Annotated in this window: 60 protein-coding genes and 5 pseudogenes (2 of these 65 only partly in view); 36 read left to right on the forward strand and 29 right to left on the reverse strand. The window is 53.7% G+C overall.

Annotation, left to right across the window (positions count from 1 at the left end; translation table 11 throughout):
- The 3 genes in view from FH039_RS05135 to FH039_RS05145 are tightly spaced (at most 9 nt apart) and all read right to left on the reverse strand, a layout consistent with a single transcriptional unit that may run on beyond the window.
- On the reverse strand, positions 1-760 hold the 5' portion of the coding sequence (locus FH039_RS05135; protein WP_139680460.1) for a thiamine-phosphate kinase. 209 nt of this gene lie to the left of the window's left edge; only the first 760 of its 969 coding nucleotides appear in the window; it begins with the start codon at positions 758-760; the stop codon falls past the left edge of the window.
- Entirely contained in the window at positions 757-2,019 is a 1,263-nt protein-coding gene (locus FH039_RS05140) for a TIGR00375 family protein (protein WP_139680461.1), read from the reverse strand. Before FH039_RS05140 ends, FH039_RS05135 begins: the two co-directional genes overlap by 4 nt.
- 9 nt (positions 2,020-2,028) lie before the next feature.
- The gene (locus FH039_RS05145) at positions 2,029-3,750 is read right to left on the reverse strand and encodes a chloride channel protein (RefSeq protein ID WP_139680462.1); all 1,722 of its coding nucleotides are present in this window, start codon (positions 3,748-3,750) and stop codon (positions 2,029-2,031) included.
- 75 nt (positions 3,751-3,825) lie between these two features.
- Here FH039_RS05145 and FH039_RS05150 point away from each other — a divergent pair, with 75 nt between their 5' ends.
- Positions 3,826-4,296, forward strand: a complete 471-nt coding sequence (locus tag FH039_RS05150; protein ID WP_139681661.1) for a hypothetical protein — start codon at positions 3,826-3,828, stop codon at positions 4,294-4,296.
- Between the two features lie 12 nt (positions 4,297-4,308).
- On the opposite strand, the pseudogene FH039_RS05155 reads toward FH039_RS05150, so the two are convergent.
- Together FH039_RS05155 and FH039_RS05160 are read right to left on the reverse strand one after the other, a co-directional pair.
- Positions 4,309-4,983, reverse strand: a pseudogene (locus tag FH039_RS05155) (cation:proton antiporter); the annotation flags it as partial.
- Complete coding sequence (locus FH039_RS05160) at positions 4,980-6,338, reverse strand: RNA-guided endonuclease InsQ/TnpB family protein (protein ID WP_240703284.1); 1,359 nt, start codon at positions 6,336-6,338, stop codon at positions 4,980-4,982. The pseudogene FH039_RS05155 and the gene FH039_RS05160, both read right to left, overlap by 4 nt.
- A gap of 149 nt (positions 6,339-6,487) precedes the next feature.
- On the opposite strand from FH039_RS05160, the gene FH039_RS05165 reads away from it, so the two are divergent.
- The 3 genes from FH039_RS05165 (at position 6,488) to FH039_RS05170 (ending at position 8,685) form a co-directional block, all read left to right on the forward strand.
- Positions 6,488-7,627 carry a cation:proton antiporter gene (locus FH039_RS05165; protein WP_276607310.1) on the forward strand — a complete coding sequence of 380 codons (1,140 nt, stop codon included), beginning with the start codon at positions 6,488-6,490 and terminating at the stop codon, positions 7,625-7,627.
- Positions 7,548-7,865, forward strand: coding sequence for a cation:proton antiporter domain-containing protein (locus FH039_RS12475; RefSeq protein WP_276607311.1), 318 nt, complete (start codon positions 7,548-7,550; stop codon positions 7,863-7,865). Before FH039_RS05165 ends, FH039_RS12475 begins: the two co-directional genes overlap by 80 nt.
- 130 nt (positions 7,866-7,995) lie before the next feature.
- A complete protein-coding gene (locus FH039_RS05170; protein ID WP_240703285.1) occupies positions 7,996-8,685 on the forward strand; it encodes a hypothetical protein in 690 nt (229 codons plus the stop codon).
- Here the strand turns inward: FH039_RS05170 and speB are convergent, their stop codons facing one another.
- The 5 genes from speB to FH039_RS05195 form a co-directional block, all read right to left on the reverse strand.
- A complete protein-coding gene (gene speB / locus FH039_RS05175; RefSeq protein WP_139680463.1) occupies positions 8,686-9,546 on the reverse strand; it encodes an agmatinase in 861 nt (286 codons plus the stop codon).
- Positions 9,547-9,615: 69 nt separating this feature from the next.
- Positions 9,616-10,026: a translation initiation factor IF-5A gene (locus FH039_RS05180; protein ID WP_139680464.1), complete on the reverse strand. Its 411-nt coding sequence runs from the start codon at positions 10,024-10,026 to the stop codon at positions 9,616-9,618.
- Between the two features lie 74 nt (positions 10,027-10,100).
- Positions 10,101-11,480 (reverse strand): sodium-dependent transporter, encoded by a 1,380-nt coding sequence (locus FH039_RS05185; protein ID WP_139680465.1) that lies wholly within the window; start codon positions 11,478-11,480, stop codon positions 10,101-10,103.
- Positions 11,481-11,581: 101 nt separating this feature from the next.
- Positions 11,582-12,241: a 16S rRNA methyltransferase gene (locus FH039_RS05190; RefSeq protein WP_139680466.1), complete on the reverse strand. Its 660-nt coding sequence runs from the start codon at positions 12,239-12,241 to the stop codon at positions 11,582-11,584.
- Positions 12,219-13,307 (reverse strand): saccharopine dehydrogenase family protein, encoded by a 1,089-nt coding sequence (locus FH039_RS05195; RefSeq protein ID WP_139680467.1) that lies wholly within the window; start codon positions 13,305-13,307, stop codon positions 12,219-12,221. Before FH039_RS05195 ends, FH039_RS05190 begins: the two co-directional genes overlap by 23 nt.
- Positions 13,308-13,365: 58 nt before the next feature.
- Between FH039_RS05195 and FH039_RS05200 the strand changes: the two genes are divergently transcribed.
- On the forward strand, positions 13,366-13,944 hold the full coding sequence (locus FH039_RS05200; protein WP_139680468.1) for a metallophosphoesterase: 579 nt from the start codon (positions 13,366-13,368) through the stop codon (positions 13,942-13,944).
- Positions 13,944-14,918: a hypothetical protein gene (locus FH039_RS05205; RefSeq protein ID WP_139680469.1), complete on the forward strand. Its 975-nt coding sequence runs from the start codon at positions 13,944-13,946 to the stop codon at positions 14,916-14,918. Before FH039_RS05200 ends, FH039_RS05205 begins: the two co-directional genes overlap by 1 nt.
- On the opposite strand, the gene FH039_RS05210 is transcribed toward FH039_RS05205, so the two are convergent.
- From FH039_RS05210 to argF, 3 genes are all read right to left on the reverse strand, one after another.
- Positions 14,915-15,844, reverse strand: a complete 930-nt coding sequence (locus FH039_RS05210) for an NOL1/NOP2/sun family putative RNA methylase (protein WP_139680470.1) — start codon at positions 15,842-15,844, stop codon at positions 14,915-14,917. The genes FH039_RS05205 and FH039_RS05210 overlap by 4 nt on opposite strands.
- Positions 15,845-15,872: 28 nt before the next feature.
- On the reverse strand, positions 15,873-17,192 hold the full coding sequence (locus FH039_RS05215) for an ATP-binding protein (RefSeq protein WP_139680471.1): 1,320 nt from the start codon (positions 17,190-17,192) through the stop codon (positions 15,873-15,875).
- Between the two features lie 319 nt (positions 17,193-17,511).
- Complete coding sequence (gene argF / locus FH039_RS05220) at positions 17,512-18,459, reverse strand: ornithine carbamoyltransferase (RefSeq protein WP_139681662.1); 948 nt, start codon at positions 18,457-18,459, stop codon at positions 17,512-17,514.
- Positions 18,460-18,693: 234 nt separating this feature from the next.
- On the opposite strand from argF, the gene FH039_RS05225 reads away from it, so the two are divergent.
- The 6 genes and pseudogenes from FH039_RS05225 (at position 18,694) to FH039_RS05250 (ending at position 23,607) form a co-directional block, all read left to right on the forward strand.
- Positions 18,694-19,212, forward strand: coding sequence for a DUF996 domain-containing protein (locus FH039_RS05225; RefSeq protein ID WP_168188373.1), 519 nt, complete (start codon positions 18,694-18,696; stop codon positions 19,210-19,212).
- A gap of 111 nt (positions 19,213-19,323) precedes the next feature.
- Positions 19,324-19,677: pseudogene (locus FH039_RS05230) on the forward strand (FAD-dependent thymidylate synthase); the annotation flags it as partial.
- A gap of 243 nt (positions 19,678-19,920) precedes the next feature.
- Positions 19,921-20,322: pseudogene (locus FH039_RS12350) on the forward strand (LAGLIDADG family homing endonuclease); the annotation flags it as partial.
- 213 nt (positions 20,323-20,535) lie between these two features.
- Positions 20,536-20,961: pseudogene (locus tag FH039_RS05240) on the forward strand (FAD-dependent thymidylate synthase); the annotation flags it as partial.
- 231 nt (positions 20,962-21,192) lie between these two features.
- Positions 21,193-22,821, forward strand: a complete 1,629-nt coding sequence (locus tag FH039_RS05245; RefSeq protein WP_139681664.1) for a Na+/H+ antiporter NhaC family protein — start codon at positions 21,193-21,195, stop codon at positions 22,819-22,821.
- 93 nt (positions 22,822-22,914) lie between these two features.
- A complete protein-coding gene (locus tag FH039_RS05250) occupies positions 22,915-23,607 on the forward strand; it encodes a hypothetical protein (protein ID WP_139681665.1) in 693 nt (230 codons plus the stop codon).
- Here FH039_RS05250 and FH039_RS05255 read toward each other — a convergent pair.
- Positions 23,594-24,103 (reverse strand): HIT family protein, encoded by a 510-nt coding sequence (locus FH039_RS05255; RefSeq protein WP_139680472.1) that lies wholly within the window; start codon positions 24,101-24,103, stop codon positions 23,594-23,596. The genes FH039_RS05250 and FH039_RS05255 overlap by 14 nt on opposite strands.
- Before the next feature lie 123 nt (positions 24,104-24,226).
- Between FH039_RS05255 and FH039_RS05260 the strand changes: the two genes are divergently transcribed.
- Positions 24,227-25,462, forward strand: a complete 1,236-nt coding sequence (locus FH039_RS05260; RefSeq protein ID WP_139680473.1) for a 2,3-bisphosphoglycerate-independent phosphoglycerate mutase — start codon at positions 24,227-24,229, stop codon at positions 25,460-25,462.
- On the opposite strand, the gene FH039_RS05265 is transcribed toward FH039_RS05260, so the two are convergent.
- Positions 25,459-25,752, reverse strand: a complete 294-nt coding sequence (locus tag FH039_RS05265; RefSeq protein WP_139681666.1) for a hypothetical protein — start codon at positions 25,750-25,752, stop codon at positions 25,459-25,461. The two genes, FH039_RS05260 and FH039_RS05265, sit on opposite strands and share 4 nt — an antisense overlap.
- A 113-nt stretch (positions 25,753-25,865) precedes the next feature.
- On the opposite strand from FH039_RS05265, the gene FH039_RS05270 reads away from it, so the two are divergent.
- The 3 genes from FH039_RS05270 (at position 25,866) to FH039_RS05280 (ending at position 27,092) form a co-directional block, all read left to right on the forward strand.
- On the forward strand, positions 25,866-26,525 hold the full coding sequence (locus FH039_RS05270) for a DUF2202 domain-containing protein (protein WP_139680474.1): 660 nt from the start codon (positions 25,866-25,868) through the stop codon (positions 26,523-26,525).
- 61 nt (positions 26,526-26,586) lie between these two features.
- Entirely contained in the window at positions 26,587-26,880 is a 294-nt protein-coding gene (locus tag FH039_RS05275) for an ArsR/SmtB family transcription factor (RefSeq protein ID WP_139680475.1), read from the forward strand.
- 23 nt (positions 26,881-26,903) lie between these two features.
- Positions 26,904-27,092, forward strand: coding sequence for a hypothetical protein (locus FH039_RS05280; RefSeq protein ID WP_139680476.1), 189 nt, complete (start codon positions 26,904-26,906; stop codon positions 27,090-27,092).
- Here the strand turns inward: FH039_RS05280 and FH039_RS05285 are convergent.
- Positions 27,089-27,382, reverse strand: a complete 294-nt coding sequence (locus FH039_RS05285; protein WP_139680477.1) for a hypothetical protein — start codon at positions 27,380-27,382, stop codon at positions 27,089-27,091. The genes FH039_RS05280 and FH039_RS05285 overlap by 4 nt on opposite strands.
- A 125-nt stretch (positions 27,383-27,507) precedes the next feature.
- Between FH039_RS05285 and FH039_RS05290 the strand changes: the two genes are divergently transcribed.
- The 7 genes from FH039_RS05290 to FH039_RS05320 all read left to right on the forward strand — a co-directional run bounded on the left by FH039_RS05290 (position 27,508) and on the right by FH039_RS05320 (position 35,459).
- A complete protein-coding gene (locus FH039_RS05290; protein WP_139680478.1) occupies positions 27,508-28,332 on the forward strand; it encodes an aldo/keto reductase in 825 nt (274 codons plus the stop codon).
- Between the two features lie 97 nt (positions 28,333-28,429).
- Complete coding sequence (locus FH039_RS05295) at positions 28,430-29,266, forward strand: Ntn hydrolase family protein (RefSeq protein ID WP_139680479.1); 837 nt, start codon at positions 28,430-28,432, stop codon at positions 29,264-29,266.
- On the forward strand, positions 29,229-30,134 hold the full coding sequence (locus FH039_RS05300) for a hypothetical protein (RefSeq protein WP_139680480.1): 906 nt from the start codon (positions 29,229-29,231) through the stop codon (positions 30,132-30,134). The genes FH039_RS05295 and FH039_RS05300 overlap by 38 nt, the downstream gene beginning before the upstream one ends.
- The gene (locus FH039_RS05305) at positions 30,127-31,272 is read left to right on the forward strand and encodes a hypothetical protein (RefSeq protein WP_139680481.1); all 1,146 of its coding nucleotides are present in this window, start codon (positions 30,127-30,129) and stop codon (positions 31,270-31,272) included. The genes FH039_RS05300 and FH039_RS05305 overlap by 8 nt, the downstream gene beginning before the upstream one ends.
- The gene (locus FH039_RS05310) at positions 31,260-32,894 is read left to right on the forward strand and encodes a hypothetical protein (protein WP_139680482.1); all 1,635 of its coding nucleotides are present in this window, start codon (positions 31,260-31,262) and stop codon (positions 32,892-32,894) included. The genes FH039_RS05305 and FH039_RS05310 overlap by 13 nt, the downstream gene beginning before the upstream one ends.
- 90 nt (positions 32,895-32,984) lie before the next feature.
- A complete protein-coding gene (locus tag FH039_RS05315) occupies positions 32,985-34,850 on the forward strand; it encodes an aldehyde ferredoxin oxidoreductase family protein (protein ID WP_139680483.1) in 1,866 nt (621 codons plus the stop codon).
- Positions 34,851-35,105: 255 nt separating this feature from the next.
- A complete protein-coding gene (locus tag FH039_RS05320; protein WP_139680484.1) occupies positions 35,106-35,459 on the forward strand; it encodes a hypothetical protein in 354 nt (117 codons plus the stop codon).
- 124 nt (positions 35,460-35,583) lie between these two features.
- Here the strand turns inward: FH039_RS05320 and FH039_RS05325 are convergent, their stop codons facing one another.
- The 9 genes from FH039_RS05325 to FH039_RS12355 form a co-directional block, all read right to left on the reverse strand.
- Positions 35,584-36,654 carry a hypothetical protein gene (locus FH039_RS05325; RefSeq protein ID WP_139680485.1) on the reverse strand — a complete coding sequence of 357 codons (1,071 nt, stop codon included), beginning with the start codon at positions 36,652-36,654 and terminating at the stop codon, positions 35,584-35,586.
- A 197-nt stretch (positions 36,655-36,851) separates the two neighbouring features.
- A complete protein-coding gene (locus FH039_RS05330; protein ID WP_139681667.1) occupies positions 36,852-37,577 on the reverse strand; it encodes a tRNA-binding protein in 726 nt (241 codons plus the stop codon).
- A gap of 1,092 nt (positions 37,578-38,669) precedes the next feature.
- Positions 38,670-38,996 carry a hypothetical protein gene (locus FH039_RS05340; protein ID WP_139680486.1) on the reverse strand — a complete coding sequence of 109 codons (327 nt, stop codon included), beginning with the start codon at positions 38,994-38,996 and terminating at the stop codon, positions 38,670-38,672.
- Between the two features lies 1 nt (position 38,997).
- The gene (locus tag FH039_RS05345; protein WP_139680487.1) at positions 38,998-39,981 is read right to left on the reverse strand and encodes a DHH family phosphoesterase; all 984 of its coding nucleotides are present in this window, start codon (positions 39,979-39,981) and stop codon (positions 38,998-39,000) included.
- Positions 39,978-40,364, reverse strand: coding sequence for a HEPN domain-containing protein (locus FH039_RS05350; RefSeq protein WP_139680488.1), 387 nt, complete (start codon positions 40,362-40,364; stop codon positions 39,978-39,980). Before FH039_RS05350 ends, FH039_RS05345 begins: the two co-directional genes overlap by 4 nt.
- Complete coding sequence (locus FH039_RS05355; protein WP_139680489.1) at positions 40,357-40,677, reverse strand: nucleotidyltransferase domain-containing protein; 321 nt, start codon at positions 40,675-40,677, stop codon at positions 40,357-40,359. Before FH039_RS05355 ends, FH039_RS05350 begins: the two co-directional genes overlap by 8 nt.
- Positions 40,678-40,710: 33 nt before the next feature.
- Positions 40,711-41,031: a DUF3194 domain-containing protein gene (locus FH039_RS05360; protein WP_139680490.1), complete on the reverse strand. Its 321-nt coding sequence runs from the start codon at positions 41,029-41,031 to the stop codon at positions 40,711-40,713.
- A gap of 29 nt (positions 41,032-41,060) precedes the next feature.
- Positions 41,061-41,411 carry a prefoldin subunit beta gene (locus FH039_RS05365; RefSeq protein ID WP_139680491.1) on the reverse strand — a complete coding sequence of 117 codons (351 nt, stop codon included), beginning with the start codon at positions 41,409-41,411 and terminating at the stop codon, positions 41,061-41,063.
- Positions 41,412-41,540: 129 nt separating this feature from the next.
- Entirely contained in the window at positions 41,541-41,783 is a 243-nt protein-coding gene (locus tag FH039_RS12355) for a hypothetical protein (RefSeq protein WP_240703322.1), read from the reverse strand.
- Between FH039_RS12355 and pstS the strand changes: the two genes are divergently transcribed.
- From pstS to FH039_RS05400, 7 genes and pseudogenes are all read left to right on the forward strand, one after another.
- Positions 41,671-42,789 carry a phosphate ABC transporter substrate-binding protein PstS gene (gene pstS, locus FH039_RS05370; protein ID WP_240703302.1) on the forward strand — a complete coding sequence of 373 codons (1,119 nt, stop codon included), beginning with the start codon at positions 41,671-41,673 and terminating at the stop codon, positions 42,787-42,789. The genes FH039_RS12355 and pstS overlap by 113 nt on opposite strands.
- A gap of 28 nt (positions 42,790-42,817) precedes the next feature.
- A complete protein-coding gene (locus FH039_RS05375) occupies positions 42,818-43,597 on the forward strand; it encodes a sugar phosphate isomerase/epimerase family protein (protein ID WP_139680492.1) in 780 nt (259 codons plus the stop codon).
- 4 nt (positions 43,598-43,601) lie between these two features.
- Positions 43,602-44,525 (forward strand): phosphate ABC transporter permease subunit PstC, encoded by a 924-nt coding sequence (gene pstC, locus FH039_RS05380; RefSeq protein ID WP_139680493.1) that lies wholly within the window; start codon positions 43,602-43,604, stop codon positions 44,523-44,525.
- Positions 44,512-45,347 (forward strand): annotated as a pseudogene (pstA, locus tag FH039_RS05385) (phosphate ABC transporter permease PstA). Before pstC ends, pstA begins: the two are co-directional and overlap by 14 nt.
- The gene (locus FH039_RS05390; protein ID WP_139680494.1) at positions 45,344-46,114 is read left to right on the forward strand and encodes a phosphate ABC transporter ATP-binding protein; all 771 of its coding nucleotides are present in this window, start codon (positions 45,344-45,346) and stop codon (positions 46,112-46,114) included. Before pstA ends, FH039_RS05390 begins: the two are co-directional and overlap by 4 nt.
- Positions 46,111-46,716 carry a PhoU domain-containing protein gene (locus FH039_RS05395; protein ID WP_139680495.1) on the forward strand — a complete coding sequence of 202 codons (606 nt, stop codon included), beginning with the start codon at positions 46,111-46,113 and terminating at the stop codon, positions 46,714-46,716. The genes FH039_RS05390 and FH039_RS05395 overlap by 4 nt, the downstream gene beginning before the upstream one ends.
- Positions 46,717-46,725: 9 nt before the next feature.
- A complete protein-coding gene (locus FH039_RS05400) occupies positions 46,726-47,325 on the forward strand; it encodes a phosphate signaling complex PhoU family protein (protein ID WP_139680496.1) in 600 nt (199 codons plus the stop codon).
- Between the two features lie 14 nt (positions 47,326-47,339).
- Here FH039_RS05400 and pcc1 read toward each other — a convergent pair whose 3' ends face one another.
- Genes pcc1 through FH039_RS05420 form a run of 4 tightly spaced genes read right to left on the reverse strand, consistent with a single transcriptional unit; the run spans position 47,340 to position 48,689 of the window.
- Positions 47,340-47,609 carry a KEOPS complex subunit Pcc1 gene (gene pcc1 / locus FH039_RS05405; protein ID WP_139680497.1) on the reverse strand — a complete coding sequence of 90 codons (270 nt, stop codon included), beginning with the start codon at positions 47,607-47,609 and terminating at the stop codon, positions 47,340-47,342.
- Positions 47,561-48,193 (reverse strand): ribosomal biogenesis protein, encoded by a 633-nt coding sequence (locus FH039_RS05410; protein WP_139681669.1) that lies wholly within the window; start codon positions 48,191-48,193, stop codon positions 47,561-47,563. The genes pcc1 and FH039_RS05410 overlap by 49 nt, the downstream gene beginning before the upstream one ends.
- A gap of 52 nt (positions 48,194-48,245) precedes the next feature.
- Entirely contained in the window at positions 48,246-48,395 is a 150-nt protein-coding gene (locus FH039_RS05415) for a DNA-directed RNA polymerase subunit P (protein WP_012571411.1), read from the reverse strand.
- 33 nt (positions 48,396-48,428) lie between these two features.
- Positions 48,429-48,689 (reverse strand): 50S ribosomal protein L37ae, encoded by a 261-nt coding sequence (locus FH039_RS05420; protein WP_014012168.1) that lies wholly within the window; start codon positions 48,687-48,689, stop codon positions 48,429-48,431.
- A 774-nt stretch (positions 48,690-49,463) separates the two neighbouring features.
- Between FH039_RS05420 and FH039_RS05425 the strand changes: the two genes are divergently transcribed.
- The 6 genes from FH039_RS05425 to FH039_RS05450 form a co-directional block, all read left to right on the forward strand.
- Positions 49,464-49,964, forward strand: coding sequence for a hypothetical protein (locus FH039_RS05425; protein WP_139681670.1), 501 nt, complete (start codon positions 49,464-49,466; stop codon positions 49,962-49,964).
- Positions 49,965-50,016: 52 nt separating this feature from the next.
- On the forward strand, positions 50,017-50,277 hold the full coding sequence (locus tag FH039_RS05430) for a hypothetical protein (protein ID WP_139680498.1): 261 nt from the start codon (positions 50,017-50,019) through the stop codon (positions 50,275-50,277).
- Positions 50,278-50,286: 9 nt separating this feature from the next.
- A complete protein-coding gene (locus FH039_RS05435; protein WP_139680499.1) occupies positions 50,287-51,048 on the forward strand; it encodes a 7-carboxy-7-deazaguanine synthase QueE in 762 nt (253 codons plus the stop codon).
- Positions 51,049-51,174: 126 nt separating this feature from the next.
- Positions 51,175-52,206 carry a zinc ribbon domain-containing protein gene (locus FH039_RS05440; protein WP_240703286.1) on the forward strand — a complete coding sequence of 344 codons (1,032 nt, stop codon included), beginning with the start codon at positions 51,175-51,177 and terminating at the stop codon, positions 52,204-52,206.
- Positions 52,203-53,150, forward strand: a complete 948-nt coding sequence (locus FH039_RS05445; protein WP_139680500.1) for a zinc ribbon domain-containing protein — start codon at positions 52,203-52,205, stop codon at positions 53,148-53,150. Before FH039_RS05440 ends, FH039_RS05445 begins: the two co-directional genes overlap by 4 nt.
- 62 nt (positions 53,151-53,212) lie before the next feature.
- Positions 53,213-54,452: the 5' portion of a RuvB-like helicase gene (locus FH039_RS05450; RefSeq protein ID WP_139680501.1), read on the forward strand. 86 nt of this gene lie beyond the right edge of the window; the window shows 1,240 of its 1,326 coding nt (coding positions 1-1,240); its start codon is at positions 53,213-53,215; its stop codon lies beyond the right edge, outside the window.

Here is a 54,452-nt window from a genome sequence, read left to right on the forward strand (position 1 = left end):
GGGCCATCTCAATCGGGTCCAGTCCCAGGGCCTTCGCTACTTCCCTAGCCTCCTCCCGAACTGGCAGTTTTTGAGCCTCGACCTCTATTCTCACGCCGCTCATCCTGGCCAGGAGGTGCAGCTCCTTGCTCGGGCCGTCACTCACATCGATGGCCGCGTTCGCAAGCTTGCTCAGTTTGGTTCCCTCCTCTACTCTGGCCCTCGGTTCGAGGAGCTTCTCATAGAGGGGTTCCCTTATCTTTTCAGGCACGTCGAGACCATGCTTCCATACGAGGAGTCCAGCCAAAGCTCTTCCAAGGTCCCCCGTAACGCAGACCAAATCCCCTGGCCTCGCCCCGCTCCTCGTGAGGAGTCTCTTGGTCCTCCCAAGGGCGATTCCGTCTATTATCAAATCGTCCGCCTCGTTCGTGTCGGCGCTGAGAACGGGGACCCCGTAGAACTCGATGGCCTCACCGATGCCCTTGGCTATTCCTTCGAGGTACTCCCCGCTCAAATTCTCAGGAACGCCGAGGGAGAAGAGGAAGCCTACAGGCTTTGCTCCCATAGCCGCGACGTCGCTCACGTTCATTGTGACGGCCTTGAAGCCGACCTGTTCGGGCGTCATTACCTCCGGCACGTCGGTCTTTCTGACCAGCATGTCGTTCGTTGCCACAAGCCATTCGTCGCCGAGCTTGATTGCCCCTGCATCGTCGCCCAGGGGCAGGCCCCCCTGCCTCTTGAGGTGCCTGAGGAAGAGGGAGATTATCTCGGATTCCCTCAACGTTTCACCTCCAGAAACTCGGTTATGCTCCTCTGCCTCGGCCTTTCCTCCTCCGGGACGGAAACCTCAACGCTCTCAAGCTCCTCAACGCTCGCCTTCCTTATTTCCTCGGGGAGCTTTATCTCGCCGTACTTTCCTCCGCCGCCGGGAATAACTATCAGCTTGCCCTCCCTGTAGGCCCACACCGCTTTGGCAACTTCCTCGTGGACTTCAGCCAGGTTTTCCAGCGGCACATCGACGAGAACCCTTATCTCGCTCCCGAACTCCCTCAAAAAGCGCTCCCAGATTAGCCTTACCGCCTTTGTCTCCACTCCCCTGCCGATTACCATCGCTATTATCTCCGCGAGTGGGGCTAAACGGAGGTAAGGCGGCCTGTCCTTCGGCCTCTCCTCAGTGTCAGCCAGCTCGAGGATCCTGTCGTGAACGCCCTTCTTTATCCGGCCGCCGCACTTCGGGCACTTCCATTTGAAGGCCCTCGCCTCGCCGGGGGAGTAGTGGGTGTAACAGCGGGAACAGGCGGTTAAATGGTACTTGCCCAGCCTCGGGTCGAGGCCGGCGTTGAGAACGATTTTCCTGCCCCCTTTCCTTAGAATCGCCTTCCGGATCTCCTCGAAGGTGGCATCTTTGACCTCGAAGCGGTTGAACTCCCTTCCGAGCCGGTGGGGCATCGGGGAATGGGCATCGCTGTTGCTGAGGTAGGTTAGGGAGTGGTGGGCCTTTATCCTGTCGGCCATCTCCGAATCCGCCGAGAGGCCCAGCTCGAGGAACTGAATTTTTGCCCCTTGGTAGGCCTCCTTTAAGCTGTCGTACTCCTTGTAGAGACTCGTCCAGGGGGTGAAGGCGTGCGCTGGGCCTATTAGAACGCCGAGTTCGTTGGCGAGGTCTGCTATCTCCGCTGCCGGAAGGTTAACCCTCGGCCTTCCTTCGGCCTCGATGTCCCCCGAGTACTTCCTCAGCTCCTCCCTCATCTCCCGGACGGTGGAGATGCTCGGAAAGATTAGGACGTGGTGAACGCGCCGGTTGTCTTCCACCTCGGCCGTGAGGAGGAAGCGAATCCCGTTCCTCTCGTAGGTCCCCTCGTCCACCTTTTCGGTGTACCTCAGCAGCTCCTCCTCCCACTTCGGGTTGAGTATATCGCCGGTTCCGACTACCCCGAGACCCTTGAACCTTGCGTTCTCGGCGAGATTGGGAATAGTCATGGCCTTCGAGACGGCCTTTGAGTAGCGCGAGTGTATGTGAAGGTCGGCATCAACATGCATGAAACCACCTCATTCTATATACATTCCCTCCAGACCGCGGTAGTAGGCGCGGTATATGTCCCTTTTGGTGACCACCCCGACGAGCCTCCTGCTCTCGGGGCTTTCCAGGACGGGCAGGAGGTTCTGGTCGTGGGCCATGAGCTTCTCGAAGGCATCCTCCGCAGTTTCCGTTGGATAAGTTACTCCGTAGGGCCGGCGGATGAATCGCTTCACCGGAAGCCGCTTTACACCCGACGGCTTTTTTAGAATGTCCTTTATTCCGATTATACCAACCACTTCCATTTTCTCGTTGACCACGGGGAAGCAGTCGTGTCCGGTTTCACCTATCAGGTGCTCCACGTCAAAGAGAGTCCTGTTCTCGGTCACATAGACCGGCTCGCGGGTCATTATCTCGCCTACGGATATCGTTTCCAGGATTACGGGCTTTCCGGTCTTGACGCGGTAGCCCTTTCTGATGAGCTTGAGGGTGTAGATGGACTCCCCGTTGAGGAAGAATCTCGCGGTAAGGAAGCCTATGGTCGCGGAGGTCATCACCGCAGGGAGAACCGCGTAGCTTCTCGTTAGTTCGGTCACCATTAGTATCTGGGTCAGCGGTGCTTGAGTCATTCCGCTGAAGAAGGCCGCCATTCCCGCTAGAGCATAAACGGCAGGATTGGCACCGAGACCCGGGAAGAGGAGTCTCACGACCTCCCCAAAGGCAGCTCCGAACATCGTTCCTATGTAGAGGCTCGGGGCGAAGACGCCGCCGCTCTGGCCGGATCCTATCGTCAGGGCCGTTGCCAGCATCTTAACCAGTCCGAGAATTATGAGCAGCTCTACCGCCAGCTCCCCGTAGAAGGCCATCTTCATCCCCTCGTAGCCTATTCCGAATATACCGTAGGCCGGGAACAGCATCCCCAGAACTCCGACCCCAAAACCGCCCATCACGGGTTTTATGATTTCGGGCACGTTGGCCTTCGAAAATCCGTCAACCACGCGGTAGAGGAAGCGGGCGTAGAACGCCGCCAGAAGGCCGAGGCCCAGGCCAAGGAGAAAGAACAGGGGGAGCTCTGGCAGTGTATGGCCGATCTCTCCGGGAACCTCTATCTCCACCGCCCCCTTGAGAACGGCGAGCGTCAGGGCGTTGCCGGTGACGGCGGCGATGAATATGGGCACGAGGTTTATCGAGAAAGCCCCCATGTAGACAACCTCCAGGGCGAACATTGCCCCCGCGAGCGGGGTGTTGAAGGTTCCGGCTATGCCCGCCGCCAGGCCACATGTTACGAGGAGCTTTTTCATCTCCCTCGATAGGTTGAACCAGCGCGCCAGAATGGAGGTCAGGGAAGCTCCGATGAACCCTATCGGCCCCTCACGCCCCACGCTGCCACCGGAGCCTATGGTTATCGCGGTGGCTATCGTCTTCAGAACCGCGAACTTTCCGGGGATGTTGCCCCCCTTGAATATGACCGCCTCTATGACCTCGGGGATGCCGTTTCCCTTGATTTCGGGGCATTTGATTACGAAGAACGCAACGATGAACGCGCCGAGCGTGGGGAGGAGGATGTATCCGATATTAAAGCTCCCGACGTTATAAGAAACGTTCGGGAGAAGCCATTCAAAGAAGAACCTGTGAACGAATCCTATGAACACCCTGAAAACGACGGCCCCTACACCTCCCACTAGGCCGGCCAGTATGGAGAACACCATTACGATGCCCCACTTCCTGAGGTACGCCCCGTCTCCGGAGGTCATCAAATGGGGGTTGGTGTCCCAAATAAAAAGCTTAAGCTTTTATACCACCTTCCCGAACTCCCACCGGTGGAAACTATGAAAGTTGAAGGATTTGTTGCTTCCCTTAGAAACGCCGAGAGTATAGGCGAGCTTTTCAAGATACTGGCCGAGAAAGGTGCCCCCCTGGCCGAGCTGGACGGGAAGAGGTTTCTCATCGTCGTTGAGGGTGACTTTGAGGGCAGAAAGTTCTGGACCGAGATAAACGGAGAGAAGGCCAACCAGGCCCTCGGCGATGCGATGCTCAACTCCTCAAGCTTCCCCTTCAAGTGCAGGCGCCCCTACACGGGCGGAAACGTTATCTTTGTGGACTTCGGCGATATTGAGGTCGAGGAGTTCCTCGTTGCGTACCGCGACCCCGAGTACGGTATCTTTTACCGCGTCAGGAACGGAGAGGCCGAGGAGATAACAAAGGAGGAATACGAGAAACTGCTCCCCGAGATGCCCGAGTTCAAAATAAAGTCAATGAGCGAGGAGGAAATGAGCGCCATGGGGGCTTTCTTCGGCTGAGAAAAGGAGGGCTCACCCGGAGCCCTTCAGCTCTTTTATCCTCTTCTTCGTGCTCTCTATCCTCTCAACCTTTGCGCTGGCCTTCTGCGCCCTCGTTGTCTCTATCTCCTCCTTGAACGCCCATTTGAGCAGCGGCGGGGTTATCAGCACCGAGACAGTTATGAATATCAGCGTCGCCGCTATGAACTCGGGGGCATGCTCGGGGCTTATCGCTCCCCCGTGTATTGCCACCATAAGGTCAACGAGAGCAACTTCAGTTCTTGGCACGGAACCAATACCCATCTGGAGCGACATACGGAGGTTCTCCTTTGTGAAGAGGAAATCCCTTCCGCGGCCCCAGGCGGTTATCCACGCTCCCAGTCCCCTTCCCGCCACTTTTCCGAAGACGGCAACGGTGGTAAGAACCGCCGCGAGGATAAGGGCGTTGGCGTTTTGGAAGACGGTCAGGTTGAGCATCGCTCCCGCGTGGACGAAGAAGAAGGGTATCAGCAGGCCGTAGCCGATGGCCCTCACGTCCTCCATGAGGCGCTTTCCTTCGGGGAGTTTCGAGAGGACGAGGCCCATCATGAACGCACCCTCTATCGCAGCCGCGAACCAACCTTCAGCCAAAGCCGCGAAGAGGAACATCATTCCGAGAACCACTCCGAGGATTCCCTTCTCCACGTGAAGCCTCTCGGCGAATTTTATCTGACCTCCTCTCCGCCCTGAAGGGCGAGGGTTCCAGCGAGGAACCCCCTACCCAACTGGCGGGGAGGTTTGGGGGTTCTCATCAGGGCAACCCTTGAAAAGGGTTCTTCGAACCCCTCCGGCCCGGTCTCAGGCCAGTTACCCCTCCTCTGAGCGTAAAGACCGCTCAAGTTCGGGGTTATGGTTTTGAGAGCCTTCTTCAAAATATTAAAAGCTCCAACCAAGTCAGCATTGAAGATAAGCCCCGTTGCGGGACACTTAAATAATCCACGAATGAAGCGAGCCCCCTCGTGGGGCTTCCCGCAAACGGGGCAAAGCTTAGACGTGAAGGCCTCATTCACAACCACAACACAAATACCATACTCTTCCGCAACCTCAGTCAAGCGTTTAATCACGTAATTGAACCGCCAGACGTGAGAGAGGAGGAAATTCTGTTTACTGCCCTTATCAGAGTTTCTGGTTATGCCTTTCGGATAGCCAACGACAATTCTGCTAACTCCCAAATCGTAGAGTTTCTTAACAGTCTGTCTAATGGCGGTATTGATGTAGTGTTTTGCCTGAAGTTTCGCTTTATTGTGCATTTTCCTGAGTTTTCTACTCGTGTTAGCCCCACTCTTGTTGAGTTTGGACTGATACTCTGCAATCTTCTTCCGCCAGTAAAAGTCAATGCTCTTTACCGGCCTCCCGTTCACGAGGAGGCTTTTTCCGTTTTCAACGTAAACGGCCATGAGATTGTTTACTCCAAGGTCAATTCCCGCTGAGAGATTTCCCCGTGGTGTTCTTGGGAGTTTAATCCATTCCTCACCTTCGAGTTTTTCCTCAACTGCGAGGCTTAAGTGAGCATACCACTTCCTCTTTATGGAGTCGTAAGTTATTTCTAACCGCCCTTGCTTGCCCTTTAAGTGTATTCTGCCCTTGAATTGAATTTCAAGGCGTCCGAACTTCCCAAGACCTTTTAGAATAAGCTTATTCCCGTCAATCTTGTACTGGTCGTTTCTCAGGACGATTACGAGTTTTCTCTTCCTGTCTTCCTTCAAGTAGTTCGGTGGTTTTGGCTTGAGCCAGTCAGGAAGTTCTCCATTTCGCTTTTTTCGAAGGAGGGAGAAGAAGGAACGCCAGGCTTCCGCGTTTTTTCTGGCTATTTGCTGGACTGTGGCTGAACCGATTTCTCTCTTAAACTCCTTATAAACGGTCTTCTCTGTTGAGTTGAAGTCCACGATTTGCCCTTGGAAGAATTGTTGTCTCCTCAGGTAGTTTATTCTGTTCCAGACTTTGGCTCCAAGGTCGGCTAACTCAAAGAGTACTTTCTCTTGTTCTTTGCTTGGTTGGAGTTTTACCGTTACGCTCCTTTTCATTCCAAAGTATAGTGTGAGTTTTAGGCTTTAAAAAAGTATCGATCTTCCATTCGAAGACTCGTTAGTTTACTTGCCGTGCTCCCATCGTGAACGGCGAAGCTTGAGGAAGAAAAACATAAAAAATAAGTTCCCCGGCATGCTTATTAACTATGAAGGCAAAATCTTGGGGAGGAATAGCGATGTCTGTGACCGGTGCATCGAACGTCCTGGTTCCAAGCGTTGACCTGCTGGTCTACGTATTCTTCGTCGTCCTTGCGGTGGGACTGGTTTCACTCCTCGTGAGCAGGAGGTTCAATGTATCCTACATTCCCCTCTTCATGTTCCTCGGCATACTGGTCGGCCCCGTTCTTGGGCTCCTGAACCGGAACCTTGCCAACGAGCTCTTCAACTACGTCCGCGTCTTCGGCCTGGTGATGATACTCTTCACGGAGGGTCACACCCTCAGCTGGAAGATGCTCAAAAGGAACTTCAAGACCATACTGGCCCTGGACACCATCGGACTCCTTCTCACCGCGTTCATCATTGGCGGAATCTTTTCATGGCTCTTTCACGTGCCCTTCATCGTCGGGTTCCTTTTCGGGGCGATCATAGGTGCCACCGACCCGGCCACATTAATTCCCCTCTTCAGGCAGTACCGCGTCCGCGAGGACATCGAGACCGTCATCGTCACCGAGTCGATATTCAACGACCCGATGGGAATAGTTCTCGCATCGGTGGCCGTCGCGATGCTGGTTCCAGAGGCGTCCAGCGCGAGGTTTCTGGAGGCCATAGCCAGCTACATCGGTCTCTATCCAGCCGCCATCGTTTTCTTCCTGTATCAGATGGGTGCGTCGATACTCATGGGGGCACTGCTCGGTGTTGTCGGGTACAACATCCTGAAGAGGACGGAGGTTAGGGACTTCCCTGAGATCGTCATATTCTCCCTTGTGATGGCCTTTGGGGGCTTTCTTCTGGGTGAACTGACTCAAGCATCGGGCTACCTTGTGGCCACAGTTACGGGCATCGTTCTCGGCAACCATAAGGTCTTCTTCAGGGACGATATCTCCGTGGTCAAGAAGGTCATGAGGGCCGTCGAGAGGGAGGTTCACTTCAACGAGAGTCTCGCTACAATCTCCACCATCTTCATCTTCACCCTCCTGGGCGCGAGCCTGAACCCCGGGATAATAAAGGGCCACATCGTGGGGGGGTGTTATCATAGCGTTCGCCCTGATGCTGGTTGCAAGACCCCTTGCCTCCCTTCCCGTTCTGAAGTGGCGCTCCTTCAAGGACTACCTGTTCATATCGCTTGAGGGCCCGAGGGGCGTCGTTCCCGCTGCCCTTGCCAGCCTTCCCCTGACTCTTGGAATCACCTACAACAACCCCGACCTGGTTCAGTGGGGAGAAACCATCCTCAGCGTCACCATAATCACCGTCCTCGTCACGGTCCTCGTGGAGACCCTCTGGGTTCCGATACTCAGGAGGGAACTGCTCGAGGTGAGGAGCATCGAGAGGGAGATGGAGAAGGCAGGCTACCGGCCCAATTCTTAGGCCATCTTTTACGGTTCCCGAAGGGATTGGGTTTTGTTCTGGCTTATTTTGGTTCGGATGCGGCCCATTTTTGGCCGGCAAGTATATAAAGTTCGGCAGATTATAGAATTACACGGGAATGGTGGTTTGAATGCGGACTTGGGAAAGATGGGTGATCCTGCTGGCCAGGGGCATTGTTTTTATTGGTCTGATAAGTGCCTTGCAGTATGGCAAATCCGATCAGATAGCGGCCGCCGCGGCCGGGTTCGTGGCGCTGTTTGTCCCGGACATCGTCAGGAGGATCTATCCAAACCCAAGCAGGAGGATCTGGCCCTGGGTGAGCCCCTTTTACAACGATGGTGTTTACACACTCTTCTCGATATTCATGGCCGCCCACATAACGTTCCTCAACGTGCCATTCGTCCATCTGGATCTCTACAACCAGGTCTGGGGTGGAGCTGACATACCCAGTCACTACCTCAGTGGTCTTGTAACGTGGGTCATATTCAACGAGGTCGTTCTGGAATCGTCGAGGACGTACAATCTCAACTGGAGCCAGAGGAGGATAATCGGCATAAGTCTCTTTGCACTGGTCCTCGTGGGGGTTGTCTGGGAGTTCTTTGAGGTTGTAATGCAACCATCAATGCCGTGGCTCTATGAGAGCCTGAGAAACAAGACCCAGGACGTCGTGATGGAAGTTCTGGGCTTCCTTACTGGAATACTCCTGGTGTACCGCCTTGAGTACCCGTATTCCATGGTCAAGCCATTTCCGGGTAGTAGGGGAGCCGGAAAGGAACCCTCGGTTAGTGCGCTCCCTGATATAAAAAAAGTCGGGAGGTAATCACAACCGTCCCATCGCCCCGATGAAGTGGAACAGCAACTTTGCCGCCGTTAGGGCAGTCACGTCCCCAAGCTCGCTTCCCGCGACCTCCATTATGTCGAAGCCGGCTATCCTCTTGTTCTCCACGAGCCATTCCACGGCTTCAACGACGTCCCAGAACCTCAAACCACCCGCTTCGGGGGTTCCGGTAGATGGAACCAGGGAGAGGTCGAACGCGTCGATATCAATCGAGATGTAAACCGGCTCCGGGAGGGGCTTCACCAGCTCGACGAAGGCGTCAAAGCTGTAGTCCCTCGCGTGCACCCACTGAATTCCGCTCTCCTCTGCATAAGCCACCTCCTCCCTCGTGCCGCTCCTTATTCCGAACATCGCCTCCTTGACCCCGAGCTCCGCTATCCTCCTCGCCACGCAGGCGTGGTTGTATGGGTTGTCCTCGTAGCTCTCGCGCAGGTCGAGGTGGGCATCGAAGACGACGTAGCTTTTGGGTTTCAATGCCTCGACCGCCCCCAGGGTCTGGGAGTGCTCGCCGCCCAGGAGTATCGGGATAACAGAAGGATTGGCACGCTTGAGCTCCTCGACGGTTTCCCTAACCCTGTCCGCGGTCTTACGAGGATCACCGGCGACAACGGCAACGTCCCCGATGTCCGCTATGGGAAGTTCAGCTATGTCAACGTCGTAGTCGAGGACGTAGCTCTCGAGGTTGAGCGTCGCGTGCCTGATGAGCGTTGGCCCGAACCTCGCGCCGGGCTTGAAACTAGTCGTTCCGTCGAAGGGCACACCCAGGATAACGAATCTGGCATCCTCGGGCTCAGCAAGGGGAAATTCAAGCTTGAGCGTCTCGTAGGTGTACAGGAAGTCCATACTCGCACCTCCGGGAAGAATTGGAGTGTACTCTTAAAAGGTTGCGGGAAATAGAAGAGCGGAGAGGGCTCACTCGCCCTTGAGCCTCATTATCTTGATCCTGCCAAGGGTCTCCCAGTACTCGACGTTGATACCTTCCTTGAGCTGGTCCTTGACTTCGTCGGCGACGCCGCCCTCGAGCGGGATGTCGAAGAGCTCGTAGGTCTCCATGTCCATGATCTGGACGGTGTCCGGGGTCATGGCTATTATCTGGGCGGTTCTCTTGTCGATGATCGGAACGTCAACCTCGGCGCTGGTGGGCTTGACGATGCTCCTGACCTTGCCGTCGAAGATTCCAACGGCCTCGATCCTGGCCTTGGCTGAACCGTGCTTTCCGGGCGAGGAAACGGTTATGTTGCCGATCCTGCAGGGCTCACCGTCGATGAGGATGTACCTTCCGGGCTTGAGCTTGCTAACCTGAACCTTGGTCTTGTCTCCCATTTTTCAGACCTCCCATAAGCGTTCTAAAACCGATTGGGAAGGGTCTTTAAAAAATTTTTGAATAAAGGGAGAAATCAACGGCGGGTCTTCAGCAGCATGCCGTTCATGAGCACCGGCACGAGGAGCACGAGACCCAGCACCGCACCGATCTTCACCGGCATCTTCGGGGCGGTGAGCGAGTAGTAGAGGGTCGCCAGCCCGCTGACGAAGAGGAGCAGTATCACAGCCGAGACCACCGCTTTATTATGTGTCAGCTCCGAGGAAAGCAGCGGGTAGCTCTCGACCGCGGCCATGAGCGCCGCCACGGCAAATGGCACAACAACGAACATCGTCCTGACGTCACCCACCACCATGGCGCCGGCAACTATCATGCCTATGAGCCCCACGAACCCCAGGCTCTGGTTTCTCCCCAGCTGCATAACCTCGGAGAGCATCTGGCTGCCCATCTCTATGAGGATAATTATGGTCGTGAGGCCCGCGAGGTATAGGGACAGCATCAGTAGCGCTATGAGGGTCGTGTCGTTGGGCACGTTGCCCCTCAGTATCTCGGGAATCGAGTAGAACACCTCGATGGAATCCATCGGACTCTTCTCGCTGTTGGTGGCGTAGTCCTTGAGGTCGTTGAACTTCATGAAAAGCTTCATGGACTCATCCGCGGGGATGTTCGGGTTCTGGAACGCCTCGCCGTAGGCCTGGTAGGCGGCGCCCAGGGAGTAGGCGACGGTGAAAGCCGCGGCGAAGCTGAGGAGTATCTGGAGGGCGAAAACCGCCGCGAGGACTTTCCTCAGGTCGAGCTCCTCGGGGGTGAAGCTGCCTATAACGTAGTAAACCCCCGCGCCAAGACCAAGGGAGATGAAGACGGAAACGGTCATGAACAGAACTCCCCTCGTCGTCAGGGGCAGGTCAAAGGACGTTATTGAGGATACCGCACCCTCCATGTACTGGACCGCCTGTGGCGCGGTGACCGTGCTGAGTGCCTGGTTTCTGATCATGAACGCCGAAGCGAGGGCGAAGAGAACGAAGAGTATCGAGACGACCGAGATGAACTCGAGGGTTCTGCCCTTTGCCATTATGAGCATAATGACGGAGAGCAATACAGTTCCAAGGGCCAGGACTGGAATGTACCTCGAGCCCACCCCGAAGATGAGGGCGAGGCCGTAGGAGGAGTAGTAGGTGGTGACGCCGAGCATTATCATCAGGAACATCATCAGGCTGAATATCAGTGCGGGAGTCCTGGCTATCTTAAAGAACAGCTCGTATATGAGGTAGCGGGTCTTCTTGGTGCTCTCAGCCTCGCTGTATATCAGGAACAGTGCCACCAGCATCGGAAGGAGCGAAATCAGGAATCCCTTAAGCCCAAAGGTTATGTAGTACTTCGGCATAACCAGGAAGTTCCATATTCCAAGGACGTATCCGGCGATTAAGAACGCCATCAGGAAGCTTATTTTTCGCATGGATTAACACCCCCGGTAGGTTTACCTTTTGGTGCTGCTTTGAACGCCAAAAAATAAGCATAAACGAAATATAAAAACATTATGTAGCTTTTTCGCTTTTTTCAGGGAACCCAATGCTCAAAGTTGGTGATTATCTCGTTTACAATCGTCCAGGCCATCAACGGGGCCTCGTAAATGCTTATTTTTTTCCAGGGGACTTCGCTTCTAAAATCCCCGTGGGGAAAGCCGCCGACGATGACGAGTGGGTTCTCAAGTTCGCCCAGCATCTTCCCGAGGTCCTTTGGCTTTATCAGTTCGCCTTCCTCGTGCATCACGAAGATTCCATCGGGCTTTATCTCCTCCACGAGCTCTCCGAGGGACTTCTCCTCGATGCGGAGCAGCTCCAGGTCCCTCGGAACCGCGCGGTTCTTGAAGAGGCTCTCCATCAGCCCAACGAAGCGGTTGTAGTTCCTCGGGATCCTCGTCTCCGGCTTGATGTATATCACTTCGTCGTTCCTCGTGTGCACGTAGACCCTCAGCAGGCCCTCCTTGTTGGCAATGCTCTCGAGGGCGTTGAGGAGGCAGATGTGGACTATGTCCGGCCGCCCGCGCCTCTCGCCGTCCGGAAGCTTTTTGATGGCCGCGTGGTGGTAGGTGCTGTCCAGCAGTATCTCGTCCGGCCTCTTTCCCCGCCTCCTGGCGTGGTTTACAACGGCAGGATGGTCCAGTATGGCCTTCGGGACGAGCTCAAGCTCAGCCTCAGCTATCACCAGGTGGAGCATTCTCCCACCTCTCGAGCCTTATGCCCCTTTCGGCAATCTCGTCGGCGATTCTTCCGAAGGTGTCTATGCGCATTCCGAGTATCTCCGGAGGAATAACGCCGAAGATGCAGCCCTTCTCGGCCACGAGTCTGGCCACTATCGCCGCGGTGAACCCCGTGACGCGGGCCATCGAGGTGAAGCCATCCCTCTCCTCATCGTACAGGAGGTAGCCTATCTCCTTTTCCTCGCCGTCCAGCGTTCCCCTTCCGACCACCTGCATTATCGAGAAGTCCGGGCTCTCGTAGGTCATGAGGGGAGCTATGACCTCGAGCGTCTTATCGACGTGCTCCTCCTTGAAGAAGCCGAGCTCCCTCAAAACCCTCATCTTCTCCAGGTGTCCCGGCCAGCGCAGCGTCCACTCCTCCAGTTTCTCCGCCCTAACGCTCTCCAGGAGGCTCCTCAGGCCGTCGCTCACGAAGGCCTCGAACTCGAAGTCCCCCACGGTTACCTTCTCGATTCTCTCGAAGGGGTCAACGGCGGTGACCTCGCCGTCCCTTATCACGCGCGCCGGCCTCGTGTACTCCTCAATTAAATCCTTCGGTGACCATGTAATTCTGTAATAGAGCGGTGGCCTTGGCTCCTTGGGGAGGCCGCCAACGTAGATGTAGCCCTCCCTCAGCTCGTCCATCTCCTGCCAGATGCGCCCCATCAGGATGTGGCTCAGCCCGGGGGCAAAGCCGGCGTCGAAGATGACGGTGACTTGAGCCTTCTCCGCTTCATCGCGAAGCTCCAGAGGGTTCTCCGGCATGAACGAGACATCGACCATGTCAACGCCCGCTTTTATAGCAGCCCTGACCGATTGGTACCCGAACCTCCCTGGCAGGGCACCGACAACAAGCTCGAAACCCTTCATGGCCTCGACCAGTTCACTGAAGTCAGCCGCGTTCACCTTCACCGGCGTTGCGAACTCGGAAATCGCCTTCAGCCTCTCATCGCTGACGTCCCCAACGTGAACGTCGAACTCGTCCCTCAAATCCCAGGCTACGGCCCTACCGACGTTTCCGGCACCGAGAACAAGAACCTTCATGGTAACACCCTTAGTAACTTGGCGAAGGTATATATAAGCCCTGCTCCTACTCTTCTTGATGCCGATACGACTTCCCCTCTTTCGAAAAAAGGTCCTGGAGCTGCTGTCCTCCACCGACGAGACGAAGGTCATGCACATCAGCGACACCCCGGAGAGCGCCTACCGCTTCATAGGTGAGCTTATCGAGGAGGTCCGCCCGGAGTACGTTATCCACACGGGCGACCTCGCGGACAACATAAAACTTGAGCGAAGACCCGACATGAAGCCGCTCTACATTGGGGCGGTGAGGAAGCTGGCCCGCGTACTCAAAAACCCCGGGATGGAACTCTACGTGGTCCCCGGCAACGAGGATGATCCCCCGGTAGTCCGGGAGTTCTTCAGGGAAAGCGTCGTCGAACCCGGAACCATCGTTGAGATAGTGGGCAGAAGGTTCGCCCTTGGCCACACGTGGAGGGAGGTAGCCAACCTGGACGCCGATTTCAGACTGTACGGCCACAACTTTAAGCTGATAGACCGGGGACTGAACGGCGTCCTCGGTGTTAACTTCGTTCTTCTCCCGAGCGGGAAGGCCTACCGGGTGAAGTATCCCGGCGGGACGGATTTTGAGAGGGGATACAAGATGTGGAGGGGATTATGATGAAGGTTCTCCGCTTTGGGCCGTCCATTATTTTCCTCAGAACCGGGGACATCCCGGCCGTGAAGAGGGCCCTCTCTGAGGCCTTTGGGGTCGATGAGATACCAACGGACGATGCGATTAAGAGGAGCAGCGAGTTCGAGACGATAGTCTTCGTCACGGACGAATGGAAGAAGGAGACGATACCGCCTGAGACGGCGTTTCTTCTGAGCTGTCATGCTCCCGTCGTTCTGAGCACGGTGGTTAACAGAAGGCTTCCGGTAGAAAAGGTTCATGTGGAGAGCACGCTGGTATTCATAAGGGTCCCCAGCAAGGTTGAGGAGGGCCTGAAGCTCCTCTCCGAAAAGTATGGCGGAGAGATAATGGACATAAGGACCGCCCTTGACGAGGGTGAGGCCGGAGACACTATAATCGGCGTAACCAGGAAGAAGCTCAACTCCCCAATCGGGCCGGAGGACATCGATGGTGCAGTCCTCGTCCGCAGGGACTTTCTTGAGGTTTACAGGGAGCTGAGCGTTGACCTCCCGGTTCTGCTCCTCAAGCTGATGCCCGAGTGGAACGAGATCACGATTAAAATCTACGACACCGACAAGCGCTACGAGGAGAACATAGAGCGGCTGATGATGGTCATAGAGGACCTTGACCTTGGCTTCGTCGTTGGAGAGGGCTGGGACTGGGACTATCCAAGGCCGTTCATGCGCGTTCCGGTTTACAAGCTCAAGCTCCTGACGTGGGAGGACCCGGTTCGCGTTAAGTTCCTGCTCAAAGGCATTGAGTACCACGGCTACAAGCGCCTCTGCGACATAGACGTTTTTGTCGAGGGAAAGAAGATTCACTGGACGGCCCTCGGGAAGTTCGATTCAAAGTTCGAGCTGGCCAAGGCCGCGCGGGAAGAGCTGGAGAGGAACCTCAGCGGGGATGTTCTGGAGAGGCTTAGAAAAGTAGAGGAAGCCCTGGTTGCGGAATCAAAGGATTAAAGCTTTTTAATCTTTGTAACAAAAAAGCCGCTCGTCCCGTGCCTGTCGGGATAGAAGCGCCTTGCCTTCCTTATTTCCTCACTCAGCTCGATTCCGAAGGGGTTTGTCAGTGCTGGCTCGCCGTGGCGGAGCGGAAGCAGTTCAACGTTGAAGTTATCAAGAACCCACTGGATAACGAACTCGTTTTCTTCGGGCTCGAGGGAGCAGGTGGAGTAGACGAGGATTCCTCCTTTCTTGAGGACGCTCAGTCCCTTTTCGAGGAGCTTCATCTGAAGGTTCTGGCAGAACCTGACATCCTCCATCGTGCGGCTGGACTTTCTCTCGGGATTCTTGTGTATGGTGCCTGAGCCGGTGCACGGGGCGTCGAGGAGTATTTTGTCGAACTCGACGCCAAGTTCGTCTATGTGGAGCGAGGACTTGTGGATGAGCACGGTATTGGTTATCCCGAGGCGCGAGAGGTTTAACCGGGTCTCCTTCAAGCGCTCCTCACCGACGTCGAAGGCGTAGATTATCCCCTCGTTCTCCATGAGCTGAGCCATGTAGCTCGTCTTTCCGCCGGGGGCGGCGGCCATATCCGCAACTACCTCGCCGGGCTTAGGTTCGAGAGCTACGGGAGGATACATCGAGCTGGCCTCCTGAATGTAGAGGAGGCCGCTGAGATATTCCGGGGTGGAGGTTATCGAGAAAGGCTCACGCGTGAGACAGAAACCTTCCCTCGCCCAGGGGACTCTCTTAAACTGGAAGCCCTTCTTGTTGAGGAGTTTGGTGAGCCCTGGAACTTCGATGCGAAGGGTATTCACGCGAAAGCACCTTGGCAGGGGCCTCTCCATTGCCTCTGCTATGCTTAAGGCCCTCTCGCCCCATAGCTTGTAATAGCGCTCCGCGAAGGTTTTTGAGTAGCCGAGACTAAAGAGCTTTTCCAGCATGGGGGAGAGTTGGGATAGGGGTTTAAAATCATATTGACCTTCTGCTCTTCTCCAGACCGTAGAGGTAGAGCGAGACCGGGACGGTGTCTTTCCCAAGCTCGTCCTTTGAGAGGTAGATGACAGGGAATGAATAGGTTTTCCGCTTTACCTTTCCGTACTTGACCTCGATTCCGAAGAACTTTCCATGCTCCTTTATCACGAGGTCGCACTCCTTGTTCCTGTCGTAGTAGAAGCCCGCAAAGGCGTGCTTCTCCCGGAGTATAGGCTCCTCAATGTGCCATATGGCGTGGGAGGCGACGGTGTTTTCAACGAGCCACTCCACGTTGGCCTCAACGAACTCAACCGGATTCTCCCCGAGGTAAACCGCGAGGGCAGTCGCTATGAGCGGGCTCTGAAAGACTATCTTCTTTTCCTTCCGGTGGGCGTGCCGTTTTTTGGTTATGTCCCAGGCCTCAAGGGTGTAAATCACCCTCGCGCTCTCAAGGGTCGAAAGGTATTCCCTCACCGTTGGGTGGGAAACCCCGATTTCCCCTGCGAGGGTCACGTAATCAACGCGGTTGCCCCTGAGCCTGAAAATCGCCTCCAAGAGCTCCCTCGCAATCTCCTCGCTCTTCCCGGATTTTGCAATCTCGCCGAGGACCAGCCTTATTATCTCCTCGTAGCGTTCCTCCTTCACCGTTCTGGAGCGTTTAAACTCAAGAATCGCCTCCGGAAAACCGCCCGTGAGAAGGTACGAGTAGAACAGCCCTTCAAGCTCCTCATACCAGGGGAAGATGCCATCAACGTCCGGTTCACTGTACCGAAATGAGACGTCGGGCAGTTTGGGGTTCATAAACCGTGCGAATTCCCTGAAGTTGAGGGGGTCGAAGTAGTACTCGTTGCCCTCAATGCCCCTGCCGGGTAAAAGCTCGGCCTTCTTCTCCAGCTCAACAGGATTCGAGCCTGTGGCTACTGTAGTTATCCCTTCTTCGCCGAGTTCCTTGAGTAGGAGACGCCAGCCATCGAGATAAGTTATCTCGTCGAGGAAAACATAAAGCTCCCCGTGTCTCAGCCTTAGCTCGTCTATAAAGCCCTTAACTTCCCTCCGCGTGAACCTGTCGCAGGGAATGTAGACGATTCTCTGAGCGGGTATGTCTTCCGAGATTAGCCTCTTCACGAGGGTTTTAATGTAAAAGCTCTTGCCGGCACGGCGGATTCCTCTGAGGAGCGTTATAGAACCTTCTCTTATCCCAATTTCCTTTCTTGGGATTACCTCCTTTGCACGGGAGAGGTTCGGGTCTTCCCGCTCCCAGCCTTCTCCCCTCCACCACGGGTTGTGCCTGACGAGTTTAACTATCTTGACTGTCATGTGTGAAAGTGCGCTTTCATAGCTTATAAGATTTATGAAGCTCAACTTTCACAGAAGGTACATTTTATGAAAGTGCACTTTCATAAACTGCACCATTTATGAAAGCTGGTTTTCATAAATGCGGAGGACATAAAGGGAGTTTATAAAGCCCCAGAAGGTCAGAGAACTCCAAACCCACCACCCAGAAATGCGAATCACGATTATAATAATCAAGCGTCGAATATCGAGACTGCCTCATGCCGGCAAAATACGTACTCCCGAGTATGATACTTTAGAGTAAGATTTCCGCGAGAATCTAAACCAGAAAAATAGAAGAGAATCAGACCTTTATCCCGCCCATGATGAGGGCCATCACCGCCTTCTGGGCGTGGAGCCTGTTTTCGGCCTCGTCGAAGACGACGCTGTTCGGGGAGTCAACAACGTCGTCCGTAACTTCTTCTCCGCGGTGGGCAGGGAGGCAGTGCATGAAGATGTAGTCCGGCTTGGCGTGCTTGACGAGGTCCTTGTTCACCTGGAACGGCTGGAATATCTTCCTCCTCTCCTCGGCCTCGGCCTCCTGGCCCATGCTGGCCCAGACGTCGGTGTAGATGACGTCCGCGTCCTTAACCGCCTGAACCGGGTCGTGGAGGAGCTCGAAACTGCCACCACTCTCGGCCGCGTTCTTCTCGGCCCACTTGATGACCTTCTCGTCCGGCTCGAAGCCTTCGGGGGTTGCAACAACGACGTTTGCCCCAAGCTTGGTTCCGGCTATCATGAGCGAGTGGGCCACGTTGTTTCCATCACCGACGTAGACTATCTTGAGGCCGGCTATGCGGCCCTTCTTCTCGAGGATGGTCTGGTAGTCCGCTAAAGCCTGGCACGGGTGGGAAAAGTCAGACAGGCCGTTGATGACCGGGACGCTGGCGTACTTGGCGAGGTCCTCGACGTCCTTGTGGGCGTAAACCCTCGCCATCATTCCGTCCACGTACCTGCTGAGGACGCGCGCGGTGTCGGCGATGGTCTCGCCGCGCCTGAGCTGGAGGTCGTTAGCGTTGAGGTAGAGGCCGTAGCCGCCGAGCTGGTAAATTCCAACCTCGAAGGAAATCCTCGTTCTGGTCGAGGGCTTCTGGAAGATCATGGCGAGCGTTTTGCCCTCGAGAACGCGGTGCGGCTTGCCTATCTTGTTCCAAATCTTCATCATTTCGGCCGTCTTGAGAATAGTCTCAATCTCCTCCCTCGTGAAGTCCTGAAGGCAGAGAACATCCCTTCCTGCAAGGCTAACCACCATGTGCATCACCGTCTAAAGCTGGGGCCCGGTTTTAATAACCCTTTCGTCGGAGAAAGCGTGATGGGACTGAAATCTTTTGAGCATCACTACACGTAGACTTTCCAAACGTAATGAGCGTTCCCGTATTCTCTGTCGCTTGCAGTACTTCCAATATTGGTGTGTTATGCTTTTATAGTCTCAGGTGGAAAACCTTTTAAATACTTATGAAGACATTTATTTTCGAGGTGATTGCCCGTGGGTGATTTGAAAAATGCCAAAATGATGGGTGGCATTGGAGCCATCCTGACCGTTGTGGGCCTCGGCTTCATAGGGTTTATCCTGAAGCTCCTGGCCGTCAAGAACATCGCCGAGGCCACCGGCAAGGGCGAAATATTCAGCAAGTACCTTTGGGCCGCCATACTGAACATACTGGCCAGCCTGATACTCGTGGGAACCATGTGGGGCGCGATACTGGGTGCCTCAAAGTCACCCGGGTTTGGTCTCGGCATGATGGGAGTGGGCGGTATCATCGCAGTGATTCTCATGATAGCCGGTGTCTGGTTCATGAAACAGAGCTACGACATGATCTCAGAGGAGACCGGGGTGGGCATGTTCCACACGGTCGCACTGCTGTACATCGCCGGTGCCATCCTAATGATAGTCATGATCGGTGGACTGCTTATCATCATAGCGGCAATCCTCGAGATAATCGCGTTCTTCTCACTGCCCGACGAGCTTGAGAAACCTGGCGAGGACGCAGTAGTCGTCGCCTGACCTCCTTTCCTTTTTGAACGACGGTGTCGTTTGGCAACTCGAGTTTCACTTTTCTCGGACCTCCCCAGTAAACCTAATAAACCCGGGACTCTTTTTCCTCCGGTGGCGGTCATGGGCAGTGGAATCAAGGTCAGGCTCGTCAATTATACGAAAAAACCCCTGGAAACTGTCACCTGGTCGGCACTTATAAGTTACTGGGACGGCTGGGAGAGCGAGGCCTTCGAGCGGATTACCGAAAAGGACGTCGAGATGCACCTGCCGAGGGTTCTCGGCTACGGCCACGAGTCAATACTGGAGCACGCGGTTCTGACGTTCTCGATTGAGGGCTGTTCTCGCGTGTGTTCCCATCAGCTCGTGAGACACAGGATAGCGAGCTACACTCAGCAGTCGCAGAGGTATCAGTTCGTCACGAATGCTATGCTAAAGGAGTATAAACTCCCAGAGCCTTCTGGGGAAAAGCGAAATTCCCGGTGTAAGCTCCACATTAACCAGGAGAAGGAGATAGTGAGATGGTACTTGGAAGATGGACTTTCAACGTGGCAGATTGCAAGGATAGTCGGTATGCACCCAACCTCGGTGCTGGGTATTTTAAGGGAATACGGAGTAACCCCTCGGAAAGCGGGCGAAATATACAACGGACGAGTCGTAGACAGAACATTTTTCGAGAGCATTGACCACCCCGATAAAGCATACATACTTGGATTTATAATGGCCGATGGGTCCATAGTGAAATCAAAAAATGCCCTTGTAATAGACCAAAAGAACGTTGAAAAGACCCTCCTTAGGGAAATCGCTGAGCGTTTGGGTAAGGGAGTTAAGGTAAGGGTTCAGCGTGGCAGGGATACCCTCAGGATATGGGTCGGAAGTAGGAAGCTCATAGAGGATTTGCTGAGATACGGAGTAACCCCACGAAAATCGAAAACCCTGTCCTTTTCCCAGATCATTGAGGGTGTCCCGCGGGATTTGTGGCCCCACTTTCTCAGGGGGTATCTCGATGGGGATGGGCACATAAAGATAGTGACTAAGGGCGGCGCATTCCAACGAGCGGAGGTAACCTTTGTAAGTGCCAGCAGAGAAGCCTTGGAGGACACCCAATACATGATATCCGAACTAGGATTACCCGAAGGGAAGCTCAAATACTACGAGGACAGGGAGATTGGATACCTGAGGTACGGTAAAGGGGATGGCTCCGAGCAACTTTTGAAGGTTCTCTATCGGGACGCGGACCCGTTCCTCGTAAACCGCAAAAACATTCTAAAGGTAATATTGCTGCTCCCAGAGCTTAAAGAGCGCATCAGCAGGGCCATAAGGTCAAGGTTAGCGGAATACGAGTTCACCGTTCCAGACAGCGTTCTTGAAGAACCCACGCTGGCGTACAAATGGTATGACCTTATGATCGATTCAAGGGAGCTGTACATAAAATCCGTACTAGCGGGAGTGCCGAGAGAGGACGCGCGCTTTATACTCCCCCAGGCGGTGAGGACGAAGCTCGTCATGACCATGAACCTCCGCGAGCTGAAGCACTTCTTCGGTCTGAGGGCGTGCGAGAGGGCCCAGTGGGAGATAAGGGAAGTGGCATGGAAGATGCTGGAAGAAATCGCAAAGAACGATGACCTCCGGCCCATCATAAAGTGGGCCAAGCTCGGGCCCAGGTGCGTTCAGCTCGGCTACTGCCCAGAGGGCGAACTCATGCCCCCTGGTTGCTGGAAGAGGACGAAGGAGAGGTGGACAAAGATAGCCAAAATATGAATTAATTTTCATTAATTTTTGGCCAAGCGTTCATTTTTCCGGATAATATTTGTGCAAAGCAGATTGTTAGAGGGCTTCTGTGCATCTTGTTGCTCATTGTTGCCATACTAAGGACGAGCATGCAAAAATTAACCAAAAAACAGACATAAACGTTCTAAAAAGACTTTTATACTGTACCAATGATATCTTCTCGGTTAGTGTCCCTAACCGTACAGCGGTGGTGATGTGACGATGGGTGACTTTGGAGTACTCTCACTCCTGCCACCTCTTGTGGCCATCGGTCTCGCCATCCTGACCAAAAGGGTTCTCTTTGCCCTGTTCTTTGGAGTGTGGGTTGGCGGACTGCTGGTCGCTGGAGGAAACCCCATAGGAGCCACAACTGAAACCCTCAAGTGGATAGCCTTCAACATAGCGTCAGCATGGGAGGAAAACGGGCAGATCGTCACTGACCTTTGGAACACAAGGATTCTCCTCTTCGACGCACTCATCGGCGCCGGGGTGGCGCTGATATACAAGGCCGGAGGCATGAACGCCATAGCGAAGGCGGTGACGCGGAAGGTTAAAACGAGCCGTGCAGCCTCGCTGATGGCGGCCATCTTTGGAACGATAATATTCTTCGACGACTACACCAACACCATCATCGTCGGCAACACAATGAGGCCTATCACGGACAGGGCGAGGGTCTCCAGGGAGTTCCTGGCCTACGCCGACGATTCCACAGCCGCGCCGGTGGCGGTTCTGGCGGTCGTCTCCACCTGGATCGGTTACGAGCTCGGCCTCCTGAAGGACGCGATAGCGAGCGTCGGTGCGGGTATAAGCGCATACTCAGCATGGTTCTCCAGCTGGCCCTACAGGTTCTACCCGATTCTTGCGGTGATCCTCGTTTACCTCGTTGCCTCCACCCACAGGCACTACGGTCCGATGCTCAAGGCAGAGTACCGCGCCAGGACCGAGGGCAAGGTCCTCCGCGACGGTGCACAGCCGATGATGACGACGGAGGTTGACGTTGGGATGCCCATCGAGGGTAAGGAAAGCGTCTGGGTGTTTATACTGCCTGTTCTGGCCCTGGTCTCCATGACCTTCCTCGGCCTGTGGGTTACCGGTGGGGGCAGCGGCGCCTACGCGAAAGGTGGCTTCCAGGAGGTTCTCTCCAACGCGGACTCAACGTGGGCCCTCGTCTGGGGTTCGTTCTCCATGGTCATTGTCGCAATGGCCCTCGTTCTGGCGATGAGGATAATGACACTGGAGGATGTTGAGCACACCCTCGTTGCCGGAATGAAGCAGATGCACTTCGCCATGATGATACTCATCCTTGCGTGGAGCATCAAAAGCGCCTGCGACGCGGTTGGTACTGCAGACTACATAGTTAGCGTGGCATCGAACGTCCTCTCTCCGGGTCTGGTTCCCTTCGTCGTTTTCGTGGTGGCGGCATTCATATCCTTCACGACAGGAACGAGCTGGGGAACCTTTGCCATAATGATGCCGATAGCGGTTCCCCTCTCCTACGGGCTCAGCGGGAGCTTTGGACCTGTCGTCTACGCCAGCATCGCCTCGGTCTTTGCCGGTGGCGTTTTTGGAGACCACTGCTCGCCGATCAGCGATACGACCATTATGAGCTCCATGTTCTCGGGCTGCGATCACATCGACCACGTGAACACCCAGATACCTTACGCCCTCACCGCAGGCTTCGTCGGCGCCCTTATGCTTCTGCTCTTCGCCGCTGGGCTGAGGAACGGCTGGCTGCTGCTCGCCATCGCGGTACCGCTCCTCGTTGTACTCCATCGCTTCCTCAGTGAATGGTACGGCAAAAAAGCTGGAATTCCGCACGGAAAGGTCCATCTCTACGCTGTTGAGGACTGATTTCTTTTTTTCTTTCCTCTTGCACCGGGTTCCAAACCAACGGTTTAAGAAACGCTTTTTATATCTCTTTCTATGGTTTCTGTGGGGATAAACGTGAAAACGAAGAGCTGGGAAGTTGAAATCTCTCACCCGTGGGAAAGCCTTCAGGTTATCCTCAGCGAGCCTGAGAAAACCCTTCCGTTCTTCCCGTACTTCGAGGATATCCAGGGCGACAGGGTTCGCTTCAAAGTGCCCCGCTTCATCTTCAACTTCGGCTACGAGTTCAAACTAACCGTGGGATTCCAGGAGCACCGTGCCGTTTACACATTCACCGGGGACAGGGGGATACTCACAATAACCTTTGAGGTGGTCGGGGGAAGGCTGAGGGTCTCCGCGAGCTGGGCAGGCTTTGGAGAGGCGCTCATGGGCAAGCCGCTGGAGAACTTCGCAAGGGGTATAGCCGAGGCGATAAAGGACTTCTGCAGCGCCCGGGCCAGCTGTCCCGTTGCAAGGATAACAGGGAAGGAAGGGGTCGTGGAGCACATAACCTCAGAAACCGCACCCGCCCTGATAAAGCGCGTTTCCTGGGAGCTGGAAGGGAAGGACTTCCTTCTGGAGGGCAGGGCCGAGGACGGCACCCGCCTGTCCGCGGAGGTCAGGGGAGGAAAGCTCGTCAGGCTGGTGGTTTATGAGTCTGGCAGGAGGAGCGTCATAGAGTCGGACGTCCCCGTTCTGGAGCTCGATGGAGAGGTATTCAGGGGACTTCCCCTTGAAAAGAGGTTTGAGATAAAGGTCAGGGAGCTTTAGGCTCTCCCTCGCCGGTTATTTCATCTATCGCCCTCTTGAGCTCGTCGTAGGCTTCTTCCAGCGACTCTGGGATAACCTTGGTGTCCGCTATGACGGGCATGAAGTTGGTGTCGCCGTTCCACCTCGGCACTATGTGGAGGTGGACGTGGTCGTCTATTCCCGCTCCAGCCACCCTACCAAGGTTCACGCCAAGGTTGAAGCCGTGGGGGTTCATGGTCTTCTTCAGGGCCTTTATCATGAGCTGGGAGAGCTTCATAATCTCGAGGAGTTCCTCATCTGTGAGGTCTTCCCACTTCCCCACGTGCCGGTAGGGTGCTATCATGACGTGCCCCGGGTTATAGGGGTAGTTGTTCATGATTATGAAGCAGTGCTCCCCGCGGTAGAGAATTAGCCTCTCCCTGTCGCGGTTTTCCTTCGGGAAGTCGCAGAAAATGCAGCCATCGTGTTTGGGTGAGCGTATGTACTCGATTCTCCACGGTGCCCAGAGGGTTTTCATAACCTCACCTCCAGTGGGAGAAACGGGGGTAGGTTAAAAGCTTTTTTGGGGTTGGTGGGAGGGGCCACAATCATCCAACAAAGCTTTTAACTCCACCCTTCTACTCACCCCAGGTGATAGATTATGAAGCAGAGAAAGGGACTTCTTATAATCCTCGATGGCCTCGGAGACAGGCCGATAGAGGAGTTCGGCGGAAAGACCCCGCTGGAGTACGCTGACACTCCAAACATGGACAGGCTTGCCAAGCTCGGAATCCTCGGCCAGCAGGATCCGATAAAGCCCGGACAGCCGGCCGGCAGCGATACCGCCCACCTGAGCATCTTCGGCTACGACCCCTACAAGGTCTACCGCGGCAGGGGCTACCTTGAGGCCATGGGAGTGGGCCTCGACCTCAGCGAGGAGGACTTAGCTTTCCGCGTGAACTTTGCCACCATCGAGAACGGAGTCATCACCGACCGGAGAGCTGGCAGGATAAGCACCGAAGAGGCACACGAGCTGGCAAAGGCAGTTCAGGAGAACGTTAAGCTCCCGGTTGAGTTCATCTTCGCTGGAGCCACCGGCCACAGGGCGGTTCTTGTGCTCAAAGGCATGGCTTCCGGTTATCGCGTCGGGGAGAACGACCCCCACGAGGCCGGAAAACCGCCCCACGGGTTCACCTGGGAGGATGATGAAAGCAAAAAGGTTGCCGAAATCCTTGGGGAGTTCGTTCAGAAGGCCCACGAAGTTCTGGACAAGCACCCGGTAAACGAGAGGCGCAGGAAGGAGGGCAAGCCGGTAGCCAACTACCTCCTCATCCGCGGCGCCGGAACCTACCCGGGCATCCCGATGAAGTTCACCGAGCAGTGGAATGTTAAGGCCGCTGGGGTTATAGCTGTCTCGCTCGTCAAGGGCGTTGCCAGGGCGATAGGCTTTGACATATACACGCCGGAGGGCGCGACTGGGGAATACAACACCGACGAGATGGCCAAGGCCAGGAAGGTAGTTGAGCTTCTGAAGGACTACGACTTCGTGTTCCTGCACTTCAAGCCGACTGACGCCGCCGGTCACGACAACAATCCGAGGCTCAAGGTAGAGATGATAGAGAAAGCCGACAGGATGATAGGCTACATCATCGACAGCATCGACCTCGAAGAGGTTGTCATCGCCATCACCGGCGACCACAGCACGCCGTGCGAGGTCATGAACCACAGCGGCGACCCCGTTCCGGTTCTCATAGCCGGTGGCGGTGTTAGGCCCGATTACACGGAGAGCTTCGGCGAGCGCGAGTGCATGCGCGGCGGCCTTGGCAGAATTAAAGGGCACGATATAGTGCCCATCATGATGGACCTCATGAACAGGAGCGAGAAGTTCGGGGCTTAGGTTGGTCTGCCCTTCGTTCCTTTTTTCACCATGAAGTAGATGGACATAGGGAGAAGGGTCAGGGCGAAGGCCCATATCACCGCGGCGTAGAGGCCCGCGTCGATTCTGCCCTGCCTCAGCAGAGCGGTCAGCATCCCCATGGTTATGAGATAAGCACCCAGTTCCAGTGTGAAAATCCATGAAATCCTCGAGATCCTCCTGTTAGAGGAGAGCTTCTGCCGGACTTCGACCGCAAGATAAACCACGCCCATGACGATGGCCAGGAGGGCCGCTATCTCCCCCCAGTCCATTACCCTCACCTTGCGTATGTTGGACCTTTGGCTTAAAACCTTTCCCGCCAAAAACTTTATAAACCCTGCATGCATATGTAATATTGAACTTACACATGGAGAGGTGAAGAGACATGAGGAAAAAGATTTGGGGTATCGCCCTGTTGATGTTAGCTGCCCTGGGGTTCACCCTCGGGAGCGTGGCAGCGTGGCACGGGACTCCAGGAGAGAACCCGTACGCCGGTCGGACAACCGCGCCCATGCTTAACGGCACTATGGAGACGTACTACTCCGACCTCAGCCAGGAGGAGATAGACGGCCTGCTGTACATGGTGGAGGAGGAGAAGCTTGCACGTGACGTTTACCTGACACTCTACGAGCAGTGGGACCTTCCGGTGTTCAGCAACATAGCGAGGAGCGAGGGGATGCACATGGACGCGGTTCTTTCACTTATAGAGAAATACAACCTGACCGCTCCAGAGACTCTCGACGAGGTGGGTGTCTTCCAGAACGACGATCTCCAGGCCCTCTACGACCAGCTGGTTGAGATGGGAAGCGCAAGCCAGGAGGATGCACTTAAGGTCGGCGCGCTGATAGAGGAGACCGACATAAAAGACCTCGAGGACTGGATAGCCCAGACCGATAACGAGGACATCAAGCAGGTCTACGAGAGCCTCATGGCTGGCAGCGAGAACCACCTCAGGGCCTTCACAAGGCTGCTGGAGAACCGGTACGACGTGACGTATTCCCCGCAGGTGCTCAGCGAGGATGAATACCGGACCATAGTGGGATGAGCGGAAAGCTTTTATCTCTTTTTTCCAACCCTCCTTTAGTCTTGACTCAGCGGTGTTGAAAATGGCACAGAGCGTCGAGGAGCTGGCCACCGTCTGCGATGCACTCTCAAATCCCGTTAGGGTCAGGATACTCAAGCTTCTCTGTCGGAAGGAGTGGTACGTTTATGAACTCGCCAAGGAACTCGGAATATCGCGGCAGCTCCTTTATCTCCACCTCAAGAAGCTCGAAAAGGCCGGTCTCGTCGAGAGCGAGCTTAGACTTGAGCCAGATGACCCGAGGGCCAAGAAATACTACCGTGCAAGGCCGTTCAGGCTCGTTATAGACAACGACGTGATTATGAATCTGGAGGGATAAAAATGCCGTGGGGAGGGGAACCCATGTCGACTCCGAGCGGGTGGATAAGCATAATACTCGGTTTGATACTCCTCGTGGTTTTGGTGTTTGCCTTCTACCAGGTGAACAGAACCCTGAACGAATTCAAGGTCGAGCTTGAGAGGCTCAAGAACGCCCTTGAAGAAACGCGGAAAAACACGGAAGACGTAAAGAAAAAGCTGGAGGAGGTTTAACCCGTCAGTAGCTCCAGCTCCTTTTTCATTATGCTTCTGTTCATGAGCAGGTGGATTATTATCAGGACCATCATAAGGAGGCCGTAGCGGGCCCGGAGCTTGAGGAAATCAAGCTGGTTCATCCCCAGGAAAGTCCCCTGCTTTGCAGAGATGAACGTTCCGATGGTTATGAATATCACGCCTAAAAACGCTATGAACAGCGTCATCGAGAAGATTGCCTTTATTCTCAGCTTCTTTCTCATCTGGGGGTTTTTCTTGGCTTTTTCAAACACCTCTGCCATCGGGTCCATGGTATCACCCCTCGTTGAAACCACATTCAGCTTAAAAATGTGCCTTCCCATTTTTGGGTACTCGTCTTAGCGTTAAGACGCAAACTTTAATTAGTTCGGAAACCTAATCCCATTAGGTGCCTCCAATGGGACGGGATCTGAATGTTATCGGCTCGGATAATGTCACGGCAATCGGTTTGGGAACATGGGGCATCGGTGGTTACGAGACACCGGACTATTCCCGCGATAAGGAAAGTGTTGAAGCCCTGAGGTACGGCCTTGAGCTGGGGATCAATCTCATAGACACGGCGGAGTTCTACGGGGCCGGCCACAGCGAAGAACTCGTCGGGAAAGCCATCAGAGACTTCGAGAGGGAAGGACTCTTCATCATCAGCAAGGTCTGGCCGACGAACTTCGGCTATGAAAAAGCCAAGAGGGCCGCGAGGGCGAGCGCGAAGAGACTCGGCACGTACATAGACCTCTACCTCCTCCACTGGCCCGGCGATAGCTGGGAAAGGATAGAGGAAACCCTCCACGCGCTGGAAGAGCTTGTTGACGACGGCCTAATCCGATACATCGGCGTGAGCAACTTCGACCTGGAGCTTCTCAGGAAAAGCCATGAGGTGATGAGGAAGTACGAGATAGTTGCCAACGAGGTGAAGTACTCGCTCAAGGACCGCTGGCCCGAGACGAGCGGTCTGCTCGAGTACATGAAGCGCGAAAAGATTGCCCTCATAGCTTACACTCCGCTGGAGAAAGGCTCCCTAGCGAGGAACGAATGCCTGGCCGAGATTGGGAGGAAGTACGGCAAAAGCGCCGCCCAGGTTGCGCTAAACTACCTCATCTGGGAGGATAACGTTATCGCCATTCCAAAGGCGGGCAGTAAAGCCCATATCGAAGAGAACGCCGGTGCCATGGGTTGGAGACTGAGTAAAGAGGACAGGGAGAAGGTCAAGTTATGCGTCGGGTAGATGTTTTATTTTCCCTGAACAAATCCAGCATTTATTCTATCCTTAGGGGTAATCGTTAAATAGGACGAACGATTTTCTTTGATAGTGGTGGGGTCAGGTGACATTAGTTTTGGCATTGAAATGGATTTGGGACAAGGAGAAAAACCACGATGCCGTTTTGATGGTCTCGGACTCCAGAGTCACCTACGGCCCTGTAACGTATGAGGCCAAGAAGATTCATTCGGTATTTGTCAATGGCATCCCGGTGGCAATAGCCGGCGGTTCTGGAGATGCCGCAATCGTCAAATACGGATATCACGTTGTTGATGAAGTCGCCCAAAAATACATGGAAAATGGGGATAGAGGTACAACGCTCACTCAGGAAGAGTTTCGAGAACTTGTTGGTGAGGTAGAAAAGGCCCTGATTAAACGGTTCAGGGAGCTCAGGGAAATGGGAATTGACGTGAGCTTTAACATGATCCTGTCGAGTGTGGACCCTGAAGGCAGGGCTTCAATATATCACTTCGACAGCAGAGGACTCGCGGAGCCTGTTCACGATACCCCGGGGTTCGCGATAATCGGCTCGGGCTCCATAACCGGTGGTCTCTTGCTCCTCAGGCTTCTCGGCTACTCGCCGAGCGTGGAACTTAACTGGGGTCTGCTCTCCACGTTTATAGTGGACATGGTCAGCGAAATTGACCCGTCTGTCGGCCCATTCGTCGGCGAGAGCTGGCTCATGAGGGTTGAAAATGAAAAGGTAGCCCTAGGCCAGATAAAGGACGAAGCCCTGAGAGAGTTCAAAGAGCAAGTCAGAAAACGGAAAGAGCTAATTCAGGAGCTCATGTTCCTCTGTGATGTCCTTGGCGAGGAGAAAGTTGAAGAGGTTCTTTTCAGTTCCCTAATGGAGGTTGATGAAGATGACAGACGTGAGGGAGATGATAAGGGACAAAGTTAAGGAAGCTGTGGAGAAAAAGCTGGAAGGGCTCTTCATTGATTTTCTCACCAAAGAGTTTGTTGAGCGGAGGAAGTATCGGGAGTTGCTGGCGGTTTGGCTCATTGCACATCCTGAATTATATAGCTACCCGAAAATACTTGAGGTGGAATGCTACCACAGGGAATACTGCAGGGTTGGGGACACCAGAATACTTGAATACAAAGCAATAATGGCAATCACCAGGCAGATAGTGAAATCCTATGAATCGGAGCTTGTGTTGAACGCTCAGAATGCCCTTGATGGTATTATCAGGAACCCAAGTTCAGTAGACGAGAAGATAACCACAAGGCAGATTTACACGAGTACACTTAACAGCCTTAAGGAGGGCATTCAGAAATACGTTGAAAACCAAGAGAGCACGCTTAAATTTAACGTTGGTTATGAGTCCATTTATCTCGAACCTCCAAAGATACTCTCAAAAGCGGCGGAGTTTATTCTCGAACGCGATAGAAATGTCACTGGATACTTTGAGAAAGAGCTCATTGAGAACATCAGAGTACTCTCAAAGGAGGCCAAGATGGCCTTCGTCGTCCTGTCGGCGTATCCAAGAACACACAATGGAGCCCCGTTCAGTTTAAGCACCTTTGATGTGGTTTGGGAAGTGGTGTCACAGGAATCCCTAAAAGCATCCAAACTTAACACCGGATGGGTACGGGAGGAGTTATATAAAGCGGGCTTAATAGCGTCTGCGGATAAAAACATCGTCCCTCCATTTGCACTCGACATCTGGAAAAACGCCGCTAACATCAGGGAAATAATCCCGGACGTGCCTCCTGAAGTCGTCGCGAGGGTTAGAACGATACTGTCATGGAGGGAGGTCAATGATTGAGGGAAGAATACCGTACCACGATGAAAAGGCGTGGGAAGAGTATATAGCCCAGCTCTCTCACCTTTATATGAAAATCGAGGAAGTTCTCAGACTGAGGGACTGGCTGTTTGAGGAGGCGGGGGACAGAACCGTTGATGCTCTTCTCGGCGAAAACAAAATCTGGGAAAAGGTTCTGTTCGGAGGTCTGAACGAGGACACCATAGAGAAGAACGGCCTCGCCAGGTTCTACTTGGAGATTCTCGGATTTGGGATAGCCGGGGAAGACATGGAGAGGATAGTTTCCTACCTCAAGGAAGGCATAGACCTTGAGAGTGCGTCCTCTGGAATCAAACCAGAGCTAAGGGAAACGGACTTCATAACACTCCTCCGCTCAATGAAAAAGAACCTCTCGGATATCTTTGATGCGCTTGGGAGAGAACTTCCTTTAGTAGGCGAAGTTTCGCTGTCATCCCCTATGGCAGGGCCGCAGGTCGTTGGTGAACTCCTTATGGCAGCAAAGGGGCTACTACCACTTTTCAACCCCCTATCCCTGTTTATAATCTCCATCCGCTCAACGCCCCGCTTTTATCTGGAGGCGAGCTACCAAAAACTGTTCACCGAGGAAGTGCAGGAGCTCTTACGCCGATACGGTATCGTTCTGGTGGACATTGTTTTACCCGACCTACCGCTGGAGCGGGAGAAGGAGAAGCGAGCAGTTGTCGGGTTAAAACCTGGCACCGTCGGCTACAAAATTTATGAGATAATCTTTGAGTGCTACAGGCTCTTCCAGATTCGGGAGGTTGGCGACTTCTTCTTGGTCGAGGATGAGTTTGAGAAATACCTAAAGGTGTACTCCGAAAGGCTGAGAGACGTAATCCCATATGAAGAACTAACGAAAGTACATGATACACTGATCTCAGGATGGCACCCTCATGATAGTGAATTCAACTCTCTCAGAGTTTCCAGTCCATTTAGGGTATATCAAGGGACAGCCACAATAGAGGGGGGCCACATAAAGTTTGAATCAGGACTGCAGGAGAGGGTAGGCTACACCAATTTTATAGCATTCATTGCTCCCCTTGCGTTCTGCGGATTCGCAGTTCTGGACAGGCAGGGTGACAAAATCAACTATCAGGTGATTATGGGATGGGAAAGCTGACAAAAATGGAGGTTAAAACAAAGAGAAAACCACTGGTAGTGGAAGAAATTATCGTCACAGACTTCACGCCGGATGCGATAGTATCAAAAAGGGAAGATACCAAAACCAAGGTCAAAAAGCGAACCATTAAAGTCCCCCTGCTTCTACCGGTGTTTCAAAAACCTCGTGATATAACATTCCACACCGTAGAGGGAGTTTCCTTTCCAGAGCCGTTTAACCTATCCAAAATCCGACCAGTTGAGAGGCTGATGTTTCTCAAGGCCGAGGGTGTTGAATACAGGGAAATTAAGGCAGAAGTTTTTACCCCTTACCTTTCCCATTTGCTCGACATAATTCTCAAAAAATTTCCTGAGGTTCACTTTGAGGAGCCCGAGCCTGTTGGTTTTGATGTTACTGAAGATGTTAGAACGCCTCCCAAAAAAGACCTGAATTCACTTTCCGTTCCAGTGGTCACACCCATTTTCTTGAAGTTATCCGGTGATGTCAGTTATTCAATAACAACGGAAATCGGCTTGGTGGTTGCTGCCGGGTCTTCAGGGGAAATCCCTGAAATAGAACTTCCAGTGGAAGACATGTTTTCAAAGGCCTTTGGCTCGGGTGTATCGTTCCTCCCCGAAGGGCCCGTTATAATTCTCGCCAAAAAGCCCGAGGAAAAGAAGCTGGGATACATAGAGTTTCTGAAACGCGTTCTCAGAGAGATTTACAGGGTAAGAGTCGGAGGATTACCAACCGCATACCATGTCATGTTGCCAGAGGATACAGATAGATTACAGTCTCTCCGGGCAGGAAAATCCATTTTTGTCCTTGACTGGGTGGGTAAGAAGGAGCCGGAGGAAGAACTGAAAAAACAACACTTAAAAATCATGACCGAAAAGGTTAGAGAGCTGTTTTCCCAAGGTTTTGGTTTCTTGGTATTCTACGGCAACGAAGAGTTCCTTAAGTGGGTAAAACATAAGGTGTTCAATTCGGTACTTTATATTTCGGACTCGGGCAACGTTAAAATGTCACTAGTCCAAAAATGGGTTAAGCTAGATCTACAATCCGCCGAAAGTTTATGCAAGCTCATTCACAATTTTTGGGGTTTCTATGGTGAGCAGGAACCTGTAGACAGGGGATTCGATTATCTCGCCCCGCATCTGGAGGACAAATATCGGGAATTCTTAGAAACCTACACAAGAACCATCCGGATACACGGCAAAACAATTCCATCCCCACTGTATATTGAAGGCAACCCTGGAGAGAGCTTGATTCACTACGCCCTGAAGGCCTTTGTGTTTGAAAGATTGGTGGAAGATTATGGCGTTAATCCAAACGACATAGAAACTGAGTATCCCGAAGGGGAGATGAGAATAGATGTGCACGTCAAGTCTCAAAACATTGCAGTTGAGATAGAAACGTTCTATGGGGAGACCCTTCCATTACTGAAACTGAGAAAAGACGTGGAGAGCCGACTGACCACTAAATCAGAGCTGTGGATAGTTTTACCCCCAACATCGTACGTGCTTTTCAAGAACGATGTGCATGCGTTTATAAAATGGACTCTCGCCAGACCGGAGTATAGAAATCGCGTTAAGGTTTTCACGGTGGATGTAAACAACAGAAAGCTGATTCAGGTGTCTTAATCACAGGCTCTCCCCGCTGCCGCAACCTCTATAAACACCTCTGCTAACCTATTTTAATATGGATCTCTTAATGGTTCGAGGTGTATTGATATGATGGGATACCACAACAGGCTCGCGAGGGTGAACCTTAGCAGGGGAAAGGTAACCTACGAGGAACTGCCCGACGAGGTGATAAGGAAGTTCATAGGTGGAAAGGGCCTCGGCTACTACCTTATTTACAGGGAGGTTCCACCGGGGACAGATCCACTCAGTCCGGCCAACAAGTTCGTCTTTGCTCCGGGCGGACTAACAGGATTAATTCCGGGTTCGAGCAAGGTCATAGCGGTGAGCAAGAGCCCCGAGACGGGACTAATCAGCGACTCCAGTGGGGGAGACGCTTTCGGCCCAAAGCTCAAGGGCCACTTCGACGCGCTCGTAATCGAGGGGAAGGCTGAAGAGCCAGTTTACCTCCACGTCCACGATGGAAAAGTCGAGATTAGAGACGCGAGCCACCTCTGGGGGAAGGGCAACTATGAGGTTGCCAGAAGGCTCTGGAAGGAACACCCGAAGGCGAGCATGGCCCTGATAGGCCCTGCAGGCGAGAGACTCAGCAGGATCGCCAACGTGGTTTACGACACCGAGAGGGCCAGCGGAAGGGGCGGCCTTGGAGCGGTTCTCGGAAGCAAGAAAGTTAAAGCTGTGGTTGTCGAACCGGGCGAGAAGCCCAAGGTAGCCAACCCAGAGGAGTTCCAGAGGCTATGGGAGGAGTTCTACGAGCACTTCGCCACAGACCCGAAGTACGAGCACACGAGGAACTACGGCACGAGCGATGCCCTCAGGAGTGCCGCCTCGCTCGGCATGAGCCCCGCCTACAACTTCTCGAGGCCATACATCCCGGACGAGCTCGCGAGCAAATTAGCCGGAGACGAGGTCAAGAAGTATGAAGTCGAGCCGGAATGGTTCGTCCACGGCAAGAGCTGTCCGATTAAGTGCGCCCGCTACGTTGAGGTGGAATACAAGGGCAGAAAAATCCGCGTCAAGCCGGAATACGAGAGCATAGCCATGCTTGGAGCCTCAACAGGAGTTTTCAACTTTCCAGCGGTGGCCTACTTCAACTGGCTCGTGAACGACCTTGGATTGGACAGCATAGCCACTGGAAACACGATAGCGTGGCTCTTTGAGATGGTCGAGAAAGGTCTGATAAGCGAAGACGAGATAGGCCTCCCCGTTAAGGGCTTCGGTGATGAGGAAGCGGAGGAAAGGCTCATCAGGCTGATGGCAGAGAGGAAGGGCTTTGGGGCAATTTTGGCGGACGGCGTTAAAAGGACCTGCGAGAGGCTCGGCAGGGGCTGTGAGTTCGCCGTCCACGTGAAGGGAATGGAGAGCCCCGCATGGGACCCGCGTGGAAGGAGAACCTACGCTTTGAGCTACGCCACCGCTGACGTCGGAGCGAGCCATCTGAGGGGCTGGCCGAGACCGCACCAACTTCCGAACCAGGGGCCGGCAAAGGAACTGGTGCCTTCGATGATAGAGGGCAGGGACGAGAGCTACATCACCGACATGCTCGGAACCTGTAAGTTTGTGTCCTACAAGATGGAGGATCTGGCCAGGTTCTACTCCCTGGCAACTGGCGAGGAGTGGACGGTTGAAAAGCTCAGGAAGGTCGCCCAGGCGGTTGAGAGCATCGCCAGAATACACGACGCTCTCGACTGGGTTACGCCTCCACTCGACGACACCATTCCACCGCGCTGGTGGGAGCCGGAATCAGAGGGGCCAGCGGAGGGCAACGCGGCTTTCATAGACTACAACGACTTCATTGAAGCAAGAAGGGAGTTCTACAGGCTGAGGGGCTGGCATGAAGAGCTCGGAGTTCCGCTACCGGAGACCATGGAGGAGCTCGGCTATCCAGAGTTCAAGGGCGACGCGGAGAGGGCGTTGGAGGTCGTAAAGAAGAGAATGGGGTTCAGGCAGGACTGAACCATGCGAAGAGCAGAGAATCGGCCCTGTTATTCCCCTTTTCTTCCTTATCAGTACGAGCGGAACAGATGCCATCAGCGTGCCAATCAGGGAGGAGTAGGCCAGCTCACCAGCTCCAGGGACCCGGGTAAGTGCGCATCAACGCCTAGCCCATCAAACACGGCGGCGGCCTGAAAGGTAAAAACTATGGAATAAAAAAGGGCGTAGAGGGGGAAAGGCAATCTCTCGGGTAGAAGGAAGAGGAGCCCGTAGAGGATGATAGAGAGAATGGGTAGCTGGACCATCGGAATACTTCATCCGTTCACCATTACACAGGCTGGAACAACACTCCATCACTCTAACGGTGCTCGTGCCGTTGTATGTTGCCTTAACTGTGGAATTACATGGAAAAACTTTCCCATCGTGCTCACTGAAGAATTCAAGATACTTCTGCACCGCACTTTCGTTTGCAGGGGGAGATTCAGGCTCCTGTTCTGGAAGTCGAAGAAGGCCGGATACATCCTGTTCCCTAACTTCCACTATGGATTACATACGCAGTATCCGGCAGTCGGGAGAGAATTTCTTGCAGGTTTTACCCTCAACCCAATATGTAAACTGAGGTTTAAGTGAGAAGTTGCTCAACTTTGCATCGTAGAGCATGTTTAAGGCTGTATCTGGAGCCAGTCAATATAAGAGCCAAAAAACTTTAACCTGGAATTGACTTCAAAAAAGAATAGAGATAGGCATCAGTATATTAACCGTGAAACACAGTATGGGGTGGGTAGACAAATACTGAAACGTCTATGTCTTCAGGTGATTTTGTTATCACTGTATAGTCGGGGGTTTTGAAATAGAACTCTCCACTTACCCGGTATTTGAAGACACCGAAATACGTAGTGGTAGCTGTTGATGTGGTTTTCATGGTAGTGGCCGTTTTCATGTAGAAAGAACGACCCCACGCGGGAGGGTCCCTCCACCAAGATTTTTTCTTGAAGTCATATGCATGGAAATCCACGTAGCTGTTAGGATCTGCAGTGTGGGTATCAATCCTAAAGTAGTAATCATCGTTTGTGTTTACAGAATAGCCTGCACTGGCGCTGATCTTGGTTGCCTCTTCTGGAGTCAATTCGACGGTCAGGGATTCATAATAACTTGTAGTTGGTCCAATGTGTCCGTCCGGAAGGAAATCGTCTATTACCTCATGTGTGTGCCCCCGACTTACGTGGAGGTCAAGATCCTTAACTGCAACCGCTGATGAGGATACATCCCCACGAAGCTTTGTTTGGGCATAGTACTCAATAGTATTCTGGTCAATCACGTAATAATAATAGAACCCCTTAAATTCAAGATACCCGCTCTGTCCAAGATAGGAGACAGTATGAGTTATATAGTCAATACTCCCGGCATAGTTCCAGTTTACGTTGGGTTCGATGCTCGATGCAATTTTAATGTCCGAAACCTGAGCCCTAAAGTGACCTTCTGCAAATTCTGTAAACTTTCTCTGAATGAGAGAATATTCCCAAGGCTTTGCCCCTTGAACTATGTAATATGCAGGAATGTACGCCCCATTACCTGCTGGTCTCAGGGCTATTCCAATGAAAGTTATGTTATTCATGGTGTCGAAGTTTAAAGTAAGTGTTACCGGGAGTCCCTTAAGAAAAGCACGGGCTTGAATTTGTGCGTTGGGACCTGTGAAAGCTTTTGTCAGAGGTTGGGATGGCAGAATTGGATGGATGGGCTTTTGTACCACAGCATGGACACTCCCCGTAGTCGCCCCCACCACCAGCAGTCCGAGGAGGACTGCCAGCAGAGACTTCCGCTTCAAGTGCTTCACCTCCGAGGAGTTATCATAATTTGATACACATTATCCTATATAAATCTTTCCTTTTACTATTCGTATAGTTTCTTCCTTTTTTTCCGAGTATAAATTTATTCAGAGTTGGGTTTTACGATGGAGATGGGCTAAAAGAAAGAAGAGTAATCGAGTAAGCTAGTGAATACATCGGAACAAAAAGCGAAAAGTCACCCCTTCAGAAACGCCTCCACTAAATTCCTCGTCTCGTTGAAGGCCTCGAGCGGAACTCCCTTGGGCAGGCCGCCTATTTCTCCCTTCACGTCCTTGAGGACTCCCTCTCCCGCTCCCAGGAACATGCCCTCGCTGACTATTCCGCGGAAGTTGGCCGGCGGGAGCAGGGCAACGGCAACGCGGTTTCCTTCCTTCACCGTCAGGTCGTTGGTGACAACTGTTATCGCCCTGTCACCGATGTTCACGTTGGTAACCAGAAGCCTGTCGGCGTTCGGGTGCTTCCCGACGCTCATGACTTCGCCGACCTTGATGTCGACCGCTATGACGGGGTCGTTTATCTTTCCGAGGGCGAGGCGTCTCTCGAGGCCGAGCACCGTGTTCAGGAAGAAGCGGACTTTGGCTACCTGCTCCTCGACCTTCTCGCGCTCGCTCTTATCCGCCAGGCTGATGAACTTGTGGTGCCAGTCCTCTCCGCCGAGGGCCTCGATTATACCGCTGGCCTTCTCCTTCAAAGCTTTCATCTGAGGAGTCTCAATCAGCTCCTTTGGTTCTACGTAGCTGTACCTCATCGCCTGTATCTCCGGAATCATCTCCTTCGCCAGCTGAATCGCTCCCTTCTTGTTCCACTTCCCCTTGAACTTCGCGTGCTCCACCGTCTTCAGAAACAGCTCCACTGCCTTTTCCGCCACCAGTAAGCGGTAATCCTTGCTCGTGTCCCACATAACTCTCACCCTCCAGTGCCTCTAAAACGCGGTTCTTAACGCTTTCGTCCCGTATCCCCTCGGCTATCGAGCGGGCTTTGGCTCCATAGCCCCAGCGGGCGTAGGCCAAAGCCACCTCCCCGAGAAGCTCCGACGCTATCCCATCGTCCCGGATAACCCCGGCCAGAATCAGCGGCTCCTCCAGGAAGCCTATGCGAAGGAAGCGCCTCGCTATCCCCCCCAGCTCCCGGTCAGTCGGTCTGAACTTGCCCACGAAGATTATCTCGAGGGCATCGTCGAAGACCCTCCTGCCGAGCCTTGGCTGCTCATGGAGGTAGAGCCAGTAGGCCAGCTCGAGCATAGCTATGGCTCTCCCCTCTAACGGGAGGAAGCGCATCATTGAAATCGCGGGCTCAACCTCCCCCTTCTCGAGCAGTTCCTCCACCGCCGTTTTGCCCCTCTTCAAAACGTCCCTGATGAGTTCCATCTTGTCTTCGATGTACTTTGCCTGGAGCTTGAAGAATATCGAGGTGTAAACTTCCCGTGCCAGCCCGTAGAAGTTGAGGGCTATCTCGTTGGGTATCTCGTCGGCGCTCTTCTCGATCAATCTGGCGACCTTTATCAGCGACGACGTTGCCGCCGATGACAGCCCCCGCGAGGCCTGAAGCAGCTCCACAGCCTCCCTGAACAGCTCCAGACCGTCCTTATAGCGGTCTGAGAGGACGAGGTTTCTCGCTATTCCCGCTAAAACTTCACCCCTTACCCTTGGAGAGTCTATATTACTCGCGATTTCCATGGCGTTTTCAAAGTAAGCCTCCGCGTCCCTGTCCCTGTCGAGTACGTAGAGGGCTCTGCCGAGGATTGAATACGCCAGAGCCTTCTCCGGCGTTCCGCTTATGGATTCGAGCGTCTCCAGCATGTGACTTAAAACCTCGTCTCTCGGGAAGGCCGTCAGCACCTCTGTGAGGGCCACCAGCCGTCGTATCCCGTCCCCTATTGCCAGCGCGTTCCTCAGAGCGTTCTTGTAATCCCCCTTTGAAAGGTAAAGCTCTACGGCCTCCACGAGAACCACCAACCGCTGGAAATAGGGAACGAAAGTAAAAAAGGCTATCGCTAACCCTTGACCTTCCTATCCCACTGCTCAAGCATAGTGTCGAGCGCCAAAAGGCTGTTGAGCCTCAGGCGAACCTTCCGGTTCTCCCAGTCTATGGAGCCCTTAAACTCTTTGAGCAGGGCGAAGACCTTTTCGGCTTCTTTTCTCGGTAGATTCTTGCCGTAGAACTCCTCACCGCAGTGGGGGCACTTGAAGACGAAGCCTTCAAAGGTTTCCATAAACCTTTCTCGCTCCCGGAAAATCTCCTCCGCGTTCTCAAGGACGAGCATCTGCCCGATTAACTCCGCCCAGTCGAGGGGCTTTCCGCAGAGCGGGCACTTTGCCATATCAATCAACCTCCCTCAAAAACTTCTCAATCTCCTTCAGGATGAGCTTTATCGCCTCGTCGAGGCTCCTCTTCCCGTTCGCCCCGGCAGCTCCAGCGTGGCCGCCGCCCGAGCCGTCTATGACTGGCCCGACCTTCTCCATGATTTTGCCGAGGTGCAGGCCCTTCTTCACGAGGTTCTCCTTCGCCCTCGCGGAAATTCTCACTCCCTTCTTCTCGCTTCCGACTATGGCTATGTCCGCGCCGAGGTTCAGGAACGTCTTGCAGGCGAGGGACTCGTAGGCTGAAACCCTGGAGACGGCTATTAGGTACTTCCTGAACTTCCTTATCTCCATTCTCTGGCAGGCCTTGAGGATGGCCATGCGCTTCGCCTGGTCTATGTTCTCGTCGCTGACAGGAGCCACAAGCTGGAATATCTCCCCCATCTGAATTGGAAAGCGCTCCAACATTTCGCTCACTGCCTTGAAGGTCTTCGCGTTCGCAAAGCGGAAGTTTGCCGTGTCGGTGACTATTCCGGCCAGGAGTGCCTTAACGGCCTTCTTGTCATAGAAGTCTAGGTATTTAAACAGCTCCCAGACTATCTCGGCCGTGGAGGTTCGTGATGAATCGAGGACGGCTATATCAGCCCTGATCGGCTTCTCCTTCTCGGCATGGTGGTCGATGACGATAACGGTCTTACCGCGCGGAATCTCGATGGGTTCGAGCTGTTCGAGGGAGGAGGTGTCGAAGATCATAACCACGTCTTCCCTAACAAGGGGATCCTTTTCGAGCGGAACGGATGAGAGGATGAGCAGTCTCTTGGCGTAGGAGGAGACGCTCTGGGCGACGCCGATTTTAACCCTTTCAACGCCGATTGATTTTAGGTAGAGGGCGAAGGCTATCGCCGAGCCGAGGGAATCGGGGTCGGCGTTGTGGTGGCAGAGGAGGAGGAAAGATTTATCCCTTGAGCGTTCAAGGAAGCGCTTAAGCCTTATTTTGCCCCTCATTTCATCTCCTCCAGAGCCTTTTCTATGCGCTCTATGAAGTGTTCGGCATCTTCGACGATAGATTCTGCCTCTTCTCGGCTTGGACGGTAAGTTGGGTCGTAATCCGCCTTTTCTCTGCTGGTCTCGGCCAGGGATAAGGCTTTTGCATAGTATTTCTCAACAACACCGGTGTTCACAAACTCAAGACCAAATTTCGCAATGACTCCTCTGTGGCTTTTCGTTACTATTCCCCTCGCCCTGAGGAGTGCACTTGCAGCGTAAAACATTGCATAGTACGCCCTGCTTATGGCATCTCTATAGAAACCCCTCTCAAAGAGTATCTTAGCAGCATTAAGTGATTCATGGGCATCCTTCAGCAGAATCTGGACTTCCTCGCTAACCAACAGGTATTCCCTCCCTGCTTATGTTGATGTAAAAGGAGGAGTTTATGCGCTTCATGAATTCGAACTCCTCAAGGCTAATGGCTTTCGGAGAGACATAAATGCCGTATTTTAGCAGATAATCCACCACGAGGTCAGCGAGCTTTTTCTGGGCTTCCCAGGGATAATCTCTTACAACCACAAGAATATCCACATCGCTTTCCTCGCTCTGCTCTCCCCGGGCCACGGAACCAAAGAGTATTGTCTCCACAAGGTTATCCCCCAACAGCTTTCGAACGTCCCTTGCAAAGGCCTCGGCGACTTCCCTGTGTCCCATATTCCCACCGGTTCATTATTGATCAAACTGGATTTAACCCTTGCCCGCAATCTCCCTCAGCTTCCTCTCAACGGCCGCGTAGGCCTTCTCAACCGCCTCGTCTATGAGCCCCTCAACGTCCACCTTCACGAAAATTGGGACCTCCAGGTAGACCTCAACCTCAAGGTCGAGGGTCTCGTTCCGGTTTATCCTCATCGTCACCTCGATGTCCTTGACGTCGCTCCTGTTGAGGGCATCAAAGACGTGATCTATTATCGTCTCCTGCGCGATCTCACCGACCTCTATGAGCTGCTCCTCGCTCAGCTCCGGCAGACCGATGTGGATAATCCTTTTCCCGCTGGCTCCCTCGTCCATCACTATCCCTCCAAATGAAAGAGAAGAGGTCAGCCCGCAGTGGGCCTTATGGCAGACTGTATCTTCGCGGTGAGCTCCTTGAGCTTCTCGTTGAGCTTCTTCTCCTGCCTCTCAAGGGCGTTTAGGCGGACCTCAAGGGTCTCGACCTTCTCCTTCAGCTCCTCGACGGCCTTAGCCTTGTCGGTCTTGACGATAAGCGTTCCAACGGTCTTGTAGATGACCGTTCCATCCTCGACCTTCTCAAGCTCTTCTAAAGCTTTCTTTGCCTCGGTGAGCTCGAGCTGAACCTTCTGCTTCTGCTGGATGACGAGCTGGAGCTGCTGCTGGTAGCTCTCAAGCTGGCCGAGCATGGCTTGGACCTGGGGCGGAATGTTCTGCATAACCAACACCTCCGTAATCGTAATGCCGGGTTAGAATTGGGGGTGAAGTTTAAGAAAGTTTGGGAGGGATACGGACTATATAGTCCATGTGTCTATATAGTTCATTGGTTAATATCCATTGATAGGTGGTTAACTATATTCTACTGCGGTAAAATTTATATTCCATGATAAAATCCATTCATTGGTGAAAGCCATGAAGAAAGCAGTTGTTGTGTTTGTGGTTCTTTTGCTGGCTTTTTCCGTAGTGGCCAGCGGATGCATTGACAATTTAAGAGGGAGTACGGAAACGTCCTCAAGCCCTGCTCCGACATCTTCAGCCACGTCAGTTACTTCAGACACCCAGAAGGAAAGCCCCTCTGGAACGACCACCATAACACTCCGCACCACGGGAGCCACTTTTCCACAGTACCAGATTCAGAAGTGGATTGAAATATACATGCAATCCCATCCAAACATCAAGATTGAATACGAAGGAGGCGGAAGCGGGCACGGGCAGGAGGCTTTTCTGAAAGGTCTCACGCACATAGGCCGAACAGATCCTCCAGTTACTGAGGCTACATGGCAGAAGTTTCTCGAAACGGGTGACCAGCCCCTCCAGTTCCCGGAAATAGTCGGTGCCGTTGTCATAGCCTACAACGTTCCCGGCGTTGATGAGCTCAAACTCGACGGAGAAACCCTTGCCATGATTTTCATGGGCGAAATCGAATACTGGGACGATGATACGATAAAATCCCTCAACCCCGGTGTCAACCTGCCCCACGAGAAGATTATCGTTGTCCACAGGAGTGATTCGAGCGGAACCACTGCGATATTCACTACCTATCTGAGTCTCGTCAGCGATGAGTTCGCCGAGAAGGTGGGTGCCGGAAAGCTCGTGGACTGGCCGGTTGATAAAGTGGGAAGGGGGATTGGAGGTAAGGGTAACCCCGGTGTTGTCCAGGCCCTGAAGAGCACGAAATACAGCATCGCATATACGGAGCTTTCCTTTGCGATAGAGGAGAACCTACCAGTTGTCGCGCTTAAGAATAAGGCTGGAAAATTCGTCAAGCCAACTGATGAGACCATAAAGGCCGCCGTCGCAGGCGTCAAGTCCTTCATACCCGAGCCGACAGAGGGGTACAAAGAAGACCTCAAGCAACTACTAAACGCTCCAGGTGAGGACTCCTACCCGATAGTGGCCTTCACCCACCTGCTCGTCTGGCAGAACAAGAACGGGAAGCACTACCCCCCTGAAGAGGCCAAGGCCATAAAGGACTTCCTCATGTGGATACTCACCGAGGGTCAAAAACCTGAGAACCTCGCGCCGGGCTACGTTGGACTTCCAAAGGATGTTGCCGAGATAGGCCTTAAGGCGGTTCAGATGATCCAGGAGGGCTGATGTCCTCCTTCTTTTTCAGGTGGTTCAAGTGAAGCTGGGGATAACTTCGTCCCTCGTGATGGAACTTTCGGGGAAGGGTCTTTCCATTGACGAACTCGGTGTTTCGCTCGTTGAGGTTTACATGGACGATCTTCCACTCCTTGTGGGAACGTCCGTTGACTGGGGACTCGTGAGGGAAATAAGCTCCCTCGGTATCCAGCTGACGGTTCATGCCCCCACTCACACTGGAAAGTTCAGCGCACTTGACCTCGGAGTGAAATCAGGAATCAACATCAAGACGGTGGAGAGGGTTATGCAGATAGCGTCATCTCTGGATGCCCTCAAAGTGGTGATACACGGGGGCAGGATTGGGAAAAATTACCACCGGGCATACCTGAACACGAAGCGGCAACTGGAAATCATAGGCTCGATAGCAGACGACTTTGGGGTTCCCGTCATGCTGGAGAACCTTTTTGGTCCCTCCGTTGGTATTCTGCCCCCGGAACTGATGTCCCTGCTTGAGCCAGACATGGGGATATGCTTTGACTTTGGCCATGCCTTCCTGACTGCTATGGAGTTAGGCATCAACATGGACGAATTTTTGACGCTGTGTCCGATGATTGACCATCTTCACATCCATGACAACAATGGGAGCAGAGACGACCACCTTCCACCGGGTAAAGGGCTGATAGGAATCAAGTTCGTGAAGAAGGTCATTGAAACGGCGCGCCCCTCGACAGGAATCCTTGAGGTGAGGAACTATTCTTCCTTGGAGGAGATATTGAGGGCAATTCAGGTCTTTGAAAACATCCCTATCGCTGCGAGGTGATAACATGGCAAAGAGAAAGATTGACACCTTTGACGCCCTTACCTTTCCCGTCGTGTTGATGGTGTTCCTGCTCTTTGCCGGCATGCTCTTCGTCTTCTTTACAAAAGCCCTGCCGGCATTTGAGCGCTACGGTCTGGGTGTTTACCTGGAAAACGTATGGAAGGCCGCTGAGATACCCGAGGAAGAAGTTTACGGCATAGCAGCGGCGCTGTGGGGCAGTGTCTACACATCTGTGGTAGCGGTGACGATAGCATTGCCGATATCGATAGCATTCTCAATCTTTGTTGATTATGCCCCAAAGAGAGTAAGACATGTCCTTGTTGTGCTCTCCGATGTCATGGCCGGCTTGCCGACGATAATCTACGGCATATGGGGTGCCTTCGTGCTGGTTCCCTTTCTTAGGGACTGGGTGATGAAGCCCCTTTACGATCACCTTTCCTTCGTTCCCCTTTTCAACTATCCTCCCGTTGGGGGCTACAGCTACCTCTCGGCGGGGGTTCTACTGGCGATTATGATAACACCCTTCGTTTCAGCCGTTGTTAGAGAGGCGTACAGCATGGTGCCTTTCACATATCGGGAGGCGGTCTATGCCCTTGGAGCCACCAGGTTTGAGGCCACGAAGATACTCATCGGCTACATCAAGCCCGCTATAATATCGGGAGTAATCCTTGGATTTGGAAGGGCAGTAGGCGAGACGGTGGCGGTTTCTCTCGTCATCGGAAATACGTTCAACATGACGTTTAAGCTCTTTGCCCCTGGCTACACGATTTCATCACTAATAGCGAACCAGTTCGGCAACGCGTTCATCTACCACCATATGACGTCCGTACTTTTTGCAGCGGGTCTCGCACTGTTCCTGATAGGGTTTGCAATTAACATGGCGGGCCTCAGAGCACTGAGGAGGTGGGAGGAGAATGTTCAGCTTTAACCCGGACAGGAAGCTGATGGAAAGGGCATTTCTTTCGGTGATTGCCCTCTTTACCCTGCTTGCCGTGTTTCCGCTCTTCCACATTATTTACGTGGTTTTTTCGCGGGGCGCCAGCGTGTTGCTTGAGAGGGGCTTTTCATTCCTTACGGGCACTTTCTCCACCGGGGGAATAGGGCCGGCCATTGCTGGAACCTTTCTGCTGACCTTCCTTTCCAGCTTAATAGGGATTCCTCTGGCAATAATAATCGGCGTTTACGCCTATGAGAATCCAAAGAGCTCAATAGGGCGATGGACAAAGTCGCTTTTGGAGATAATGATGGAGTTTCCGACGATACTCGTCGGTGTGTTCGTCATGCAGATTCTCGTCGTCCCGATGGGAAGTTATTCGGCGATAGCTGGGGCTTTTGCGCTGGCGATAATTCTCATACCATACGTTGCCATCTACACTCACGAGGCCATGAGGAGCATCCCTTTCACCTACAAGGAGGCCGGCTACGCACTCGGCCTGACCAGGATCAAGGTTCTCTTCAGAATCCTCGCACCGATGGCAAAGCGCGGGATAATGACGGGGGTGCTCATAGGAATGGCCAAGGCTGCCGGTGAAACGGCACCTCTCCTCTTTACCGCGGGGGACTTTATGAGAGTTATCCCACCTCGCTCACCCAACCGGTCGGTGCGATTCCTCTCCTGATATACAACCTCATTCAGAGTCCCAGCCCGGAGGATCATGCCGTTGCGTGGGGCGCCTCCTTAGTGCTCCTGCTGATATTCCTTGGAATTTTCGTTCCCGTAAGGTTGAGTCTGAAGGAGGTGAAAATGTGAACTCAGTTTCATTGGCCGTTGAAACAAGAAATCTGCACGTATATTACGGTGAGAACCACGTGATAAAAGGGGTGAACCTCAAAATCCCTCCGAAGAGCGTGTTTGCCTTGATGGGGCCAAGCGGTTGCGGAAAGAGCACGATGTTGAGAACCTTCAACCGGCTGATAGAACTGAACGCCGATGCAAGGGTCGAAGGGGACGTCTTGCTCTTTGGCCGGAGGGTGTACTCTCCAGAGACGGACCCCATAGAGATAAGAAAACAGGTCGGAATGGTGTTCCAGTATCCAAATCCGTTCCCACACATGACGATATACGATAACGTGGCAGTTGGCCTTAAACTGAACCGGCTCGTGAGGTCAAGGGAAGAGCTCGATGAACGGGTGGAGTGGGCGTTGAGAAAGGCCGCGCTGTGGGAGGAAGTGAAGGACAGACTGGACGATTACCCCTCGAACCTCTCCGGTGGCCAGAGACAGCGTCTCGTCATAGCGAGAGCTCTCGCCATGAGGCCAAAGGTTCTTCTCATGGACGAGCCAACGGCCAATATAGACCCTGTGGGAACGCAGAAGATAGAAGAGCTCCTCTTCGAGCTGAAGGAGGATTACACTATCGTCCTCGTTACGCATTCCCCTGCCCAGGCGGCAAGGGTGAGCGACTACGTGGCGTTCCTCTATCTTGGCGACCTCATCGAGGTCGGTCCGACAAGGAAGGTCTTTGAAAACCCGGAGCACGAGCTTACCGAGCAGTACGTTACGGGGGCACTCGGATGAAACTCCGGAATTTTGCCCGATTGAAGGCACTCTCGGAGGAACTTGGCACCACGGTCATCGAGGCCCTCAGGACACTCCAAGTGGAGGCGCGAAGGAACGAATATGGAGAGGTTGAGGAGTATCTCTGGAAGGCGATATCAATAAAAGCGGATCTCCAGGACGCGCTTGTTGAGTCCCTGATACGGTATCAACCAATGGCAAGGGAGCTCCGGTTCGTTCGGGCCCTCCTCGATGTTTCCTATGATCTGTACCGTATCTCAAGGCACGCGTCGAGGATAGAAACCGTACTTGAAATCCGAGGTACAGAATCCGCAAGGGAAACGGCAGTTGAGGCCCTGACGATAGTTCTTCCCTGGATTGAAACGGCTGTGAAGGCGCTGGACGGTAAATTCAGCATTCCAGCTGAGGAGTTGCCCTTCTTCAACGCAGAATTCGAGGAGTTCTGGAACAGAAACATCAAAACGGAGGAACCAGCTGTTATGGCTGTTATGATACACTCTGAGGGTATTTTCAACCACACAAAGCACATGCTTGCCTCCGCGGTTTATTACGTTGAAGGTCCAAAAGGGCTTGAAAAAATGCCCATACTCCTGATTTCGTGAGGTGGTATCATGAGGAAGCTCCTCGATATTGGCATGAAACAGATAAGAAAGCTCCTGAACGAAATGGGAGAAAACGCCGTAACTGCTCTCGAAAACGCGAAGGCATCTTTTGGAGGGGAAACCGATGGGACCGAGGATATAGCAAGTAAAATGCACATTATCAGGGGAGAGGTTCTCGACATAGCCACAGAGCTCTTAGTTAGGTATTCTCCGATGGCAAGCGACCTGCGCTTTATCCAGAGCGCGGTTGATGTTTCCTATGATCTGTACCGCATATCCAGGTACGCAATGGAGATAGAGCGGACGGTTAAAATACTACGGCCCAGGAGGATGCCCGAACTCTCCGAGAGGGGCTTTGAGATAACGGTAAGGGCCGTGAGAACGGCATTGGGAGCATTTGAAAACCTCAACGAGGTCGATGCCGGCAGATTGCTTGAGCTGGACGATGCCATAGATGAACTCTATCTCAGATCCCTCGAAGAACTTGAAGAGCCGGACAAAGAGAAGGCCCTGAACGCTCTTGTGCTCAGACACCTCGAAAGGATATGTGACCACGCGACCGAGATAGGAGCGAAGGTGATCTACGTCAAGGACGGCAGGAGAATTTAATTGATTTTTATTTTTTAAACCTCTATGGAATCCATAGCGACCTTGATCCATCTCAGATAAGAGTTCAGCGTTCCGCGCAGAGCGGAGTTGTCCCGGGCGAGAAAGCGGATTATCACCCTGTTCTCCTCGCGGAGGAACTCTATTTTGCTCCTTCTGTAGGGCACGCTCTCGTGCTCGTAGAGAACGCTCTCGTAGACTACTTTGGCCGTCTCCTCGTCGGGAAAAGTCAGCTCGATCACTCCTTCGATGGGCCACGCTTCAGAATCGCTTCCTTGTAGTCCCATCTCCGCCCGTCCTCCATTATCCAAATCTTGACGCTTATGAGCGGGCCGACGGCCTTCTCCCTACTAACGTCAAGGCGGTAGAAGTTCACCGCCATTCCGCGCGGATGCCTCTCTATGACGCTCAGAACGTCGGTGTTGTACCTGTCTGCTATTCCGAGGAGCGAGCGCTCCTTCCTCGGAACGAACTTTCCGCCGGTCAGCTCGGCGAAAACCTGGGCGAATGCAACGTGGTCAAGACCGACGCGCTTTGCTGTGGTCACAACAAGTGGCATCTCTTCACGTATGGGCCGTATGTCCCTAAAACCAATCTCACGCTGGAGCTTTATGCCGTGGAGATACAGGTAACCGAGATAACCCCAATCCTCGGGGTCGACCTTGATAAAGGTCATCTTGAGCGGGTTCCCCTTCCAGACGTTGACTATCAGGAGCCTCTCGTAGTTCCTGTCGTAGGCCTCCATGAGTAAGTCCTGTATCGTCTTCTTTCCCCTAGTCAGGTAGAGGGAGTTGGGGAACACCTTCTCTAAGTCGTGCCCGAAGCTCCTCGTCCTCCTCGTGGGTCTGTGGGAAGTCGTTATCAGCATCATAGCCCTCACTCAAAATTCGTTTAAGCGATAAAAGGCTTTCGAAACGAAAGAATCAGATCGCCTTTACGCGCCTGGCCACCCTGGGCCTAGGCTTGTAGAGTATCTTGCTGCCGCAGTAGGGGCAGCGGACTTCCCTGGTGTTTTCGAGGTCGAGCTCGACCTCCTTTCCACACTTTGCGCAGCGGTAAACGGCCATCACCATGGTTATCACCCTAAACTAAGCAAAGGAAAGGGGTCAGGCCTTGGAGGCCGTGACACGCTTGGCGACCTTTCCGGCCGGAGTGGTCGGCAGGTAGGCACCGCCGGCAAAAGTTGCTCCGCACTTCTGGCACTGCCATATGCCGGTGCTAATCCTCCTGACGGCCTTCCTTCCGCAGACCGGGCAGACGTGCTTCTGCTTCATCTTGGCCTCAACGGCCGCGACCCTTCTTCTAATCTTGAGACCGTACCTTGGACCGTATCTTCCGGCTGAACCAACCTTAGTAGTCCTTCCCATGAGCATCACCCCTAATTATCAACGGTTTTCACGACTGGAGAGTGTTTCCGGGGACGTTTTATAAACCTTTGCATAACAAGCTTTGCTGGCGCAAAGCTTGACCAAAGAGATTTACGCCATTTAAACTCCAAACCGGGTGCGTGCACTCCGAGAATTTAAAGCTTTCTGTGGGTTTCCTGTTACGCATGCCTATTTTATCTTTGGTTTCCACTTGTATCTTTGGCGTCCTTCGGACGCCGTTTGTGCAGTGAAACACTCCCAAAAGAGCAAGCGGGTAAAAAAACCCTCCTGAACCTGAAGCTTGTAGAAAATGCACCTCACTTCCACCACCCGTAAGGACGCCTCCTAACAAGGGGCCCTTTTATGAGTGTTCGCGTTTCCAAATAGTCTTTAGAGCTTTGGAATTCTATAATCTTAGAAGCGTTTATTGTTGGGTTTACTTTTTCCCGCGCTCCGAAGGAGCGCTTCTTAGAGAAACCCGTGTTATGAATCCTTTGAAGTGAATTCCCACATAAAACACCCCCCTCAAAAACCCAAACCTCCCAGAATTGTACTTTTGGAGAAGAATCACAAACCTTGGTCAAACTCTACGGGACTGTCGTCCCTTGCGTCGAGCAAAGCTCGACGTCGCGAAGGCGAAGTTTGTAAGGGGGCCATTGGAAATGTCGGCCCCCTGGGGGTCCCGACGTCATCGCAACCCAATACTCGTCGGGCAGTTCTTCCTATGCATAAAACCTTATAACGGTTGGGCTAACTCACCCATAGGTGCAGAACATGGCCGGAACGATAAGCAAGATAATACACTTCCGCGACGAAGAGGAGTTCCTCGACGACATGGCCGAGATAATGGAGCGCTTCTCCTACCTGGCGAGCAAGTATGGTCACAATCCCGTTGAAGGCGTTCTCCTGTGGGACTACATAGGCGTTCAGGACGAGGAGGGCGTCAAGATTTTCCGGGTCGGAGAGTTCCCCTACTTTGAGGGAACGCTGAAAGTTGACCTTGAAACTCTCCGCGTCATGGAGCGCTACTTCGACGAGATGGAGAGCAAGTGGGACGAGCTCCGCGTGGAGGACATCGCCTACTTCGTGGAGATGCTTAACGAGGCCCTTGGAAGGGAGATCGTCTTCTACGAGGCCTACGACCTCGGCCTTGACAGGAACACCGCCTATATAATCCTCAACCTCGTGAGCCTCCACTACCTCGAAAGCGTCCTCGACGGAAGAGACAGGGATATATTCGAGGAGGCCGTCGAACTGCTGATGAAGTACATTTGATTATGTAATTACCGAATCAATGAATTGCCCAATTAAAGCTGGAGGTGTGGCGATGCTCTTCAAGAAGAGGGGAACCTTCACGGAGGAAGATGCTAAAAAGGTCATCGAGATCGTGAGCGAAAGGCCCAACGAGAGGGAGATAATCATCATGGCCGAGTATGTCACCGAGGAGGCAAAGAGGCGCCTCTGGGACTACGCAAGGGGAGTCCAGCTGATGGCCGACATGACCGGCGAGAACCGGAGCGTAAGGGTTGAGATTCTCGAGGGCTATGTGAGCGAGCACGTGAAGGGCGTTGACGTTGATGAACTGTGAGGTGTTGTTATGAAGCTCATAATGGCCGAGGTCTTCAACAGCTGGCAGGGTGAAGGCGGGAGCGTCGAAGGCTCAGCTTTTGGCAGGAGGCAGATTTTCGTCCGCTTCGCAGGCTGCGACCTTAACTGCCTCTGGTGCGACTCCAGGGAGTACATCAAGGCTTCCCAGGTTTCACGCTGGCGCTACGAGGTGGAGCCCTTCACGGGGAAGTTCGAGTACAGACCTAATCCAGCGGAGCTTGGTGATGTCGTTGATGCCATTCTGCGCCTCGATACCGGCGACCTTCACTCGATAAGCTACACCGGAGGCGAGCCGACGCTCCAGGTAGAACCGCTCAAAGCCCTTATGGGGGAGATGAAGAGCCTCGGCTTCGACAACTTCCTGGAAACCCACGGCGGTCTTCCGGAGCTGATTAAAGATGTTGCCCACCTTACCGATTACGCCAGCGTGGACATAAAGGACGAGACCGCGAGAGCGACAGAGGACTGGAGGGCTTTGGTTCTCCGCGAGGTCAAGAGCATAAGGATTCTGAAGGAAGCAGGGGTAAAAGTTTACGCCAAGCTCGTGGTCACCTCAGAAACGAAGCTGGAGAACGTCCGCTGGTACGCCGAACTGCTGAAGGGTTTAGCTCCCCTCGTAATCCAGCCGAGGGAGCCGATTGAGGTAAGCCAGGAAAGGCTCATGGAGCTCTACCGCGAGGCGGCCCTTATCATGGGCAGGAAGAACGTCGGCCTGAGCTTTCAGGTTCACAAGTACCTCAACGTGCTTTGAGAGGGTTTTTAAGGGGGCTGTTCAACCTTTGCCGGCGATGATGACATTGGCCTTTGGGGTGATTGATGCCCGGGATCGACGGCCTGAGCCAAAAACTTTTAACCTTTAACTTCCTCCCAATCTGTGGTGGTAATCATCGAGGTTCTCAGGTGCGAGCGGTGCGGTGCACCCCTTGAGACCACCCCGGAGGATGTAATAGTCGTCTGTCCCTACTGTGGCTATCCCAACTCTTACGATAGAATCTTCACCGAGAAGAACGTCTTCTTCGTTGAGAGCCTTCCAAAGAAGGAAATCCTGCGCCTCTTCTGGGAGCGCGTGAGGAGGGACAGGGATTACCTGGGCCTCCGCGGGAAGATCGAAGTTGCGAAGGTGGAGGGATTCTACGTCCCGCTTTGGTTCGGCAGGGTAAAGGGAAGTGGGTACGTTAGATACGTGGACAAAATCAAGGAAGGCAACAAGACAAAACGAGTCGTCAGATACCGAAATTTTGAGGAGAAATCCGTTGTCTGTATCCCCGCAAGGAGGAGCGTCTACGACGTGACTGTAGAGGAGCTGGCCAGGAAGATGGGACGGAGGATCTACATAGCATCGGGGGAGATGAGTCACGTCCTCTCCAGAATTATGGAGCCGAGGCCAATATCCGAACTCACCCCCGAAAAGTGGGAGGAACTCGAGCTGGACTTCCTGAACACTGATTTCGGAAAGGAGCAGGCAAAGGCGGCGCTTCTGGACAGGTCCTCTGACCGGGCCAAGGAAATCCATGTTCCAACGGACAAGGAGATGAAGGCGTTCTGGTTCAACGGTGAGGTCGAGGACTTTGCCCTTGTCTTTTACCCCCTCTGGAAGGTGTACTACGATATCGAGGGTGGAACGTATTTCGTTGCATACGACGGCCACGAGGGAAAGGAAGTGCTCGCTCTTGAGCCGGTGAGGGTCTGGCGCAAGGTGGCCTACGCCCTAACTGCCCTTTTCGGTGTTTCGATAGCGGCTCTGTTTTCGACCCCCTACGGCAACGTGGAATACTGGGATTTTGCCCTTCACGCCAGACAGGGGGCTGTTTTTACCCTGATAATCCCGGGTCTGCTCGCATACTTCGGGTTTGAGCTCGCCAAGGGCTACGGGCGAAAGATGGCCAGAGATGTGAGGGTTGAACGATGAGGGTCAAATGCCCCCGCTGCGGTGCGGAGTTCGAGGCGGAAGGAGGAATGGTGACGTGCCCCTACTGCGGGTTTCAGATACGGCTCGGTGAGGTGAGGACGTTCACGTACCCGCTGAGGGTTGAAGACCCCTGGAAGCCCTTGGTGTCCTTCATAAGGCTCCAACGCCTCTCTCCCAACGACGTCGAGTGGAAGGCCCAGCTTATCGAGAGGGAGCTACTCTACGTTCCCTTTTACGTCTTCTTCGTAAGGGCTGAGGGCGTTGCCCACACCGGCGGGTTTTCCTACGATGGGGCGGGCCATGTTGAGTTCTTTAATTACGTAACGGTCCCCGCCGCTGAGGGGTTTGATGAGCTGATCAACTACCCCCTGCCAACGAGGGGGAGGCGATACTTCGACGGCAGGGTTGGGGGAAAGCTCGTGGAGAAGACTCTCAGTGAGGAGGAGGCCCAGAAAAAGCTCCGCAGTGAAGTTCGGGGCATGTTGGAGAAGGAGGCAAGGCACTACTTTTACTGGGGTAGCGTGGAGGTGGGAATGCCGACCTTCGAGCTCCGGCTTGACGGTTTGGTTTACTATCCAATCTGGCGCCTTAGATACCGGTACGGCTTTCTCACACACAGGGCCTACGTGGACGGCGCTGATGGAAGGATTCCCTACGGGGAATTTCCAATAGCTCTGCCAAAGAGGTTCGTTAATTTTACCCTGGGGTCTCTGCTTTTAGCTTCAGGCTTTTTCCTCGGGAAGCTGCTCCTACCCCATGGCCTCACCTCAGTTGTGGGCTCAATGGGTGCCGCCGCTGCCGCTTCCTTTCCATCGTTGAGGCGCGCCTTCACCCTCCGCGGAAGGGCCAGTGAACACAGACTTCTGGCGGAGACTGCCGAGGATTATGCCCCCGAGGAAGAGGCCTTCGGGGCAATAAGGCGCTTCTGGAAGGCCCACATGTGAGCCGTCAAATTTTTAAATCTCCCTCTTTTAGTAACCCCTGGAAAGATTAAGGGGGTGGTGTCATGCCAGTGATAGAGGAAGTGACCGCACCGAGGAGCTTCGAGAGGATTGGAAGCCACTCCCACATTAAGGGACTCGGTCTCGACGAGAGCGGGAAGGCGAAGTTCATGGCCGACGGAATGGTCGGACAGGTTAAGGCTAGGGAAGCGGCGGGGATAGCGGTCGAACTCATCAAGCGCGGCAAGCTCGCCGGCAAGGGAATCCTCCTCGTCGGTCCAACCGGAAGCGGCAAGACGGCGATAGCCATGGGCATAGCCAGGGAGCTCGGCGAGGACGTTCCCTTCGTCCAGATAGCCGGCAGTGAGATTTACTCCGCCGAGGTCAAGAAGACGGAGTTCCTGAAGGAGGCCCTGAGGAGGGCCATAGGAGTGAGAATAAGCGAGGAGAGGAAGGTTTACGAGGGTGAGGTAAGGGAGATAAGGATAAACCGTACCAGGCACCCGTTCAACCCCTACGTCGAGGTTCCCGAGAGCGTCGTCATAACCCTCCGCACCAAGGACGACGAAAAGACGATTAGAGCCGGGAGGGAGATAGCCTACCAGCTCATGGAGATGGGCGTTGAGGAGGGCGACGTCATACAGATTGACGCTGAAACCGGAAGGATTTCGAAGATAGGCACCACCAAGGAGGAAGAGGGGCTGTTCTTCAAGCGCAGAGTGAACCTGCCGAGCGGCCCGGTTCTCAAGATAAAGGAGTTCACCTACACAGTCACTCTCCACGACTTGGATGTGGCCAATGCCCGCGGAAACATCTTCGGCCTGCTCTTCAGCACAGGGGCGGAGATAAGCGACGAGATAAGGCAGCGCGTTGACGAGACGGTCAAGAAGTGGATCGAGGAAGGGAAGGCCAGCCTCGTTCCGGGAGTGCTCTTCATAGACGAGGTTCACATGCTCGACATCGAGGCGTTCTCCTTCCTCGCGAGGGCAATGGAGAGCGAGCTGGCGCCGATTCTCATTCTAGCGACCAACCGCGGAAGAACGAAGATACGGGGCACCGACCTTGAAGCCCCGCACGGGATACCCATCGACATGCTCGACAGGCTGCTTATAATCAACACCGAGCCTTACAGGAAGGAGGAAATCAGGGAGATAGTCAAGATAAGGGCGAGGGAGGAGAAGATCGAGGTCAGCGAGGAGGCAATAGAGTACCTCGCGGAGCTCGGCGAGAGGACCAGCCTGCGCTACGCGGTACAGCTCCTCGCGCCCGCGAGCGTTCTGGCAAAGGGCGGAATGGTGGAGAAGG

This window comes from Thermococcus indicus (genome assembly GCF_006274605.1).
In the GTDB taxonomy this organism is placed as follows: Archaea; Methanobacteriota_B; Thermococci; order Thermococcales; family Thermococcaceae; genus Thermococcus; species Thermococcus indicus.

Bases quoted from the DNA above. Each gene is read 5' to 3' on its own strand.
- FH039_RS05245 (WP_139681664.1), top strand. From the start codon at position 21,193: ATGGGTGACTTTGGAGTACTCTCACTCCTGCCACCTCTTGTGGCCATC.
- FH039_RS05290 (WP_139680478.1), top strand. From the start codon at position 27,508: ATGGGACGGGATCTGAATGTTATCGGCTCGGATAATGTCACGGCAATC.
- FH039_RS05410 (WP_139681669.1), bottom strand. From the start codon at position 48,193: ATGATGCTGATAACGACTTCCCACAGACCCACGAGGAGGACGAGGAGC.
- FH039_RS05355 (WP_139680489.1), bottom strand. From the start codon at position 40,677: ATGGGACACAGGGAAGTCGCCGAGGCCTTTGCAAGGGACGTTCGAAAG.
- FH039_RS05185 (WP_139680465.1), bottom strand. From the start codon at position 11,480: ATGCGAAAAATAAGCTTCCTGATGGCGTTCTTAATCGCCGGATACGTC.
- FH039_RS05265 (WP_139681666.1), bottom strand. From the start codon at position 25,752: ATGGACTGGGGGGAGATAGCGGCCCTCCTGGCCATCGTCATGGGCGTG.
- FH039_RS05285 (WP_139680477.1), bottom strand. From the start codon at position 27,382: ATGGACCCGATGGCAGAGGTGTTTGAAAAAGCCAAGAAAAACCCCCAG.
- FH039_RS05160 (WP_240703284.1), bottom strand. From the start codon at position 6,338: ATGAAAAGGAGCGTAACGGTAAAACTCCAACCAAGCAAAGAACAAGAG.
- FH039_RS05275 (WP_139680475.1), top strand. From the start codon at position 26,587: ATGGCACAGAGCGTCGAGGAGCTGGCCACCGTCTGCGATGCACTCTCA.
- FH039_RS05305 (WP_139680481.1), top strand. From the start codon at position 30,127: ATGATTGAGGGAAGAATACCGTACCACGATGAAAAGGCGTGGGAAGAG.
- FH039_RS05260 (WP_139680473.1), top strand. From the start codon at position 24,227: ATGAAGCAGAGAAAGGGACTTCTTATAATCCTCGATGGCCTCGGAGAC.
- FH039_RS05145 (WP_139680462.1), bottom strand. From the start codon at position 3,750: ATGACCTCCGGAGACGGGGCGTACCTCAGGAAGTGGGGCATCGTAATG.
- FH039_RS05140 (WP_139680461.1), bottom strand. From the start codon at position 2,019: ATGCATGTTGATGCCGACCTTCACATACACTCGCGCTACTCAAAGGCC.
- FH039_RS05330 (WP_139681667.1), bottom strand. From the start codon at position 37,577: ATGTGGGACACGAGCAAGGATTACCGCTTACTGGTGGCGGAAAAGGCA.
- FH039_RS05180 (WP_139680464.1), bottom strand. From the start codon at position 10,026: ATGGGAGACAAGACCAAGGTTCAGGTTAGCAAGCTCAAGCCCGGAAGG.
- FH039_RS05200 (WP_139680468.1), top strand. From the start codon at position 13,366: ATGCCGATACGACTTCCCCTCTTTCGAAAAAAGGTCCTGGAGCTGCTG.
- FH039_RS05315 (WP_139680483.1), top strand. From the start codon at position 32,985: ATGATGGGATACCACAACAGGCTCGCGAGGGTGAACCTTAGCAGGGGA.
- FH039_RS05205 (WP_139680469.1), top strand. From the start codon at position 13,944: ATGAAGGTTCTCCGCTTTGGGCCGTCCATTATTTTCCTCAGAACCGGG.
- speB (WP_139680463.1), bottom strand. From the start codon at position 9,546: ATGGACTTCCTGTACACCTACGAGACGCTCAAGCTTGAATTTCCCCTT.
- pcc1 (WP_139680497.1), bottom strand. From the start codon at position 47,609: ATGGGACTACAAGGAAGCGATTCTGAAGCGTGGCCCATCGAAGGAGTG.
- FH039_RS05210 (WP_139680470.1), bottom strand. From the start codon at position 15,844: ATGCTGGAAAAGCTCTTTAGTCTCGGCTACTCAAAAACCTTCGCGGAG.
- FH039_RS05280 (WP_139680476.1), top strand. From the start codon at position 26,904: ATGTCGACTCCGAGCGGGTGGATAAGCATAATACTCGGTTTGATACTC.
- FH039_RS05340 (WP_139680486.1), bottom strand. From the start codon at position 38,996: ATGGCAAAGTGCCCGCTCTGCGGAAAGCCCCTCGACTGGGCGGAGTTA.
- FH039_RS05215 (WP_139680471.1), bottom strand. From the start codon at position 17,192: ATGACAGTCAAGATAGTTAAACTCGTCAGGCACAACCCGTGGTGGAGG.
- FH039_RS05395 (WP_139680495.1), top strand. From the start codon at position 46,111: ATGAAACTCCGGAATTTTGCCCGATTGAAGGCACTCTCGGAGGAACTT.
- FH039_RS05310 (WP_139680482.1), top strand. From the start codon at position 31,260: ATGGGAAAGCTGACAAAAATGGAGGTTAAAACAAAGAGAAAACCACTG.
- FH039_RS05400 (WP_139680496.1), top strand. From the start codon at position 46,726: ATGAGGAAGCTCCTCGATATTGGCATGAAACAGATAAGAAAGCTCCTG.
- FH039_RS12475 (WP_276607311.1), top strand. From the start codon at position 7,548: ATGCTGGTTGCAAGACCCCTTGCCTCCCTTCCCGTTCTGAAGTGGCGC.
- FH039_RS05420 (WP_014012168.1), bottom strand. From the start codon at position 48,689: ATGGGAAGGACTACTAAGGTTGGTTCAGCCGGAAGATACGGTCCAAGG.
- FH039_RS05425 (WP_139681670.1), top strand. From the start codon at position 49,464: ATGGCCGGAACGATAAGCAAGATAATACACTTCCGCGACGAAGAGGAG.
- FH039_RS05345 (WP_139680487.1), bottom strand. From the start codon at position 39,981: ATGAGGGGCAAAATAAGGCTTAAGCGCTTCCTTGAACGCTCAAGGGAT.
- FH039_RS05190 (WP_139680466.1), bottom strand. From the start codon at position 12,241: ATGCTCCACCTGGTGATAGCTGAGGCTGAGCTTGAGCTCGTCCCGAAG.
- FH039_RS05150 (WP_139681661.1), top strand. From the start codon at position 3,826: ATGAAAGTTGAAGGATTTGTTGCTTCCCTTAGAAACGCCGAGAGTATA.
- FH039_RS05445 (WP_139680500.1), top strand. From the start codon at position 52,203: ATGAGGGTCAAATGCCCCCGCTGCGGTGCGGAGTTCGAGGCGGAAGGA.
- FH039_RS05255 (WP_139680472.1), bottom strand. From the start codon at position 24,103: ATGAAAACCCTCTGGGCACCGTGGAGAATCGAGTACATACGCTCACCC.
- FH039_RS05195 (WP_139680467.1), bottom strand. From the start codon at position 13,307: ATGAAGGTTCTTGTTCTCGGTGCCGGAAACGTCGGTAGGGCCGTAGCC.
- FH039_RS05365 (WP_139680491.1), bottom strand. From the start codon at position 41,411: ATGCAGAACATTCCGCCCCAGGTCCAAGCCATGCTCGGCCAGCTTGAG.
- FH039_RS05320 (WP_139680484.1), top strand. From the start codon at position 35,106: ATGATAGAGAGAATGGGTAGCTGGACCATCGGAATACTTCATCCGTTC.
- FH039_RS05430 (WP_139680498.1), top strand. From the start codon at position 50,017: ATGCTCTTCAAGAAGAGGGGAACCTTCACGGAGGAAGATGCTAAAAAG.
- FH039_RS05415 (WP_012571411.1), bottom strand. From the start codon at position 48,395: ATGGTGATGGCCGTTTACCGCTGCGCAAAGTGTGGAAAGGAGGTCGAG.
- FH039_RS05435 (WP_139680499.1), top strand. From the start codon at position 50,287: ATGAAGCTCATAATGGCCGAGGTCTTCAACAGCTGGCAGGGTGAAGGC.
- pstC (WP_139680493.1), top strand. From the start codon at position 43,602: ATGGCAAAGAGAAAGATTGACACCTTTGACGCCCTTACCTTTCCCGTC.
- FH039_RS05300 (WP_139680480.1), top strand. From the start codon at position 29,229: ATGACAGACGTGAGGGAGATGATAAGGGACAAAGTTAAGGAAGCTGTG.
- FH039_RS05165 (WP_276607310.1), top strand. From the start codon at position 6,488: ATGAAGGCAAAATCTTGGGGAGGAATAGCGATGTCTGTGACCGGTGCA.
- FH039_RS12355 (WP_240703322.1), bottom strand. From the start codon at position 41,783: ATGGTGGTCGTTCCAGAGGGGCTTTCCTTCTGGGTGTCTGAAGTAACT.
- FH039_RS05360 (WP_139680490.1), bottom strand. From the start codon at position 41,031: ATGGACGAGGGAGCCAGCGGGAAAAGGATTATCCACATCGGTCTGCCG.
- FH039_RS05170 (WP_240703285.1), top strand. From the start codon at position 7,996: ATGCGGACTTGGGAAAGATGGGTGATCCTGCTGGCCAGGGGCATTGTT.
- FH039_RS05270 (WP_139680474.1), top strand. From the start codon at position 25,866: ATGAGGAAAAAGATTTGGGGTATCGCCCTGTTGATGTTAGCTGCCCTG.
- argF (WP_139681662.1), bottom strand. From the start codon at position 18,459: ATGGTGGTTAGCCTTGCAGGAAGGGATGTTCTCTGCCTTCAGGACTTC.